The organism is Exiguobacterium sp. s143, from assembly GCF_018618895.1.
Lineage (GTDB): Bacteria > Bacillota > Bacilli > Exiguobacteriales > Exiguobacteriaceae > Exiguobacterium_A > Exiguobacterium_A abrahamii.
The window spans coordinates 288,233-344,942 of sequence record NZ_JACSMX010000002.1 but is presented as its reverse complement, the minus strand read 5'-3'; the positions used below and the strand labels follow the sequence as shown (position 1 = coordinate 344,942).

Genomic DNA, 56,710 nt, shown 5'->3' with positions numbered 1-56,710 from the left:
CGCTTGCGTGGAACGTCCACTAAGAGCGTCGGAGCGACTTCCTTCCGTAAATAAGCCTTTGAATCAAAACGCGCGTCACCTAGCTGCTGTATTTTATCGTTGTCATAAAGTACGGTCACGCTCAATTGATTGTTCAGTTGTTCGAGAGTCGGCGACGGGATCCGTCGCTCTAACCGATCTTCCCAAAGTGACGCATGATACGAGTCAACGAACCTCCCCGACTCCTCTTGTTGATAGACGAAAAACTCAGTATTCGTTTTTTCGTCTATCGCGCGTGCGGCATATTCAAATGGAAAATTGCCCATGTTGTCGTAAAGACTACCGGTCACCTTCGCTTCCGGAAGATGCTGTTCTAAGTAAGTTTTTGCTTTCCGCTGTACTTCAGTCTCTTTCGTTCCATCCGAGTTCATATCCTGTGTAAAAGCGAAAGTCATCAATAAGGCACTACCTCCGATGACTCCAATTAGACTGGCAATCCCGATTATCCAACGTTTCATATGCTCCCCTCCCATATTTTTACACTTACAATTTTATCATAAAAAAAGAGTAGCGGACGACGTCCACTACTCAAGTATTGCTGATTGGATTGCTTACTGGATAACAGCGTGAACGAGCGGGCGTTCTGCCGGTTTCGTTTCACTGATATGGTACGCGTGATCCATTTTTTCGATTGCTTGATCGAGTGTTTCTTTGTTTGAACGAAGTGTTGCGATGACATCGCCGACTTCGACACGGTCGCCGACTTTCTTGTGCAACGTAACGCTTGCTGCGTGATCGATCTCATCTGCTTTCGTCGCGCGTCCTGCACCGAGGATCATTGCTGCAACACCGACTTCGTCAGCGATGATTTCAGAGACATAACCTGCTTTTGAAGCGACGAATGTTTTTTCGTATTTCGTTTCAAGTGCTTTTGTCATGTCGTCAACGAGAGACGCGTCGCCACCTTGAGCTGCGATGAACTTTTTAAAGACGTCAAGTGCTGCTCCGTTACCGAGACGTGTTTCGAGATCCGCATATGCTTCGTCAAACGTCGGGTAGAAATCACCGAGGACTGCCATGTGTGATGCAATCGTTAAGGCGATGACTTTCAAATCACGGACATCTTTCCCTTGAAGGACTTCAATCGCTTCCTTGACTTCGTTTGCGTTTCCGATTTCAAAGCCGAGCGGCTGATCCATGTCCGTAATGACAGCAACCGTCTTACGGTTGACACTCTTACCGATCGAAACCATCTCTGTCGCAAGTGCTTTTGCATCTTCGAACGATTTCATGAAGGCACCAGAACCCGTCTTGACGTCGAGTACGATGCTGTCTGCTCCTGCTGCAATCTTCTTCGACATGATCGAACTTGCGATCAATGGGATCGAGTTGACCGTCGCCGTGACGTCACGAAGGGCGTAGAGTTTTTTGTCTGCAGGCGTTAGGTTACCCGTTTGACCGATGATTGCCATCTTAATGTCGTTGACTTGTGAGACGAACGCTTCTTCTGAAAGCTCGACGTCAAAACCAGGGAACGCTTCGAGTTTGTCGATGGTTCCACCTGTATGACCGAGTCCACGACCGCTCATCTTCGCAACCGGAATACCGATTGACGCAACGAGTGGTGCGACGATCAGACTGATCTTGTCACCAACACCGCCTGTCGAGTGTTTATCGACTTTTTTCCCGTGGATACGTGAAAGGTCGATCACGTCGCCCGAGTTGACCATCGCCATCGTCAAATCAGCGATTTCACGATCTGACATTCCTTGATAGAAAATCGCCATCGACATCGCTGACATTTGGTAATCTGGAATCTCACCATTCGTGAATCCTTCTACCATTGCTTGAATATCAGCTGTTGCGAGTTCGCCACCGTCTCGTTTTGTTGCAATCAAATCTACCATACGCATAATCTAGTTCCTCCTCAGGAGTGGTTTGTGAGTTTTATAAACAGTCGTTACATTTTTTTGATCGAACCGCGAACGAGTGATAGGAAGTGTGCCCGGACACGTTCTGTCGTTTCGATGACTTCATCATGATGTAACGGTTGGTCGAGAATACCTGCTGCCATGTTCGAGACACATGAGATCCCAAGGACTCGCATATCGGAATGACGGGCAACGATGACTTCAGGGACCGTCGACATACCGACGACGTCGCCACCGAGCATCCGTGCCATCTTGACTTCTGCTGGCGTCTCATACGTTGGACCAGTGTTTCCGAAGTAGACACCTTGACGGACACGAATTCCGAGTTCATCTGCTGTTTCTTGTGCGAGACGAAGTAATTCCGCATCATACGGCTTCGACATATCCGGGAAACGTGGTCCCATCTCATCGACGTTCTTCCCGATCAATGGGTTCGTACCGAAGAAGTTGATGTGATCCGTGATCAACATCAAATCACCTGGTTCGAACGCTTCGTTACAAGCACCCGCTGCGTTCGTGACGATCAATGTCTCGACACCGATCGCTTTCATGACACGGACTGGGAACGTGACCATGTCCATCGAATATCCTTCGTAGAAGTGGAATCGCCCTTGCATCGCAACGACTTGTTTCCCTTCAAGAGTACCGAAGACGAGTTGTCCCGCGTGTCCTTCGACCGTTGATACTGGGAAGTTCGGGATTTCATGATATGGAATCGCGATCGGGTTTTCGATCTCATCCGCGAGGACACCCAGTCCTGAACCGAGAATCAATCCGATCTCCGGTTTTGCCTGCATCTTGCTTTCTAAAAACGAACGTGTTTCATTCCAGTTGACTGTCATCTGAATCGCTCCCTCGAATTATAGTTCTGTTAAAAAGCTTGTTCCATGTGCCGGCATCTTGACGGCGAAGTTTTCTGCGACCGTCGCTCCAAGATCAGCGAACGTTTCACGGATACCGAGCGGTTTTGCAACACCATTTTTATGGTAGGCAAGCAATGGTACGTATTCCCGTGTATGGTCAGTCCCAGCATGAACCGGATCGTTTCCGTGGTCAGCCGTGATGATCAAGAGATCGTCTTCGTTTAAGCGAGCAAACACTTCCGGAAGACGCGCATCGAACTCTTCGAGTGCTTGTCCGTAGCCTTGCGGATCACGACGGTGTCCGAACAACGCATCGAAATCGACAAGGTTTAAGAAGCAAAGTCCGTTGAAATCACGATCGAGTTGTTTCACGAGCTGATCCATCCCGTCCATGTTTGACTTCGTCCGGATTGCATCCGTGACGCCTTCTCCATCGTAGATATCAGCAATCTTACCGAGCGAGATGACATCGAGTCCTGCCGTCTCGAGTTCGTTCATGACCGTCCGGTCGAATGGTTTAAGTGCATAGTCGTGACGGTTCGCTGTCCGGACCCACGCTCCTGCTTCACCAAGGAATGGACGTGCGATGATACGACCGAGCATGTACGGGTCATCCCGTGTGATATCACGTGCGTATTCACAAATCCGGTACAGTTCCTCTAATGGCACGACTTCTTCGTGTGCTGCGATCTGAAGGACAGAGTCTGCCGACGTATAGACGATCAAGGCGCCTGTCTCGACATGTTCTTGTCCGAGTTCGTCGAGAATTTCCGTACCAGAAGCCGGTTTGTTCCCAATGATCTTCCGACCTGAGAACTCTTCTAGGCGATGAATCAAATCATCCGGGAATTTTTCGAAGACACGGAATGGTGTATCGATCCGGAGTCCCATGATCTCCCAATGCCCTGTCATCGTATCTTTCCCTGCAGATACTTCTTGCATTTTTCCATATGCTGCAAGCGGTGCTTCTTCAGCTGAGATACCTTCGATCGGTTCGATATGCGAGAGACCGAGTTTTGCCATGTTCGGCATGTTGAGTCCGTTGCGTTCACGCGCGATGTGACCGAGCGTATGCGAACCAAGATCTCCGAACTGTTCAGCGTCCGGTGCTTCTCCGATTCCTACGGAGTCCATGACGATCAAAAATACACGTTTAAATGATTGTGCCATTTGCTGTTCCTCCTATATACGAGCTGTAGTTGTGCGATTCCCGTTACGATTTTTCCCGGAAAGGGACTAGACAAAACGCATCATTTGTCTGAAGTCAGACCTTTAAAAGATAGAACCATCATGCCCGTGGATGATGTTTCTTATACACGTCGTGGAGTCGTGCTTTGTTAACGTGTGTATACATTTGTGTCGTCGACAAATCAGCGTGTCCTAGCATTTCTTGTACGACGCGTAAATCGGCACCATTTTCAAGTAGATGGGTCGCGAACGAATGGCGCAGGACGTGCGGTGTGATCTCTTTTTCAATACCCGCTTCCTTTGCCCGTCGCTTGATCATCTTCCAAAACCCTTGCCGTGATAAACGATCACCGCGACTGTTTAAGAAGACGTCGTCCGTCTGTTGACCACCGAGACTGTTGCGCGCGAGGTCAAGATATGTCCTGACGCTCTCAATCGATGTCGTACTCATCGGGATGATCCGGGATTTGTTCCCTTTCCCAAGACACGACAGATACCCGAGTTCGAGTTGCAAATCGTTCAACTTCAGTTGGAGCAGTTCGCTGACGCGCATGCCTGTTCCATAGAGAAGCTCAAGCATTGCTGCATCTCGTCGTGTAAGCGGATCGACACCGATGACCGAATCAAGCAAGCGTTCGACGTCCGTTTGACTCCAGACGACGGGCAACTTCTTCTCCGGTTTCGGTAAATCAAGATGACGAGACGGATCGTGTGTCGCAAGTCTCTCTTCGATCAAATATTGATGAAACGAACGGATCGAGCTCGTCGCCCGGCGAACCGTCGATCGTGACTTTCGTGCTTCAAGCAATCGTTCAATATGGTCGACGATATGATGTCGGTGAACCTGTTCGAACGAGGAAACTTCCGCTGTTTCAAGCGTCTGTAAGTATTGATTTAAATCATTTCGATACGCAGCTGCCGTATTCGCGGACATTTGCCGTTCAATCACTAAATAATTGATAAATGCTTCCAGTTGTTCACGCACTGAACTCATCCTCTTCGTTTACGAAATCGCTTACTTTCCCATCATATCAAAGGTGTAAACCGTTGTGAAGAGGTCTGACCTATAAAAATTGAAAAAGAAAAACCATCCGAAATTTCGTCGGACGGTCAGACTGTTTGTGTTTGCGATTGTTCCAACGCTTCCCGAGCATGGCGCTCTTGGCAGACACGGCAGACGCCATGGAATGTCAGGCGGTGATCCTTGATTTTAAAGTGGAATCGGGACACGATTTCTTTCTCTACTTCTTCAAGCATATCATCTAAAATCTCTTCGACGGATCCGCATTCGATACAGACGAGATGGTGATGCGAATGACTCGCACCTTCTTGTCGTAAATCAAACCGGGATACGCCATCTCCGAAGTTGACCTTATCGACGACTTCAAGCTCCGTCAATAATTCGAGCGTCCGGTAAACCGTCGCAAGTCCGATGTCGGAGTTCTTTTCTTTTACAAGGAGAAAGACATTTTCGGCACTGAGGTGATCCGACTCATGTTCGAGCAGGACACGCACAGTCGCTTCACGTTGGGGAGTCAGCTTATATCCTTTACCGCTTAGCTGTTTTTTGATGCGTTCTACACGACTTTCCATCATAACGCCCCCTTTGTTCGAACTGATGCTATTATCATAGCTGATAATCAGTCTTTTTTCAAATTAAAATGATTATCAACTGAAAATCATTTAAATGAGAATCATTTTAAAGTACGAATTTGCCAATGCTGGATCGCCATGATCGTTTTCGCGTCAACGATCGTTCCGTTTGCAACGAGTTCGAGCGCTTGCTCAAGCTTCAATGTCTTATTCTCAAGGAACTCATCCTCATCGAGTTGACGATCACCGGCAGTCAGACCGACTGCTTCATAAATATGTACACGCTCGCTACAGAAACCAGGCGCACCGTAAAAATCAAAGACATGTCGTAACTCTTTCGCGACGTATCCTGTTTCTTCCTTTAATTCGCGTCCGGCACAATCGAGTGGATCTTCACCCTTCTCGAGTTTTCCTGCTGGGATCTCGATTGATAGACTCTCGAACGCCTTCCGGTACTGTTCCACGACGATCAAATCACCTTGTTCATCAAAAGCAATGATCGCGACGGCACCATTATGATAGACCAATTCACGGACCGAGGTATTGCCGTTCGGTAACGTGACGACATGTTTCTCGACGTCAAAGACTTTTCCTTCATAGATCACTTCACGTTCAATCGTTTTTTCTTCCATCGGATGTGTTCCCCTCTTCTATCTTAGTTTACGTTCTCTGTCATGATTAGTATGCCGTTTCCGACGTATTGCCGCAAGACTTCGAAATCGTCTTTTTCATCAGATATGATACACTAGAATGCAGAAGTTCCAAACTTATAGTTCATCTAAGAAAAGAGGGAATTGAACATGTCATTAGGATTAGGTACGATGACGATCTTAAAGCGCGGTCAGGAAGAAGCAACAGCAATCCTGCGGACGGCACTTGATGCTGGAATCACGCACTTCGATACAGCGGACGTCTATGCGAACGGAGCGGTCGAATCCATCATCGGTCAAACCTTCTCACAAGAGGATCGCAGTCGATTGTTCCTCGCCTCAAAAGGTGGGAATCGGATGAACGCGACCGGAACCGGTTGGACATGGGATCCGAGTTATGACTATCTGAAGCAAGCTTGTCTTGAAAGTTTGAATCGTCTTGAAACACCTTATCTCGACCTGTATTACGTCCACGGCGGCACGATCGATGATGACATCGATGCGTCGATCCGCGCAATGGAAGATTTAAAAGCAGAGGGAAAGATCAAGGAATATGGTCTGTCGTCACTGCGCCCGAATGTCATCGAATATTGGCTCGAGCATAGTAATTTCTCTTACTTGATGACGCCTTATTCGTTGCTCGATCGCCGCATCGAAGAGTTGTTGCCACGCTTAAAAGAGAAAAACATCCAAGTCGTTGCCCGTGGTCCACTGGCAAAAGGACTCTTGACACATGAGAGTGCTTCACGCCTGCAGTCGGTTGATCGGTTCGAACAATTCGATAAGGAAACGCTTGAGGCGAGTCTACAAAAACTTCAAGATTTCCCGCTTCCTGCGCTTGCGTTGCAAGCCATCGATCAACAGGTCGACATCGTCCTTCCTGGTGCGTCGAGCGTGTCACAGCTTCAGGCAAACGTCCAAGCGATGAAAGAGTCGATCTCACAAGCTCAAATCGATCAGGCACTTGCTACACTACCGGTTCATCACTATACGGAACACCGGTGAGGTTTAACTCTTCATATCTCCGGGAAACTCCTTCTTTGTAACGTTCATACAGAGGAGGAGTTTTATTATGGCTCGTATTTTAATCGTATCGACAAGTGCAGATGACATGAATGGTCACAAAACAGGATTATGGTTCGAAGAGTTCGCAGCACCATACAACCTGTTTAAGGATGCAGGACATGACGTGACGGTCACTTCGATCAAAGGTGGCGACGTCCCGATCGATAAAGCATCGATCGTTAAAGAAATCTTGCCGAAATTCCAAGATGCACGCCGTGCGTTGCACGACACGAAAGCACTCTCGGAGGTCGATCCAGCATCATTTGATGCCGTTTACTTCCCAGGTGGTCACGGTGCAGTCGTCGACTTCCCGAATAACCCACAAGTGGCTGGTGCCATTGAAGCTGTCATCAAAAAAGATGGCGTCGTCGCATCGGTCTGTCACGGTCCAGCAGCGTTCGCACACGTCATGATCGATGGCAAACCTTTCGTTTCAGGTCGTCAAATCAACGGCTTCACAGACGAAGAAGAAAAATCGACAGGTCTCGAAGATAAAGTACCATTCTTGCTTGAGACGACACTTCGTGGCGAAGGCGCTACTTTCCTCACATCGGATGCCGGTAAGGAATTCGCCGTCATCGATGGCAACGTCGTCACAGGACAAAACCCAGCGTCAAGTGAAGCAGTCGCAAAACTAGTCCTCGCGAAACTGGCGACACAAGCGTAATAGATAGTATTCACAAAAAATGGAGCGCGCGACATCATGTCGCGTGCTCCATTTTTTCATACGTTATAGACGGTGAATTGAATCCAATCGTTCGAGGTCAGCTTCTGTCTCACGTGTTTTTTGTTCGAGTCGCTTTAACTCGTCCTCGAGTTGTTGCTGTTGGGCTTGCAATGCAGATCGTTCTTCCTCCGTATAGGAACGTGCTACTTCTTTTTCTTTGAGGTACCACCATTTTTTGACTTTTTTAGGTGGCGGTCCGAGTTCAATCTGTTGCTCGTGTTGTTTGACCTCATCTATTTGTTCAGCATGCGCCAATTGAAGCTGCTTCAATTCCGCCTCATAAGTAGCTTGTCTAGCTTCAAGAATTGGTGTGAGGTACGCGAGGATATGCGCAGTAAAGTCTCGCTCGACGACCCGTCGTAACACATCTCGCCGAAGGGAAGCTTCCGAATGACCTGAGGCATTCTCCCAAACGATTGAATCCGCTCGTTCTAGAATCTCCTCTTCTTCTGCTTCTCCGAGCCAACGTAATTTCAGCAATAATGGTTCAAGGAGTGCTTCTTCTACATACGCCGTAAATTGCGAATACGAGATCGCTTCTCGTATCAGCGGTTCTTCATGTAAGCGAAATAATGCTTCCGCCTCTTCCTCAATCCAGTCTTCATAGTCATTAAAGTACATCGATTCTCTCCTTACTAAATCCTATTACAAAATAAAACTGGCTCGAATCCGCCATCTACATGACAGTCGAGCCAATTTTGTTAGACGTTTGCTTCGTTCTTTTTGATTTCCGCGATTGCCCAGTCACACCAATCCAAGTAATTCAACATCATACGCAAGCCGTACTCACTCGTCAAGGTCTCCCCTAGTGTTGCACCGTTCTCGAGGTGGTCGTGACGCCAACTATGCATCATCTCGACGGCAAATTGATGGTGCCGCTTCGACTCTTCCAAATAAGCAACGGCTTCCTCTGGTGGGAGCAAATGCAAGAGCGACACCCGCATCAAGTTCTCATCCTTCATCTTCGGTTTGAATTCATTTGGTGTCCGTAACCATTCAACGAGCTCCGTACGCCCTTTATCGGTAATCGAATAGACTTTCTTGTCCGGTAAGTCTTCTTGGACGATATGGACACTCGTCACGAGCTCTGCCTCTTCCATTTTCAACAACTCTCGGTATATTTGAGTATGATGTGCGGTCCAGAAGTGGATCATCTGTTTTTTGAAAGTCGCGCTTAAATCGTAACCGGTCGCTTCCCCTTGGGTCAGCAGCCCGAGTAGTGCAAATCGTAATGCCACTGGCTGCACCTTCTTTCCTTCTTTTGTATATATACTTAATTATCTCAAATATATCTTAATTTCGCTACTCTTGCGTCGAACGAATGTACGATTAAAAAAAAGACCTGCGAGCGAAATCACATTCGATCGTAGGTCTTCATGCGTTATTGCTTTTCCATTCGTTCTATTTACGTAATTGCTCGATTCCCTGTCGGACATGTCTCCAGTAAGAAGAAGGATGCGGAACGAATTGACGACGATCGAACCACTCGCCTGTCGTGTCCTGAATACGCTCGATGGACATGTCAGCGATTCGCTCAAACTGCTCGATCGAAAAAGCAATCAATCGCTTCACTTCTGTTTCCTGGAGGACGTATGCGTCTATCGCTTGATCACTTCGAGCAAGAAAGACATGGCATCGCTCACAGTCCCATAGTGACGCATCCCGAAACTCCTCTTCCTGGATGCCAAGCGGTATCAATTGATCAAACGTACATGTCAAACCAATCTCTTCCTCGAGTTCCCGGACACCATCCTCGACTGTCTCATCCGCAAGCAAGTGACCCGCTGCCGTGATATCAAGCATTCCTGGAAAATCCTTCTTTTGTTCAGACCGTTGCTGGAGCAACACGACGTCCCGCTTTGGATCATAGACGAAACAATGAAACGTTTCATGCCATAAGCCGTTTGCGTGGACTTCCGATCGTGGACGAGGTCCGAGCAGGTTGCCCGCTCGATCCACGGTCATGATCATCTCTTGTTCACTCATCGCAACACCTTCGAAGCTTGATGGAATCGCTCCCCGACCGTATAGAGTTCAGCAATCAAAAAGACAATTGCGATCCAAATGATGGCGCTTGGGAACAGGATCATCGCTGTTAGGAATAAGAACCCTTCCGTCCGCTCGACCAGTCCCGGTTGATATTGAAACGACTTGTAGCCGTAATTTTCACTGACCGCTCCGATTGCAAGGAACATCGTCATCCCAATGACGAATGATGCGACGAGCAACAGAATAACGACCTGCGTTTCCGGAAACCGAAGCGCAAGACCAATCAATACTGACAGCTCGACGATCCGGTCGAGAACAAGGTCAAGAATCGTGCCGATTGGAGTCGTCTTTTCTTTTCGTGCCATCGTTCCATCGATGACATCAAGCATGCCCGAGATCCACAACAAGACAATCGCCGTTCCCATCATGTCGTTATAGACGAAAAAGCCCGTCGCACCACCGATGATGCCGGAGATGATCGTCACCTGTGTCGCCGATAATCCAATTTTCTTAAATAAGGTCGCCCCTTGATCAAATAGGGGTTGAACGATTTTACGCGCACGCGTATCTAACATGTCACCCCTCCTTTCTAACGATATAGCCTTCTTTCTCATGAATCGTCTCGTCTGAAGAGAGCACGAGTCGTTCTCCGGATGCTCGTTCGACTTCGTAGAATCGAACACCGTATTGAATGAGTTCTTTCGTAATCGTAACACGTTCATCCGTCTCCTTCGTCGGTCTTGAGACCAAGTTGACTGCCGTCAACGGATGCCATGTTTCTTCAATTTGAATGCCTTCGCCAAAAAACGGGCTGGTCTGGCTCAGCGTAATCGGTGTACCATGATCGACGATTCGCCCCTGTTCTAAGACATAGACGATATCCGCCATCGCCATTGCCTCTTCCCGATCGTGTGTGACAAGGAGTGTCGTGACACCTTGTTCCTCGGTCAACTTCCGAATCAATGTCCGTAGTTCCCGTCGTCTCGGTACATCTAGACTCGAGAACGGTTCATCGAGCAACAAGAAGTCCGGTTGACTTGCCAGCGCACGAGCTAAACTCGCCCGCTGCTGTTCGCCCCCTGACAATTCGTGAACAGCACTTTTTCCTCTTCCCTCGAGTCCGACGCGATGTAACCAGGATTCGAGCTCGATCGGTGTTAATTGTTTGGCGCCGAGACGGATGTTCTGTTCGACGTTCAAATGTGGGAACAACAGCGACCGTTGAAACATCATCGTCACACCTCGCTGATTTGGTGAAAGGACAGTCACATCTCGGTCGCCGAACTGAATCACTCCACTCGTCACACGTTCGAGACCTGCAATCAGGCGGAGAAGCGTCGTTTTCCCACTACCACTCGGTCCGACTAAAGCCACACATTGTCCAGATGCGATATTTAAATCGATATCAGACAATACATGCTTCGTTCCAAATCGTTTATTGACTTGTTGTATCGTGACTTCCATTTAAACGCCTCCGTACGATTCGTATCCAACTAGAAAAAATAACGGCTTGTCCAGCATAAAAGAGAATGGGCAACCCGATCAACCACAGCGTCGCTAGACGCGCCGCCCCTTGCGAATTACCAGAATACGCCGGGAATACTTCGAGTGATATCATGCGGACGATCCCACCACCAATCAACGCAACTAGTGCATACTGACTGATCGTGATCACCGTGACGAGTAGCGTCACGGATTGTAACGTCGACCGAAGCATCGGTCCCGTCAAATAGAACCAACGCTTGAACCGGTTCCCCTCAATCAAGACCATCTGTTCAAGCATCCGTTCTCCGAGCGCCTGAAATCCGTTCGTGTACAAGCGAACTGTATACGGCAAGGTCGGCAGAAGCAACACGAGCAGGACACCGAAAAATCGATCTGCCAAACCAAGACGGATCCATGTCAAATAGAGACCGAATGATAGCAATAACACGGGAACGAACAGCGGCAAACTAATCAAGAACTCTGCTATACGAATCCGTTTCCCCGTTTGAAAGGCAATCGCTTTTCCTGCCATGTACCCGAAGAGATGATTTAACAATACGACGGCACAAATCATCGCGACGGTCGTACCGAGCGTCGCTTCTAGGCGCGGATTCCAACTCCACTCTCCTGGAATCAAACCGATTAAAGGAACGATGAACAGGAGTACAACGAATACGATCACACTGATTTTTTTCATCATTCGCTTCGCCCCCTACTGATCTTCGTTGCCAGTGGGCGTGTCAAACCAGTCATAAGCAATAGCAGGAGGAAGAGTCCTCCCGTCAAGACGACACTCATTGCAAAAGCGAGTGGTTGCTCCGATAAATCGCCTTGTGTATACAAATCGAATGCATAGACGCCAAGTAATTTTGGATAGGTCACGCCGAGCAGTGCTGGAATCTCATATGCGAACAGGATGAAGGCAAGCAAGATAAATGCTGCCTCAAGCATCGGAACGAGCAGGAAAACACCCCGCGCATGCCAGAATCGGCGCACTGGTGATAAACCGAGCATCATACCGAGTTCTTGATAACGCGAATCAAGGCGCCGGACCACCGGTAAGAGATAAAAAAACACGAACGGAATTTCTTTATACAGATACGTCAAGATGACACTAAAATAATTCCCTTCATGCGGTCCGATGACAGGCACATCACTCAAATAGAGAATCGCGAGGTATGCTGCTCCTAGATGAGGGATGAATAAAGGAATCGCAAGTAACGCAGCTAGTCGTGTTCTGCTCAAGAGCCTTGCGAGCACCACACCAATGATCAGCGCGAGCACCGTACTGACGATGGCCACGTAACTGCTGACGGCTAGACTCTCTAAAAAGACCTCATCCGTCAGTAGCTCGCGGTAATCAGCAGATGTCGTCATCGAGATACTGATCCATAACCCGTATAAGACCATGCCTGCCATCAAGAGTGCAGCAGGATACGCGTTACCGCGCCACACGAGACGGCCATTCCTTACGGATCATCTCGAAAATGGATGGGTCGAGTTCCGTCCGGACCTTTCCTTCAAAGACGCTTGGCTTTGGTGTCGACGGTGCAGCCGGTACATCAGCGAATTGCTTTTGTTCTGATGAATCAAGTGTCGATAAATCAAGACTCGTTCCGTCTCCCCAATACGTCGCATCGTATTTTTTCAACTGTGCTTCTGGTGATAACAACGTATTGATCGCTACGAGTGCGCCCTTCGGATTCGGTGCGTTGAACGGTACGGAAAGGAAATGCGTCGACGCGATTGATCCATCCTTCAAGACGATCGGACGTGTTTGTTTCGGAAACGTTCCTGACTTCACTTCTTGTTCAGCCCGTCGTTCGTTGAAGCCCATCGTGAAATCAACGTCTCCCTTCGCGTATAACTGATCGAGTTGGGCAAGTGTCTTTGGATAGGTCTTCCCTTTTTTCCAGAGATACGGTTTGATTTCGTTCAAATAAGCCCATGTCTTCTTGAAGTCTGCTTTCGGGTCTTTTAAGGTTTCATTCGATTCGACACCATACATGACGTGGCGGACGAAGGCATTCCCCGTAAAGTCCGTCACTTCCGGATAAGTGAAACGTCCTGGATTTTCCTTGACCCATGACTTCAGTGCTTTCAAGTCGGTCGGTGGCGACTTCACGTCAGCTGCGTCATAGTGCAACGTATATTGAACTTTCCCCCATGCGGCTTCAAGTCCGTCTGTTTTCGTACCACTATCTGAACTCTGTGCGGCAGCATCGACATACTTCATGTTCGGGAGGACTTTTGTGATTTCTCCATACAGTAAATCATCTTTTTTAGCATTTAAAAAATTATCGCCATTGATCCAGACGACATCGATGACACCTTTTTCCTTACCTGCCTGTTTCTCAGCACGCAGTTTTTGAATGATATCCGCTGTCTCGATCGGGACCCGTTCTAACGTGATGTTGTGTTCCTTCTTCAGACGCGATGCTACGTATTCATCGATGTAGGCATTGATGCCGTCATCGCCGCCCCACATATACATCCGAACCGTTGACTTTTCCGCTTCTTTTTCGATCGTCTGATAAGAAGTCCCTAAGACATTCTTCGGTTCCGGTGTCGCATCCGGTGTTCCACAGCCTGCGAGCAGCGTACCTAGGGCAAGAAAGCTGATTACCTTTGTTTTCATTTGTCGTTCTCCTCCGTCATCACTTTTTATCGAAGCCCGGTTTTCCTAACCACTCGATCAACCGTGGCATCACGCCGTACCCTTTTGCCGATAGCTCCATCCACCATGGTGCATTGACTTCACGTTTACGCCGCTCTATTGCTCGGACGACAGTCGAAGCTAGTCGTTCTTTCGATAGGACGATAGAAGCGACATTTTGCTCATACTTCCGGTCGACATCCGCACGGACAAAAAATTCTGTCGCGATCGGTCCTGGATTGACCGTCATGACGTGGATGCCTTTTGGACGTAACTCGAGACGTAACGCGTTCGAAAACTGCAACATCGCTGCTTTCGTCATGCAATAGATCGTTGATTTCGGTGTCGGCAACTTCCCCGCCTGACTGGCCACGTTGACGATCATGCCACCTTCTTTGAGTAATGGCAGACATGCCTTCGTTAAGCGAACGGGACTTAAGACGTTGATCCGGTGCATCGACTCAATCGTTTCAATCGAGGTATCGTCTAAGAAGCTGAATTCCCCGAAACCTGCGTTATTAATCAAAATATCAATCCGTCCATAACGATTTGCGAGTGTTTTTGCAAGAATTTCAGGCGCCTTTTCCAAATCGTAGACCAGGTAGTCTGCCTGGAGTTCAGATGCTAACGTTTGTAATCGATCCTTGCGTCGTGCAATTAAAATCAAGTTTGCGCCTTCTTTATGCAGAGTGCGCGCCAGTGCTTCCCCGAGTCCACTTGAAGCACCCGTGATGACAATCGTCCGGTTGATGAGCTGCATTAGACTTCCTCCGCTTTTGAATAGTAGAGGATACCTGATCGTTTCTCGACCGTGATCGCACCGCGGGCGACGAGTGTATCGAGGCGTGCTTTCATCTCACTCATGACAAGAGGGAATGATTTTTTTAATCGGTTTCCATACGTCACTTGTGCTAATTCGAATAACGTATGTTCTCCCGTAAAATACTTCAAGAGCTGATCACCACGTGCTTTGCGTTGCATCAATCGTTCTTCGACGAGTACCGCAACATCTCGAATCGGAGCACCATGTCCAGTGTAGGCGATTCGAATCTGCTCACTTTGTAATTTTTCTAAAGAGTCAAGATACGCAAGAACAGGACGTTTTACGAGCACATCATCACCTGGTTGTGGTTGCTCGAGCAATGGATTCGGCTCGACCCGGTCGAGCAGGTGATCAGCCGCGAACAACACACCATCGTCACTTAGTATTCCGATTTGGTCACTTGCATGCCCCGGTAGTTCGATGACCCGGTATCGCCCAGACGGCGTAATCGCGTCGCCTTCTTTTAATGTAAAATCAAGTTGACCTTTTCCAAGCCATTTCAAGGCAGATTGATAGCTTGGTAACATCTCTTGAATCGCTAGCGGAACGCCAAACGATGTCGCCAATCGACGCAAGAATGCGTCCCCGTTGTTCAAGAAGGTCTCGTCCTGTTCCAAGTATGGGCGTAATCGCGCATGTCCATAGACGGGAATGCCTTTCTCTGAAAAGCGATGTGCCATCCCAGCATGATCCGCATGGTGATGTGTCACGATGACACGATCTAAATCCTCGACCTGAAGTTCATGTCGTGCAAGCGTCCGTTGCATCGTTTGCCATGCTTCAAGCGTATCCGGTCCACAATCAATGAGGATGTTTTCCCCTTCCGTTCGTAGTACATAGCAGTTCACGTCTCCAACCGGAAATGGTGTCGGAATCGGAATCGGGATGATTTCGTCTGATACAGTCATACCTACACGCCTCTTTTCTCTCGTCCATTTTCTTTCATTATAGAGAGAATGAAGCTATAGCGCCAAACTTTGTGCGTCAAAGGGTGACATTTGTTTTCTAGCTTACGTTACGGCGTGAGAAATGGATGCACAAAAAACCGACCTTTCCGCAGATTGAAAGGTCGGTCAGAAACTTATTTTAAGTTGAGGACTGTTAATTTGTCGCGTGTCATCGAAGCTAAGCTACGTCCGACGCCTTGAACGCCGAGACCCGATGATTTCACACCGATGAATGGGAAGTGGTCAGGACCACGTTCCGTCCGACCATTGATTTGAACAGAACCTGTTTCAAGCGCATCCGCTACTGCAAACGCAGCATCGATATTCTCTGTGAAGACACTTGCTTGAAGACCGTATTCTGATTCGTTTGAGTATGCAATCATTTCGTCGACTGAGTTGACACGGATGATTGGAAGAACTGGTCCGAACGGCTCTTCCCAAGCAACGCGCATGTCGCGTGTCACGTTGTCAAGAAGTGTTGGTTCGATCAAGTTCGCCGTACGTCCGCCACCTGAGACGAGCGTTGCGCCTTTGTCTGTTGCGTCCGTGATCAAGCCTTCGACGAAGTCCGCTGATTTCGTGTCGATGAGCGGCACGACGACACTGTCTTGTTCAGGTGAACCGACTGTCAATTTCGCGATTCGTGTCTTGAGTTCTTCAATGAGTGCATCCGCTTGATGATCAAGAACGAAAACGCGTTTGATTGCTGTACAACGTTGACCTGAGTAAGAGAACGCCCCACTGATGATATGGTCTGCCGCAAGTGACAGATTCGCATCTTCAAGAACGAGCGCTGGATCTTTTCCACCAAGTTCAAGGACAAGTGGAATCATTGCCGATTGACGCGACAAATGTTGTCCTGTGCCTGTACCACCAGTAAATGTGATCATGTTGATGCCCGGGTGAGCCGTCAAATAATCACCAATGACCGATCCACGACCTGTGACGATGTTGACGAGTCCAGCTGGAAGACCTGCTGCGACGAGTGCTTCGACCATCAAGATACCGCTGATTGAACCTTGTGTTGCCGGTTTGAAGACGACGGCGTTTCCTGTCATGAGTGCCGGTGCGAGTTTCGCCGCTGCCAAGTTGACTGGGTAGTTGAACGGTGAAATCGCAAGGACAACGCCGAGTGGTGCTTTTTTGATGACCGCGATTTTTTTCGCGCTACCGCCTGGGAACGAATCCCCTTGCATCATCTGACCGTCGAAACGAAGACCTTCTTCCGCAGTGTAGCGAATGATTTCAGCTGTCCGTTTGACCTCTTTGACGCCATCTGCACGCCCTTTACCGACTTCGCGCATGATGACTTCACCGATTTCGTCTGCACGTTTCTCGAGTTCCGTTGCCCAAGCGTGAAGCAATTCAGCCCGTTTGTTAGCTGGTTGTTTTGCCCACTCTGCTTGTGCCGCTTTCGCTGAAGCGATGGCACGATCGACTTCCGGTTTCGTCATCGCTTGGACGCGACCGACAAGATCCTCTTTATATGGTGAAGAGATTTCAATCGTCTCTTTTGATTCACTTTCATGCCATTGTCCATCTAGTAAAAATGTGTAGGTTGTTGCTGTAGTCATTCCACTCTACCTCCATTTATTTTTATCTCTCTCATTTCAGTGTGTGGCTGCATAGCTTATTGTAATCAATTGGTCTGACAAATGCCAAACTTTTTGCTTAACATATTATGAAAGCGATTACAACACTTTTTTTGTCAATTCAGAACTAGAATTTTTAGCGTAGCATGCCGATAACTAGTCAGAAGTGAAGTGAAGGTAATGGAAAGGGGCACAACCATATGTATAATCAGCACGATATTTTATTAGAAGCCGGCACGAACGAACTCGAGATCGTCATCTTCCATTGCGGACCATACACGTTTGGAATCAACGTCATGAAGGTTCGGGAAATCATCGTTCCGCTCCCGATGACACCACTCCCAGGTACACCGGACGCTGTTAAAGGATTGATTGAACTGCGTGGCGAAGTCATGACAGTCATCGATTTGCCGACGGTCATTGGTGTTCCACACGATGAAGCAACCGAGGATCGATTGATCATCTGTGAATTTAATGGGGAAAAAAGCGTCCTGCGTGTCGATTCCGTGACGGAAATCCGTCGTATCTCATGGGAACAGATCGATACACCAAACGAACTCGCTCGTGGCATTGAGGGATTAACGAACGGTGTCGTCAAAACGGGCGACAAAATGATCATCTTGCTCGACTACGAAAAAATCGCACTTGAGCTCTCACGCAAGGATATCTTCGCCCGCGAAGAAGGGCGTCGCGTCCAGTCCCGTGACCGGTCCGACAAAGTCATCTGGATCGCCGAAGACTCGGAAATGCTCCGGACGTTGATCATCGAAACACTCGAGGAAGCCGGTTACCATGGTCTGAAATGGTTCATCAATGGTAAGGAAGCTTTTGATGCGTTTGAGAACGGAAGCAACTGTGACCTCCTGATCACCGATATCGAGATGCCGAAGATGGATGGACTACACTTGACGAAACGACTCCGTGAAGATGATCGTTATGCGGAATTGCCAATCATCGTCTTCTCTTCCTTGATTTCCGACGATTTACGCCATAAAGGTGAGTCGGTTGGTGTCAATGCACAAATCACGAAACCGGAAATCGGTCGTTTGATCGAAACGGTCGATTCATACGTCTTATAAGAAAAAAAGCCGACAGCATGTCGGCTTTTTTGATCTATTCGATTGCTCAACGCAGCGCGTCAAGATTTTTTCCAGTAAACACATCGAGCCAGACGACACGGAATTCCACCATGCATTGCTCAATCCGATCGACGATTTCTTGTGTTCCGGTCATTGAACCAGATTCTGCTTCTTTTTCAAGCAGTTCGAAATCATCAGCTAAATCATCAGCGGCAACGGAATAGGAAGCACCTTTTAGCAAGTGAGCGAGCTTTTCAGTTTGCTCAGCATCTTGCTTGGCGACGGCATCTTTTAGTTCAGGAAACTTTCGATCGAACTGCGCGATATACGTTTCTCCGATTTTTTGAAGGAACGCGTGATCCCCACCCGCGATCGATTGAAGTTCTTCGAGCTTCTTAGCATTAAAAAAAGGCATGTCTTCCCCTCCTCTGTTTTCATCTTATCACTAATCTTCGTAAAAAAAAATCGGAGAATCATTTACACGCCATCGTTTCTATTTCTATAATGAGACAGTGAAGAGCAGGAGGGATAGACAATATGTTGACGATTTATCGAAGCGATGTCACCGGGGCAGTCAACGAGATACAGGAGTTCACGAAGGGTTCCTGGATCCATCTTGTCAATCCGACAAAGGACGAAGCCGACCAAGTCATCGCTGCTACGAATATTCCAGAGGATTTCATTTATGACCCTTTGGACGTGGAAGAAAAACCACGTTTTGAAAAAGATGAAGAAGGTCTACTGATGATCGTCGACGTTCCCTACATCGAAGAAGAATCATCAGGACGCCGTTATAATACGATTCCGCTCGGTATCATCGTGACATCCCGTCATTTCATCACCGTTTGTTCGCAACAGCTCGATGTCCTGACGTTATTCTCGAGTGGTAAGTTGCGAGGATTCCGGACGAATTACCGATCGCGCTTCGTATTCCAGATTCTCTATAAAGTCAGTTCCTCGTATTTACGTTTCTTGCGTCAAATCGATCGTCGTATGGACGAACTTGAGGAAGAACTTCAACGTTCGATGCGAAATCAAGAAATCTTTCAATTGATGAACCTTCAAAAATCATTGGTCTATTTCATGACGTCCTTGAAATCGAACGATGGTGTGCTCGACCGAATCATTAAGACTCCGAGTCTTGAGAAACATGAAGATGATGAAGATTTACTGGAAGACGTCTTCGTCGAACACCGACAAGCGATGGAGATGGCTCAAATCTATAAAGACATCATCAGTTCGACGATGGATACGTTTGGTTCTGTCATCTCGAACAACGTCAACTTCGTCATGAAGTTCCTTGCCTCGATTACGATTGTCATCTCGATTCCGACGATGATTTCCGGGATGTTCGGGATGAACGTCCACGTTCCATGGGAAGGAGAAGTCATCGGATTCTGGATTGTTTTCGGTATGATGATCTTCTTCTCTGGTCTTGCCGCCTTCATCTTATGGCGGAGAAGGTTCTTTTAGTTCAAGTAGATTCAGAGCTTGTATGACTCAAAAAAGACTCAGCGACGGTGCTTCCTTCGCTGAGTCTTTTCATTTACAGGTTAATTGATTTCGACCGTCACGAGACATAAGTCATCCGCTTCATCGCTCTGATCCGGTTGAATCAACTGATGGATGTTCGGTCCTTGTTGTTCGATCAGATTCTGGATAGCGTGGATTCCTTCATCAATGCCTTTACTGTAGAGTTCCATGAAACCATCCGTGTACAGGTAAACACATCCTGGTGAGACGATGTCGATCGTCTTGCTCGAATACGTCGAGTCTTCGAACATACCGACAGGAAGTCCCGTATTCTCAAGCGGAATGATTTGATCATTCATGCGTAACAAACCAGGTGGGTGCCCTGCGTTCGCATAGCTGAGCTTCATCTCATCTAGGTCGATGTAGAGGTAAACGGCAGTGAAATAGATTTCTGTCTCGTCTCCCGGGAACAAACGACTCATCTGCTGATTCAATTCTTCAAGTACTTGTGCTGGATCACCAATCCGGTGCACGAGTTCGAACAAAATCGAACTCATTCCCATCGTGATCAGCGCAGAAGAGACACCGTGTCCCATGACGTCAAACAAGATGATGCCGTATTTATTTTGAGAGATGCGGTACCAGGCGTACATATCTCCTGCTAATTTCTTAGAAGGGATATACGTCGCCATGATGCGGATCTCATCGTCTTCGATATTCGCACTGAGCACACTCTGTTGCAGTTTTTGCGCCAAATCAAAGTCTTCCTGTAATACTTTTTCATATCGTTTTCGCGCATCGATTGCTTGCTTCAGACCAATCGCGTTACGAACTCGCGCGAGCAATTCCGTTTTACGGATCGGTTTCGTCGTATAATCCGATGCTCCTGCATTCAGTCCATCAACGATATCTTCTTCGTTTGATCGCCCGGAAACGATCAGAATCGGTAATTCATCAAGACCAAACCGTTTTCGAATCAAACGTGTCGCCTCGATTCCGCTGATTCCTGGCATTTCGACGTCGAGGAGAACGACGTCCAACTGTTCGATGAATAACGGATCCTCCATCAATTCGATTGCTTCTTCCCCACTCATCGCCTTGACGACGTCATAGCCTTCATTTTCTAACAATCGCTCTAGGAGCATTAAATTCGTTAACTCATCATCTACGACCAAAATACTCATACGCCGTCACCTCGTTCCGTTTAACATGTTTATCTGACATCAGTTTAGCACACAACCTACAATTTCGTTTAGACGGAAGCTGCGTTTTCCGTCATACTAGAAAGTGAACGAAAGGAGGAGTGGACTATGTGGTTATATGTCGTCTCCATTCTCATCATCGTATTCGTCTTGGTCGCCTCGATCATCGTCATTTCGAAAGGATATGGCTACAAAGGCAACAAAGATGATATCGAAATCGATTATGATGAAATCAACCGAAAACTTCGTCACGAAAATGATGATGATTCATCCAACAAATGAACCTCTTAGACCATCATATCACGATGGTCTTTTTTATATTCATTTCAAATACATGTTATTTTTAAATGTTTTTTATTCACTCACAAGGGTATATCCATATCATGGTTAAATATTATCTCAAGGGAGTGTTCATCATGGAACCGAAGCTTCAACATGATCCACACGCAGCACACGCAGAACATCCGAATCGCCAGTTCGATCAGGAAGAATCATCAGGTCGTCAAATCAATCTCGTCACAGGGATGTTGCTCGGTGCCCTTGTCGGCGGTCTATTGACGCTACTTAGTTCTTCGTCTCGCCAAAATACGAAACAGAGTTTACGGGGAGCGAAAGATTCCGTCTCTACCCTCGCTTCTTCTATTAAGGAAGATCCGTCAGGTAAAGCATCACAAGTCATCAATCAAGTGAAGAGTGCTTCAAGCATCATTCAAGAAGTCGCATCTGACGTTCAAAATGTCTATGACAAAGTGAACACAGAGCTTGAAACGGTGAAATCAGATGCCTCGACGGTGAAAGAGACAGTAAATGAGACGAAAGGTGACTTGAATGCAATCAGCAATAAAGTCGTCGAAGCGAAGGATGTCGCACTCGGCAAAGAAGAACCACCTGCTGAGCATGATGCTTCCGACAAACAAGCAAATGATTCTCAATCTTCTGAGGAAAAACATAAAGGTGAAGGCATCTAATCATTCAATGCACTTCTTCTTTATCCCCGACATGTTCAGCATGTCGGGGTTTTTAGCGTAGGAATTGAACAACGATCGCAACGCGTTCGCGCATTCCAAATCGAAGGACTCCTGAAAGTGGCGTTTCAGCCGGAATCGCATCCGTCTGTAAACCAAGTTGTTTCGCCTCTTGTCGCGCACGGTACAGATGAAAGTCTGACGTGACGATCGAGACGCGACGAACGTCCTTTGGCAACAACGCTTTTGAAAATTGTAGATTTTCCGTCGTTGATGTCGAGTCGGCTTCAAGGATCAACCGCTCTTCAGCAATCCCAGATGCCACCATCCCGCGACGCATCGCCTCTGCTTCTGAAATATCTTCATCTGGACCTTGTCCACCGCTCAAGATGAAGCGGACTTCTGAATGTTGTTTCCCATATGCCGCAGCTGCCTGAATCCGGTTATGTAAGATTTGCGACGGTTTTTCTCCTTTGACACCCGCACCGAGGACGATGACATACGGTGACGTCCCATCAGCGAGTGGCCGTTCCCCTTTATTGACGAAAATACCGACACTGTACCAGAAGGCGACACAAGCGACTAATCCCCCACCGACCATCCATTTGATGTTTCGTTTGTTAAACGTGCGTTTGATCATACCGTACGACCTCTCTACTAAAAAATGGCTTACGGTAGGCAATACGAATGGTTCTCCAAAAAAGTTTCAGCATAACAGGTTCGGACTCAATGAAAAAGGCTGACTCAAAAAAGAATGACGCGTCTTTTCACGCCCTTTCCTCAGGCGAGACACAAGCCCGTTTTCCTGCTTTATTCAAGCAGGAAAGCGGGTCTTATTTGTCTCTGTCAGCGCAAAGATGCGCTTTTCCTTGTAGGAGTTGCGTGAAACGCGTCATTCTTTTTGTTACAAGATAGGGGTGGCAGATCATCATTCTGCCACCCCTATCTTTGTAGAGACTGACTGTTGAGTCAGCCCCTTTCCTATTCACTGACTCGTCATCAATTTCCCCAAATTGATGTTACGTATTCCGGATGATCGATGAACGGATTCCGGTTTTTTTGCCACTTCTCGAAGATGACATCGTTGCGACGTTTCTCGAAGCTATCAACTGGGTCAAGCTTATTCCATGCTTTCAGCGTCGACAATTTGCCGTGTAACGGGTTCGTACCATTATTGACGTTTTCTGAAGCTTCGAGATCGATTTCTCCGCCACCTTCATAACGAACCGCCATGTAGAAGATCATCCGCGCGATATCACCTTTGACACGGTTCGGTGGTTCCCACGAATCGCTATCGCGATAGCAATCACATCCACTGTATTTCGTACCGCCATTATCGAAATCTAAATTCCCACGTGCGCTGTTGACGACAACGTCTTCCGGACGCAAGTGATGCAAGTCTGTTCCTGGACCGTTTGACGTACCAAAGTCACCGTGTGACTTTGCCCAGACATGTTCACGATTCCATTGACCGACATTCCCACCGTTACTGCTCTTTGAAATCGATTTCCCCGTGTATAACTCGATGACGTTATTCGCATTGTTTGGATCTTGATCCGTTTCTTTCAGTGCTGTCCATACCGTGTCGTATGACACTTGTGTATGATTATCGATGATATCGTGCAGCGATGCCTTCAACGCTGCCCCTGTCTTCCCCGCTGCTGGTAAATAGTACGCATCGATCGTCGATTGTGACGTAACCATCTGCGGACCTGCTGAAACTTGTTTTGGATCAACTGTTTTTGCTGTGACCGGTGTAAAGACGATTGACCCGAGCGCAAGTGTTGCAGCGAGCGCACCTGTGACCTTTGACTTCCAGTTCATGTGTGTTCCCCCTTAAATGGTATGTATGAAAGCGGATGTTACACGCTCATTTTCACACCGAATCCATTCCTGGTGGAAGATGGACGATAGACCTGCTTTTTTGAAGATGAGTCGTCGTTCAGAATATTCATTGAAAGGCAACGGTTAGATGGTCCTGATTTTTTTCATTTATGACGTCAATCCGATCAAAATAGTTCTTCAGAAGAAATATTCTAGGGTCAAAAGTCACGAACAAAAGAGACTTACAAATAAGAATCCGGGACGATATTCCTCCTGTCTGAAGCTTCCCTATAATAAATAATGCAAGCGCTTTCACAAATCATGAGGAGGTCTTTACGTGAAACAAAAAAGATGGATTTTAGCAACCGTCGCATCCGCTGCTTTTTTAGTGCCACTTGCGCAACCGATTGCAGTCGGCGCAACGGCAGACAACGGAACGATGATGCAGTATTTCGAATGGTATGTGCCAAATGATGGTAACCACTGGAACCGTCTCGGGAGTGACGCAACAAAGCTCGATCAGCTCGGGATCACATCGGTCTGGATTCCCCCTGCTTACAAAGGTACCTCGCAAAATGATGTCGGGTACGGCGCCTATGATTTGTACGATTTAGGTGAGTTCAACCAAAAAGGAACGGTCCGTACGAAATACGGCACAAAGGCGCAATTAAAAACGGCGATTGGACAATTGCATACCGCCGGAATCGATGTCTATGGCGATGTCGTCATGAACCATAAAGGTGGCGCTGATTTCACGGAAGCCGTCACGGCAGTCGAAGTCAATCCGGGTAACCGTAATCAGGAAGTCTCTGGCGATTATCAAATCCAGGCATGGACGGGCTTCAATTTTGCAGCGCGAAATAACCTCTACTCGAACTTCAAGTGGAAATGGTACCACTTCGACGGCACGGACTGGGATCAATCGCGTTCAAAAAGCGCCATCTACAAGTTCCGCGGTACCGGTAAAGCGTGGGATACGGATGTCTCAACTGAAAATGGCAACTACGATTACTTGATGTATGCGGATCTCGACTTCGATCATCCAGAAGTCCAGCAAGAAATGAAGAACTGGGGTAAATGGTACGTCAACGAACTTGGTCTTGATGGGTTCCGTCTCGATGCCGTCAAGCATATCAAACACGGTTACTTAGCGGACTGGCTCGCGAACGTTCGTCAGACGACGGGCAAACCATTGTTTACAGTCGCAGAGTACTGGCAGAACGATCTCGGCACGTTGCAAAACTACTTAAGTCGGACGAATTATCAACAATCCGTCTTTGATGCACCGCTTCATTATAAGTTCGAACAGGCAAGTAAAGGCGGCGGGTACTATGACATGCGGACGATCTTTGACGGTACTCTCGTCAAGAGCAATCCAGTCCAAGCCGTCACACTCGTAGAGAACCATGATTCGCAGCCTGGACAATCGCTTGAATCAACGGTTCAGTCATGGTTCAAACCGCTTGCTTACGCGATGATTCTGACACGTGAACAAGGCTATCCGTCGGTCTTCTATGGTGACTACTATGGTACAAAAGGTACGTCGAATCGCGAAATTCCAGCACTCGCTTCGAAGATTGATCCGTTACTTAAAGCACGGAAGGACTTCGCGTTCGGGAAACAAAATGATTACCTCGATAACCAAGACATCATCGGTTGGACACGTGAAGGTGTCTCAGACCGTGCGAAATCAGGTCTTGCGACGATTCTGTCAGATGGTCCTGGCGGTAGCAAGTGGATGTACGTCGGGCTTCAGAACAAAGGAGAAGTTTGGACAGACATCACTGGAAACAACACGAAGTCGGTCACGATCAATCAAGATGGCTACGGTCAATTCTTCGTCAATGGTGGTTCGGTCTCCGTCTATCGTCAACAATAAGCAATCAAAAAAGACTCTTCCGTATATGGGAGAGTCCTTTTTTCTTCATTCTGCTAAACCGACACTCGATTTGATATGATCTTCTGTCTCGATTGCCTGTAAGAGGAAATGCGCCACATCTGCGCGATTGATCTGTTTCGCATCTTCCGGTACACCTGTATCTGCTTGACGATAAAGTCCCGTCAACGGACCGTTCAGTAAACGGAGTGGTCGAGCTACCGTATAGTTCAAATCCGCTTGTTGCAAAAGCGCGATCGCTTGGCGGTGATCCTTCAGTGGATTTTTCAGAATCCGCTGAGCGAGCATTCCTTGTACACCCGGTAATTCATCATCAACACCGGCAGACGCAACATAACCGATCCGGTCTACCCCCTGTTTTTTCATCGCTGTCACGATCCGGACGAGACTCCGTTCTAAAAAGCCGCTGTATGCAAGACTCTCTGTGCCAAGAGCCGTCAGGACAGCCTCTTGCCCTGCAACAGCAGTCGTCACCGCTTCTTGATCGAGCACGTCGCCTTTAACGACGTGTAACCGTTCGTCACGTAGTGTCAGTTTTTCCGGACTGCGGACAAATGCTGTGACCTCATGCCCGTGATCAATCGCTTGCTTGACCAGTTCTTGCCCCGTTTGACCCGTCGCTCCAAAAATAATCAATTTCATACAAAACACCCTTTCTCTTTCAAGATCCACTGATTCCACCATACCCTCACCACTTGAAAATGAATCGTCTCACCTTGTCTTTATTTTCAGAAAATTGTTTTTATTTGTTAAGCGTGTGTGCTAAAATCTTCCTAAGTACATATGGATATTTTTTCCTTAAAAACAGGAAGGAGGATCGCTTGTGTTACGGCAACGCTTTATCATGTCGCTTGGTGTCATTTTGATTGGTCTGTTCTTGTTTCAAACTACCGCGACGTATATTTATACACATTACATCATGCCGGATCCTTTTAAAAAGCCTTCGATTGCAGAAACTGAAGCGAACGGTGAAATTAGTTTTAAAAACGGTCACTCACCTACTAACACAAAAGGCAAGATGCCTTTTGAACCGATCGATCCACGACCTGGTCCAAAAGAGCTCTGGAAATCCCTTAAAGCGGATGCCTCTGACTCTCCCTTTTCTTATCTACAATATGTCATTTTAATCAGTTTGTTTAGTTTCATGGTCTGGAAACTCGTTCAGTCGCGTCGCGTGAAAAAACGGCGCAGGTCTACAGGAGAAGTAACGGATGACGTTCCATTCGCTCAATCGATCTTTCATCCTACTTCTTTAAGAAAATCGCCTTACCTGTATTCATCGTATTCGTCTTCACGTGTCCGTGATCTCGTCATCCGCTTTGAGCAACACTTACCGCGCAGCCAGCAACGTCGTCTGAACGAAACGCTTGAAGACTGGTTACGTCGAATTGAGGTCCCTGTCGATTTTCAGTTATATCGGAATATTCGCTACGGTGATATGTCGGAAACGATCGTCACGGACGATGAGATTCTACGCTTCGAACAACAACTAGCACGCTACTCAACCATTTAACCTTGGAGGGATTTCCTATGAAACTACAACAATTAAAAGACCAACTCAATTCGATCTATCTCGGTAAACCGGACGTCATTGATCTCTGTCTGACGGCACTCATCGCAGAAGGACATATTCTATTAGAAGATGTACCGGGAACGGGGAAAACGATGCTCGCCAAGGCGCTCGCTCAAAGCTTCGAGAGTGCCTTCTCGCGGATTCAGTTCACGGCGGATCTTCTCCCATCAGACGTCATCGGTTCAGACTTCTTCAACTTAAAGACGCAGGAGTTCGAGAATAAACGCGGTCCATTGTTTGCGAACGTCGTCTTGATCGATGAGATCAACCGCGCCGTTCCGCGGACACAATCGGCACTGCTTGAAGCGATGGAGGAACGTCAGGTTTCGATCGGTGGAACGACCTATCAGATGCCAGCCCCATTCTTTGTCATCGCAACACAAAACCCGATCGAATCGGCAGGAACATTCCCACTACCGGACGCCCAACTCGACCGGTTCATGGTCGCAATTGAAGTCGGTTACCCGGATTTCGAGAACGAACGGCGCTTATTATCTGAGATTCTGACGAACGTCCGTCGGTCAGCCGTCGGCATCGCGTCAGGTGGCGACTTGATTTCCTGGCAGGAAGAGGCACGCCGCGTCCATGCATCGCAAGACGTGCTTGATTATCTATTACACATCGTTCAAGCGACACGAAACCATGAACTCATTGAAGTCGGTGTCAGTCCGCGTGGAGCGATTGCATTACTTCGCGCCTCGCAAAGTTACGCTTTCTTGAATCAACGCGACTTCATCATCCCGGAAGATATCAAATATCTTGCAAAACACGTTCTGTCCCATCGCCTGACACTGACACTCGAAGGTGGAATCAAGACGACGAAAGCGGCTGTCTTGACGCATATTCTGGACGACGTGCCGGTTCCGGTCGAGATGGGGTGACGAATCATGCAGATTGAACGTTCCGTCCCGTTTTGGCTTGAACGCCGACTTTTTCCACTGTACGTCACGATGACGTTCATCTTCCTCTTCATTCCGCGTCTTTCCGTCCTCGGTTTCCTGTTTGCAGCCTTGGCGACGATTCATTTCGTCGTCGGGCGAACAGAAAAGCAGCTCCGACGGGACGTCGCAATTGAATGGAAGCACTATGAATCATTGATGTTCAACCAGGAGAAGACGTCGCTTCATTTGCAAGTCTTCGGCGTCGAATCCTTGAGTCAGCTTGGACTCGAAACGACCCTTCGTTTGCACACGGATGGCGGAGTCATCTTTCCGGAGATGGATCCACTTCACCCGGCGACGTTTCATGCAGTGATTGACTCTGAAGACGCAGTGACGATCCCGATTCAGACGGTTCGCCGCGGACCAGCCGAGTTCGATGAGATCATCTTAACGATTCGCCTGCCTTGGAAGATGGGCGTTTATCTCTTTACGTTCGATACGTATCCGTCGTTTACAGTCTTGCCGTCCTTGACAGCGCAAGCGACGCCATTGCTTTTACAGCATTTACGGATCGGCGATCGACCGGACCGTTACTCACCGATCAAGAACAAACTCGTTCAACTTGGTGCAAAACCCTATACAGCGGAACCGTCAAAAGAAATTGATTGGTATGCGACGGCGAAGACCGGTCGCCTGCAGGCGAAAGTGTTCGAAACGAGCAATCAGGATACGTTTACGATTGCCTTGAATTTATCAGCCCCGAGCGGTTACGGTCTCCATCAACAATTTGAGACGTTCATTGAACAAGCCGCATTCCTGATCAGTGAATTGGTCAAGGAAGGCTGTAAGATCGAACTATTCCTCAATCGACTCGACGGAGCGAACCGGATGACACATCTTTCACTACAAGAAGGACAACCTCAATTAAAACATGTCCTGATGACGCTCTCAACGGTCTCGACGCGTGATTCGTTCATCGCAACACAACAGTTCGAACGTTATGTACTTCGCCGAAAACATATGAATAGTCAGTTGATCCAGATTGGTAATGACCGGATCCTCGCCATCGGCTGAGGATCCAAAGAAAGGAGTTTTTCGCCTCATGGTGTTTATCGCCCGAAAATCAATTCAACTCATCACGGCATTTTTTGTCTTGATTGCGATCAGCGCCCTTCCGGCGCTTGTCGCGCAAATGAAATTCAACCCAGCAAGCTACTGGGAAGGTCTGAAGCAACAATTTGCTCAATTAACGAAACTTGATGAGATTACCTATTTCAACGTAACCGCTCAAAAGGAATTCTTGTTGCTTCCTACCATCAGTCCATTCATTAAAGAGACGTTGATCATCTTTACGACAGCTATGTTAGTCTCCGCTGTGTGTGCGATTTTTTATGCTTATTTGTTTTATCGGAGTGGTCGCAAAACACGCATGATGCTGAAACAAACGACGCGGACGCTTGAGATGGTTCCGGATCTGTTCTGGATCATTCTTTCGCAATTCCTTGTCCTCTATCTGTTTAAAACGACCGGGTATGACAAAATCGAAATTGCGGGATCCTATGCTGAGTACATTCGTTTTTTACCGATTCTTACGCTAACGTTGACAACACTATTCTTCTTCATCAAATGGTTAACGACGCAAGTACTCGAACAGGAAGCTGCTCCTTTCCTTGAACTCGCACGGGCTAAAGGCATTCGTCCTGCCGCTCTTTTCTGGAAACATTTGATTCCGACAATGATCTATCGGTTTTATCTGTTTTTCCGAGCGAACATCATTACGGTATTATCGAGTCTCGTGATCATTGAATACACGTTCGAAGTGCAAGGTATGTTCCGGTTCGTCTTTTATAATGGACAAATGCCGATTTTGATGGTCATCTTGTTCTTAATCTATCTGCCGATTTTCATCATTGATTTGTTGGCAGAATGGCTTATTCCGAACGCCTGGAAAGGGGGGATTTGATGCGTCGTACTTTGATGCGAGATCCTGTCTTCTGGCTATGTTTAGTTTTACTTACTGGTTTACTGCTCCTTAGTTTTGGAAATACGATCTTTCGTGATGGTCAAGTCGATCAAATCTCGAACAGGTATGCTGAAGACGGTACGTTCCTTGCGACGTCACCACTAAAACCATCAAGTGATCAATGGCTCGGTACAGACCGCTCTGGCTATGACCTCTTTCAATTGATGATTGAAGGATTTAAATGGACAGCCGGTATTTGTATGATTGTTGCGCTCGGGCGAATGTTTCTTTCGCTAGTGATCGCAATTCCGCTAGCTTTTAGAAGTGCTCGCGTCAATCGATACTTAAAACTTATTCTTGATGGATTTTTAGTTTTACCGCTCTCTCTTGTCGCGTTGCTCATTTTGCTTCCATCACTTACGTTCTTTGATTCGACTGCTATCCCACCGTTGTTCGACCGTGTATCGTTCGAATTAATCGTCTTGATTTTGCTTGGTCTCCCCTCTTTATCGCTTTATCTGATTGCTGAGACCCGTCAGTTACTTAGTCAAGAGTTCATGATTGTCGCCCAGACGCTTGGTGGCAGTCCGTGGCATCGGTTCAGACGCCACATTTGGCCACATCTTGTTCCAACGTTGACAATCGTTTTTATGCAACAGTTCATCCAAACGTTGATGTTACTCGTTCACTTATCACTTTTCAAAATTTTCTTCGCTGGAACGGTTAATTTACATGTCGGAACTGCCCCAACGATTTTTGAGTGGTCCTCGATGTTCGGTTATTACTATAACCAGTTTTCAGCGACATCTTGGCTCAATCATATGTTCCTCGTTCCACTGATTGGACTAGCATTAGTCGTCTTTTTCAGCAATCTATTCATGAGTCGACTCGAACGGGCTTTCCGCTTCCGCCAGCAACTAAAACCAATCAAGCTATCGGCATCTCGTGCTCAAGACGAAGCCGCTGCGTCGTCGATGGTCGATCCCTTTACACCCGTTGCACTGAAATCTCATCACGATTCTGATTGACAATCCATTTTTTTCCTCTTACACTAGAAAAAAACATGAAATGAGGGCGTCCAATGTAAGTCATTCTGAATTCTCACTCCTAACTAAATACGTACGATATGGAGGTCATTCAGAATGAACCGGTTTACGCTTTTATTGGTCAGTCAATGGATTGCGAATGCGGGAGATGCGCTCTATATCGTCTCCCTGATCGCGATGATCTATCAAACGACAGGGCAAGCGAGTCTCGCTGCCCTGTTTCCTGTTCTCGTCACAGCAGGCATGACAGGTAGCGGCTTCTTATTCGCCCAAGTCGCTCAACGTGTTCCCCATGCCTCCTTGTTGTTCGGCAGTCAACTCCTCAAGACGATTCTATTAGGCGTCATCTGGGGATTTGATTTACCACTGCCACTTATCCTCGCACTCGTTGGGTGTATCGCTTTCTTCGACGGATTTGCTCGTCCGATCGAAAGTGCCTTCATCCCTCGACTGTGTCAGGATGTCCAGAAAGCTAACAGTCTCGTACAAGGTTCGAATCAAGTGATTCAGCTCATCATGTGGCCGCTCGGCGCCATCCTGGTCAGCTTGTTATCCCCTCTTTCCGTCTTGTCCGTCTCGGCTGGTCTGTTTTTAGGTGCCAGTCTCATCAGCTATCTGTTCTATCGAAGCGTCCGCTCTCTACCCGATCCTTCGATGGAAGAAGAAGACGTCTCCTTCCGGTCGAGTATTCGCTACACGCGATCGCATTCTTTCGCGAAAGCCAACACGTATCTCGTCGGAATCGATGCGTTCGTCAGTACGGCGTGGATTTCTGCTCTGTTCCTCGTCTACATCGATACACATTTCCAACTATCGGAACGCTGGTGGGGCATTCTAAATGCCTTCTATCTGCTGAGCATGATCGCCGGCAGTTACATGATGTTACGTCGTCGTGGAACGCGTTCGTTGCTTTATCGTAGTATCGGCTTTTCGATTACTGCGACCCTCTTGTTTGCTTTCGCTCCAATCGTCACACTTGCCGTGATCGCTTGTCTGATCCAAGGGTTTGCAAGTCAAGTCCGGGCGATTGAGCTGAATACGTTGTTGCAGACGACGACACCACTCGAACGGTTACCGTATGTCTATAGCGTGCAACAAACCGTGTATGCACTCTGCTTCTGTCTCGGTAGTCTGCTGTTCGGATGGTTTGCCGATGTGTTTGCGATCGAGCTTGTCTATGCGCTCGCAGGACTCCTCTCCTTGTTGATGTGGCAACCAGCTCGCCAGGTATTGGCACGTTCTTCTCAGGAGCAACGACACGTGTCGTAATAAATGACAGTCAAAAGAGGCTGACTCAAAAAAAGAATGACGCGTCTTTTCACGCCCTTTCCTCAGGCGAGACACAAGCCAGTTTTCCTGCTTCGTTGAAGCAGGAAAGCGGGTCTTGTTCGTCTCTGACAGCGCATAAATGCGCTTGTTCCTGTAGGAGTGGCGTGTGACGCGTCATTCTTTTTGTTACGAGATAAGGATGGCAGATTATCATTCTGCCATCCTTATCTTTGTAGAGGCTGACTTTTGAGTCAGCCCCTTTTTTTGATTCAGTTCTGACGCGTTCGCGTCACACTATACAATAGAAGCAACATAAGTGAGACGAGACCGAGCGCGGCATAGGTCATCTGAAGCGAAAAGACACGTTCGACGAAGACGAACAGCGTACCGGTTCCAAGCACAGCTAAACGTTCAATGACTGAGATCAGCGACGTAAACGTTGCACGTCCATTTGGCGGCGCAACTTCTTGGATGATAGTGGTCACATAAGGCTCAGCCCAGCCATAGCACAAGTACAGCGTCCCGAGTAACCCGATACTGACGAGCGGAGAGGCAACCGACAATCCGGCAAGACACACGATATAGATCATCGCCCATCCGACCGGAGATCGGAACCGAGATAATGACGCGCCGGTCGCCTGCATGATTTGAAATAACACGAAAACGAATCCGAAATGGACCATCGGTATCGTTTGATCCCGTAGATAAAGTTGCCAAAACTCATCGACGAAATCAATCGTCGCCCCGTATAACAAGACAATACAAAGAATTCGGACGTAGACGCGTCGAAACGAAAAACCGTTTAGCAATGTCTTTAATGAAATCGTCTCTCCGTCTTGTTCTCGCGATGCTTCCTTTAAGAAAAACGTCAGCAGTACTGTTCCGAGCAATACCCACCAGGACACGTGATAGTGCCAAATCAAGTCTACCGATCGCACGGCGTAACTCCCGACAAGTGCTGCGAGTCCTGATGTCAATAAACCACCGATTGAAATCACTCGCCAGACCGTCTCGAATCGCTCTTCCATCCTATGCATTCGCAATGTTTCATAGACGTGGGCTTCAAGCGCTCCACTAAGTGCTGCGCCACCGATGCCGGCAAGGACCATCGCCAAGAGGAAGGCAGGTAATGAGTAGGCTTCAAGCAACACCGTAAACGATAACCACTCACATACGAAACCAGCCAGAATGAACGGCTTTCTGCCCCATCGATCGGATAACAAACCGAACGGGACCTCACCAATCAACATGACCCAAGCAAAGACGATTTCTGCGATGACGACTTCGGCAATGCTCATTCCCCGGTCTTCCCAGTAAAAGCGCTCAATCACATAAGCTGGAATGAACGAACTACTAGCTTCGATCAGGATCCAAAGCATGAGTGATCGTCGGACTTAACAAGGCCATCTGCTTCGCCGCATCTCCTCACTTCCTTTCTGTTTGATAGTAGTTAATTCCCGTTTTGCAGATGAAACCAACAAAAAAACGCCCTTTGATTAAAAAATCAAAGAACGCTTTTGACATTAACATTCATCTGCCGATTCCGTGACCGGTACGACGGACTGGACGATCGGTAGTTCGACGATGAACGCGGACCCGACACCTTCTGTTGATTCGACATGAATCATCCCTTCGTGCGAACGAACGATTTCCTGACAAATCGCAAGACCAAGACCGGTACCGCCGATTTTTCGACTATCCGAATTATCGACTCGATAAAACTTACTAAACAGTTGTGGTAACGCGTGACGGGGAATGCCGATTCCCTCATCTTCGATCTTCAGCTGGACACGATCTTCGACTTGACGCATCGTGATCGTGATTTGACCACCATCCGGTGAATACTTGATCGCATTGTTGATCAGGTTCGTGAACAGCTGACGCATTTTTTGTTCGTCAGCATGAATCCGACCCGTCGTCGTTTCTTCAAAATCAAGGACTAGCTCGTGATCTTTTGCCGAAGCCGTATGGAACTCGACCGTTTCCTGAATGACTTTCGTCAAATCAAGCGGTTTGAAGTCATACTGCTGCTGACTCGATTCCATGCGCTGGACATCGAGGAAGTCGTTGACGAGATTCGTCAACCGTTCGGTTTCTGCATGAATCGTCTCGAGATACCGTTGACGTTTTGATTCCTGGACGTCGCGCGCGAGCATCAATTCCGTGTAGCCGTAAATCGAGGCAAGCGGTGTCCGCAACTCATGCGAGACGGTCGAGACGAATTCCGATTTCATCCGGTCGATCGCTGTCTCTGCCGTCACGTCACGTAAGACGAGCATCGTACCGCGGAAACAACCACCGTAATGAATTTCCTCTGCATACAGCGTGACGAATCGCTCTTCCTTGTTCAAGGACAACGCCAAGCTCTCCGTCGGAATTTCCTGACTGCAGACATGATCCATGTAGGTTAAGAACGCCTCATGTTGATCAACCTGCACTGCCAACTCTTCGATTTTGACGTCGAGCGTCATCAATCCTTCTTCCGCCACTTGATCGTGCGCCGGATGATGGAATAAAGCGAGCAATGGTTTATTGGCAAAAATCGTCTCTCCTTCGATATAGATGACCGCTTCTCGAATCGAATGTAGAAGTTTTGAGGTCTTTTCCCGTTCTCGTTCGACTTCTTCAAAGACACGCATCCGGAGCAAGGAGAGTGCCAATTGACGGGAGAACGACCAGATTTCATTTGTCTGGTCTTCCGTGAAAGCATCCCGGTAACGGACGAGATAAATGCTTGCAATCATCGTGTTCGTCGCTGGATCCATCACCGGTACGACGATTTCGTACATCGTGTATGGATACGGGAGCGGATGATGACTCGCGACTTGTTTCGTCGAGCGAACAGCGCGTTTGTTTTGACGTGTGCGTTCGAGTAATGACGTCGAAGCATGTAATAACTGGTGCTCCTGAGCTGCCGTCATCCCGTACGAGACGAGATCCGTATAGCGGTCTTGCTCTAAGAAGACGATTGCTCCGAGCTCCGCATCGGTGATCGTAATCAATTTTTCGATGATCGCTGGATACGCCGTCAACGTTTCGCGAGACGCAAGTGTCTCGGTCAACTCATTGCGATAACGCAAATGGGTCTCGTTGCGCAACGTGATGTCGAGTGCTTCTTCGAGTTCTTCCTGTTGCGATTGCAGTTCTTCTTGCTGGGCAATTAATTCTTCTTGTTGACTTTGAAGTTCGTCGTTACTCGCGACAAGCTGGTGCTTTTGCCCGGAAATGGCGGCTGCCATCTGGTTGAACGTCGTCGTCAATTCACCAATCTCATCTTGACGATTCGTGATGACGATTGGTGTCGCATCCTCACCTTTAGCGAGTCGTCCACTTTCCCGGTTCAACTGACGCAACTGACGAGTCAAGCGGCGGACGAATGGTCGGACGAAAACGAGAGTAATCAATAAGAGGATTGCGATATTAACTGCTCCGAGAATTTGCGCCGAGTTGACTTGTTTACCAAGCTGCTCTTGCGCCGCCATCTCTTGATCGTTTAAGGAATTACGATATTTTGTGAAGACCGTCTCCATATCAACGATACTTGAACTCATATCAGCCGCACTCTTCGTCTTGATGTTGAACTTCCGCTGTGGATCGAGTGGTTTTGATTTCGTGACCTTTCCAAGCGTCGGCATCTTCAAGAACGGTTCCGTCACTTTGCCGTCTTTTTTCGCCGCGACATAATTGACGAGGCTCGGCATGACGCGTTGGGTATACGCTGTATAGAGTTCCCGTGCGTCCGTTGCATACTGCCGTTCTTCTTTGAAGCGTGCATTGCGCTCGAACCATGTCGTTTGTTGATTGATGCCATTTTTCTTTGCTTCGATTTCTTTTAACATCTCTTCGTCACCAAGCAAGACGAAGCCACGCATCTCGTACTGCATGCTTTGCCATGATTCGTACAAATCCGTCGCCCGTGTCCGATGTTCGTTTAACATCTTTAACTCTTGGCGTGATTCATCCACCTGTTGTTTCGTATATAGGTAGACACCACCTGTCGTTAGCAGCAGTGTCAGAAAAATCACATAAAACGCAGACATGATTTGCCGTCCAATCGTTCGATTCAGCCATGTTTTCATTAAAGGAATTCAACTCCTTTCCCTTTATCTTTCTCCAGCAATAAAGGTATTCCCGTCCATTCATTGTAAACTTTTTTCAATCGATACACAGCATTCTGCTCAAAAAGATTTCAATTTCATACAACTTTAATCTAAATCGTTGTATATGACAATTAGATGTCACGATTCAACCGTTTTCAACAAAAAAAGAGCCCCTGAGGACCCTTTTTCAATGATGATGGTGATGGCTATGACTATGACTCCGGACCGGCTGTTCGTCCGCTAAATGATCCGCATCCAAAATGCCGAGCCGTAAGTACTGAGCGACGACTTGTTTTTTCGTCGTTTCGGAAATCTGATCTGTTCCTTGGACGAGCCTTAAGATGCCAGTCGCAATCCGAAACGGTTCGAGATTCGTCTTTTCGACTGGAAAACTTGTCAACGTTTCTAAGTAAGCGACGTAATTCAGTGCATCCGATTCCGTTGGACTGACGAGACGCGCCGCATGCTCGCGCAGTTGTTGCGTCAATGAATTCGTCGAAATTCCCTTTGAGGCTGCAGAGATGACTCCAAACAGAATGAACCCGATGATGAGAACAAAAAATCCGACCATGAAAATCGGCATGCCCGAGAAGAAGCCGTCGCCTCCCAGTTCGCCTTCCATGAATGCTACTGTGAACATAGTGAACCCTCCAAATGAATAAAATGATGACGATCACTTATCCTACGTCATCCTCTTCAAGAAAGTTTCACCTAGTTAGGTAGTTTTTGTAAGTCAGCTTGGAACCAGTCTTCAACGAAGAAGCGTTCCGTCTCCGTCTCGATTTGATATGAATACAACACTTCGAAGTCGCCTTCCGTCAGCATCGGTAACGTCAATTCGCGTACGAGTTGGCGTAACTCTTCCGTCAGCTCAGCTTCGTAGCGGATGAATCCATCTTCCCGGTGCTCGACTTCCGTCAAGTACGGAAGTAGGATGTGTTTTCCGAATGATTGTGGATCATCGATCACTTCCGCAGTCACACCAAACAGTTCTTCTGCTTCTTCGACCAGTCCTTCTGCCGACTGTACCTCAATATGGTCCGGAAACCAGACCGTCAAGCGGCGCCCTTCTTGTAACAGTCGTTCAAAGACAGGACGAAACGTTTGATTTTGAATCAGTTCGTATTGCATCAGTCTTCCCCTTTCGTGAATTCGAATTTTAATTGATCGCGTTCGAGATAGAGCATCGCCTTAAACTGGCGCGCATTCTTTTTCATCTCGAGTGGCTTTGTTTTTTGACCCGCTAGTACTTTTTTGACTTCCGTTTGCGTCAGTCGGGCACCAAGGATCGTTTTCGGTAACGTAAAGCCACAGTTGTTCTTTTGATAGCCACTGCAGCCATAGAACTTCCCACGATCAAGCACTGCTGATTGACACAGCGGGCACGGACCGACCGGACGATTCGTTGCACCCCGCGGGGACTTGCTTTTGACTTGTGTCGGATCAACGGCGAGTTGTTCAATTCGTTGTTTGGCATCGACGACGAGATGCTCCGACAATTTCTTCGCCTGTTCAATGAACTGGGCAGCCGACGCTTCCCCTTTACCGATTTGCTCGAGACGGCTCTCCCACTTCGCTGTCATCTCTGGCGAAGCAAGAATGCTCCCCGTTACGGCATCGATCAAGATCCGACCTTTTGGCGTCGGATGAATCTCTTTTTTGACGAGTTTGATGTATTCCCGCCGTTTTAGTCCGTCGATGATCCCGGCACGGGTCGCTTCCGTCCCAAGTCCCTCGACTTCCTTCATGATCGCTTGCAGCTCATCTTCGAGTAACTTACCGGCTGTTTTCATACCGAGGATGAGCGTCCCTTCCGTATAGCGTTTCGGCGGCTCCGTTTGTTTCTCAAGCAGACGACAGCCTTTGATCGGCATCTCTTGTCCTTGTTCGACGGCTGGTAATTCGACTTCCTTTGACTCGATTTGTAAGACCTGTTTAAAGCCCGGATCAATCGTCCGACTGCCGCGCGTCAAAAAACGGTCCATCTCACGCGTCGTCACGATTTCCGTCTTCTCCGAGACGGCGTCCGGTGCAAAGGCAGCAAGAAAACGGCGAACGATTAAGTCGTAGACTTGTGCATCTCGTCCGGAGAGCTTCGCGACGGCACCCGCTTCTTCTGTTGGAATGATCGCATAGTGGTCGCTGACCTTCGCCGGATTAACGTAACGTTTATCGTTAGCCGGATTGTTCGTCAGGACATCCTTGATTGGGCTATATTCCGCTTGCTTCAGTAACCGATCAAGAATGACCGGGAACTGTCCCGCCTCCTCTTTCGTTACGAAGGAAGAGTCCGTTCGCGGATAACTGATCCAACCACGGATATAGAGTTTTTGCGCGATATCGAGCGTCTCTTTTGCACCGAGACCAAACCGTCGGCTCGCTTCTGTTTGTAAGAGTGACAAACTGAACCAAAACGGTGGTCGTTCCGTCTGACGTTTTTTCTCGATTGATGCGACGACTCCAGTTCCTTTCGTCCGATCCACGATCGCTTGTGCCTGGTCCCGGTCACTCAGCTTCGTCTGTTTCTTCGCATTGATGTATTTTCCTTTGTATCGCGTAAAATCCGCCTCGACTTCGTAGTACGTCTCCGGTCGAAAATTCTCGATCTGTTTTTCCCGTTCGACGATCAGTGCAAGCGTCGGTGTCTGGACCCGTCCGAGGGAGAAGACGTCGGCGATGCCCTTCTTCTTCAGTAACGTCGTATACGCACGTGACGCATTCATCCCGATCAACCAATCGGCGCAAGCGCGACTCATCGCCTCATGAAAAATGTTCTCCGTTTCCTTGCCATCGAGCAGGTTCGCAAACCCATGATCAACCGCTTGAGGCGTCAGACTCGAAATCCAGAGTCGTTGCAGTGGTTTCGCGTTGTTCGCGAGACGTAAGATCAATCGGACGATTGCCTCTCCCTCTCGCTCGGCATCCGATGCTATAATGATGGAAGTCGTCGTCCGCTCATTCAATAATTTCTTGATGACCTGGTATGGTTTACTCTTGCCTTTTGCCAGTCGGTAATCAAATCGTTCCGGGATGATCGGCAGATGATCGTAGTTCCATCGTTTCCATTTGGCGTCATAATGCGCCGGCTCCTGCAGTTCGCATAAGTGTCCGACCGCATAGGCGAGTTTTGCTCCTTGCGGAAACCGGTCACATGGTTTGATTTCAATGTAGCCGTCCCGCTTCACGGACGGATACGGAGCTGCCAGTTTTTCCGCTTGTTTTGGTTTTTCAGCAATGATCAATTGCACACGCTTCACCCTCATTTCCTTACTTCAGACATGTGGAGGTACCCATGCCCTATTTTACGTTATTCATGGCTTTATTCTTTATTTCAACATCGGCAATCTTCGTCAAGTGGGCGGAGACACCGATCGAGGCTGTCGCCTTTTACCGCATGTTGTTTTCGACCTTGTTGTTGCTCCCACTCATTCGATTGAAGGAACTGTTGCAACTCAGTTCGTCGACGATCCGGCATATGCTATTAAGTGGCATTTTGCTCGCCGGGCATTTTTGGCTGTGGTTCCTCTCTCTTGATTATACGACAGTTGCGAGCTCGACGCTCTTCGTGACCGCGAGTCCGATTTTTGTCCTGGCCGGTAACGCGTTATTCTTCAAACAACACCCGTCGCGCAAAGCACTCCTGTTCGTCGCTGTCGCCTTATTTGGTGGCGGTCTCGTCGCTTATGGAGATATCGCTGTCGGCATGCGCGCCTTGATCGGGGACGGTCTTGCCTTGCTCGCAACGATTTTAGTCGCTGGTTACTGGTTGCTCGGTCAACACGTCCGCACAAGCGTCTCGACGAACCTCTATTCGTTCGGTGTCTACGCTGTCGCGTCGCTCGTCTTACTTTTGTTATCATTGATTCAATCAACGAATCTCGTTGCTGCGTTCCAACAAGATTGGTGGCTGTATATTCTTCTTGCCGTCTTCCCGACGTTACTCGGTCACAATTTATTCAACTGGGCGCTCGCTCGTGTCAGTGCCAGCATCGTCAGCATCACGATCCTTGGCGAAGCGGTTTGGGGGATGATCTTCGGATACTATCTGTTCGATGAGAAGCTGACATGGATTCAAATCACCGGTGCCGCTTTACTATTGATCGGAATCGGATTGTTCCTCCGACGCAACGAACGCGATATTCGCGAACAACTCGCCCAGCGTGAGAGTGCCACTAGTCAATCTTCTTAATGACAAAAGCGAACCAGGATGATCATCATCCTGGTTCGCTTTTTCATTACGATCGTGGATCGTCAGGTCGAACTTTCGGTAAACGCCATGTCATCGCGAACGCAAGAATCGCACAAAGAACGCCACCGATGAAGACGTAACGTAATCCATGTGATAACGCGATTTCTGCCGCATACTGCACATCCTGTCCGAACGTTTTTGCCGTACTCGATTGGAAAAATGGATCAATCGCGTACCCTGAGAGCGTGTCCGACGCTGAAAACGAACGAAGGATGGATAGGTTGAAGATCGTACCGAAGATCGCAACACCGAGCGTCTGTCCCGTCGTACTCAAGAACGAGTTGACGGCCGTCGCTGAGCCACGAAGTGACCAATCGACGGAAGTCTGCAGGACGACCATGAAGACGGGTTGTGAGAGACCAAAACCAATTCCGATCAGCGAAACGGCAAGATAGATGAAAACATCACTTGATTCGCGCGTGATCAACGATAAAATCACTGTACCGACGATCAGCAGTCCCATTCCTGTCATCGTCCGATACCGGGGTGAGGCGACACCAATCGTCCGTCCACCGATAATGGCGGTCAGCGTCCAAAAAAGCGACAGTGGCATCAACATGAAACCAGCTTCGGTCGGACTCTTGCCGAGTACCCCTTGGGCAAAAATCGGAATATACGCTGACATCGAGACGAGCACCCAGGCGGAAAAGAAGACCGCTAAGTTGATCACGAGAATGACCGGATGGCGAATGACTGCTGGTGGTAAGAGTGGATCGCTCGCCTTTTTCTCGACACGATAGAACGTGAACAATAAAACGAAACTAATGAAAAAGCTGGCTAGAATGATCGGACGCAAGAACGTCTCCGACTCACTGCCCGATAATAAGCCGTAAAGAAACGCACTCATCCCGAGCGCAAACAATAACGCACCCCGGTAATCGATTTTCCGTTCCGTTTCACGGACCGTCTCTTTGTAGTAAACGACGATCATGAAGAACGACAATAACGCAAACGGTACGTTTAGTAAGAAAATATACCGCCACGAAAGCGATTCGACGAGGAATCCACCGACAAGTGGTCCAGCGACACCTGAGATTCCCCAGACAGCGCTGAGCACTCCTTGGATTTTCCCCCGCTCCTCATATGTATACAAATCCCCAATGATCGTCATCGCGATCGGCAATACAGCTCCTGCCCCGATTCCTTGGACGGCGCGGAAAACGATCAACATCTCCATCGATTGAGCGAGTCCACAGGCTAACGAAGCGACGGTGAAGACGCCGATCCCGAATAACAGAACCCGTTTTCGACCATATAAATCTGCCATCTTTCCGTAAATCGGTGTTGATACCGCCATGAACAACAAGAATCCAGCAAAGATCCAACTGACTAATTTCGCCCCGTTCAATTCACTCGCCATGACAGGTGTTGCTGTTGCAACGATCGTCCCCTCGATCGCGGCTAAAAACGTCGCGAGCAACAAGGCGACGGTTACTTTTTTCCTCATTCGTTCCACTTCCCCTCTACTGTTCTATCATACTGGTTGAACCAGTGATAAGAAAAGTAAATGCTTACGAAACAGGATTCGCGGGAACGGTATGGAATGGTATACACTAGACTCAGATTCACGATTTCGAATGGAGGAATGTCCTATGTTACGAAAAACGGCACTGATTACCGGTGCATCGGGTGGAATCGGACTAGATCTCGCTGTCCTCGCGGCGCGAGATGGCTTCGATTGTGTACTCGTTGCCCGCAATGAGAAGAAATTGAAGGAGCTTCAACAGGTCCTTGAAAAACGCTATCAGATCAAAGTCTATGTATTCGCTGCTGATTTATCGCTAAGCGACAGCGTTGATCGTCTCGTGCAATACTTAGAGGAACAAGAATTGACAGTCGATCTATTGTTCAATAATGCCGGCTTCGCCACGTCGGGACGCTTTGCGGAAATCGATCCAACAGAAGACATTAACTCGATCCAGGTCAACGTCGTCGCCTTGACGGATTTGACGAAACGTCTCTTACCGGGAATGGTCGAACGTGGCTTTGGACGCATCTTGAATGTCGCGTCGGTCGCTGCCTTCATGCCAGGACCATACATGAGTGTCTACTATGCAACGAAAGCCTATGTCCTGTCGTTCTCAGAAGCACTTGCGACAGAAGTCGACGGCTCGGGTGTCAGTGTGACTTGTCTCTGTCCAGGACCGACCGATACGAACTTCTTCGACCGGGCGAACATCACGCTACCATTCAAGAGTATGCCGTCACACCTCGTCGCCTTCGCCGGGTACCGTGGCATGCTCAAAGGACGCCGCGTCGTTGTTCCAGGTGCAAGCAACCGCGCCATGGTTTCCTTGTCTCGTCTCTTGCCACGCCGTCTCCTGACCGAAGTGACAGGTCGAATTCAAGATCCTGCTCGCCAGCAAGAATCATCGACAGAAGAAGAACTCCTGTACGCGAATTCATAAAAAAACGGAAGGACCAGATAGCTGGTTCTTCCGTTTTTGTAATTATGCCTCATGATGACGAAAACGCCGCGTCGCATAACGTTTGACGCGATCGAACGTCGTCGTATAGTGATACAGATAACGAATGACGAGCGCACCCGTGATCGAGACGATGTAGCCCGTCGATAAGACGAGTAACCAGGAGACAATCGCGAGGAACCATGAACTCTCGAATCGTAAATGTTGCCAAAGTAATCCTTCTGATGAGGTAATGAGCATGGCGCTTGGGAAGATGGCGGCAGCAAGTAAGTAACAAGCAGCGTAACGTCCTCTAATCGTACCTTTCATCAACAGAATACTGCCAAACACTAAGCCGACACTCGAAACGATGAGCAACATGACGACATAAGCAAGCGAAATCGACGATCCCAGCATATGCCTTCCCTCCTGTTCGGTATGTTACTATTCTGTACCCCTCTTTTCATCGAATGAATGCATAATTCGTAAAAAAATCGGAAACAATATCCAAATGAATATCGCGTTACTGAATCCGTGAAGCATATCAAACGTTCCCCCGGCTACAAGCAGTGTCAAAAAAGCTTGCCACGAGAATCCGGTCAATACCAAGAACCCGAGATTGCTCACCCATCCGTATAAGAAACCAGCTAGAAATCCATATCCAGTCAATACGATCCGGTAACGAAGAAACGGAACGAATCCTAAACTGGCAATCGTTGCATACGCCAGCGCCTGAAAGAGGACGAACGGACCGCTTCCGAGAAATAAGCTCGTTAACACGACGACAAGCATCCCAGAAATAGCTCCGACGATCGGATGGATGAATACGGCTAATAATAAGACGAGTGCCGTTGCCGGCTGGACGTTCGGCAAACTAGAGAACAACAATCGTCCGACGATTGCCGCTGCCGTGATGATGGCGATGAACCGTAATCGTTGATCCGTCATCTGAAGTCTCTCGAACATGACTAAAAACAGACAAACGATTAGAACCGTTGCGACGATCATACGAACAACCGACTTTCTTGTAAAAAATGCTTCGTCGGTCCATCGAAAGCAACCTCTCCGTGCACGAGATAAATGATCCGCTGTGCTGCCCGAATGAGAACTGGATCATGCGTCGCCATGACGATCAGATTCGTCGGATTCTGCTTCCACGATGCGACGAAAGCCATTCGTGCGCTGTCATCAAGTCCAGCCGTCGGTTCATCAAAGTAATAGCTGTCTTTACTCCAATCGATACCGTCCAAGAGACGTTTTTTTTGCGTCGTAAAACTACCACTTCGATCGTCTAATGGCGCAAGCATCGGATGCGCTGGTACATAATGCGTCTCCCCCGACCGCCGGACTTTTCCGTATAGCGGTCGCTCGACACCGAGCGCGAGTCGTAGTAACGTCGATTTCCCACTACCATTCGCACCGACGATCGCAATGCGTTCACCTTGGTGAAACGACAATTTTTCTGTCACGAGTGCATAGCGTGTCTGTAACGGATAACGGTGTTGGACGTTTTCGATCCGATTCAGGATACGACCTGTCAGTTCAGTGGCGCGACTCGTGATCGCCAAGTCGGATTGTATCGTCATCGAGCAATGGATCTGACAACCAAACCGTCGTTCGATTTCTTCAAGCAATCCCATTAATCGTTTCCGCCTGACATGATCAAGAAAGAGAAACGGTTCCGACAAGAACAGGGTATTTGGTGACGAAGACAACGCATGACCGAGACCGACAAGCTGTTGTTCTCCGGATGAGAGCTCACTGGACTCCGCTTCAAAAAAAGCTTCTAGCCCAAGCAAAGTCGCGAGTTCTCCTGCCCGAAACAAGGAACCCGTCGCCAGAAGATCTCGGACACGTCCATGAAGCAACCGCTCGGGTGTCAAGACCGGTTGTTCATGTTCGCCCGCCTGTTGACGTAGTCGCTCTTCGCGATCGGTGTCGGTATACATGATAGGCATCCCGGATTCCCCCTTTTGTAAATAATAGCGCTATAGGCAAAATCATCGCCGAAATGATTGCCCATGGTGTCAGACAAAAAACCAGTCCTGCCGCAAGCAATAAACCTATCTGAACATCACGTCGCGTGATCGGTCTTAAGCGAGACGGCACCGCTTCGATCGGTACGATATGATAGGCGGCCATCCGCTCCAGTCGAACAGCAAGCGACGTATCCGGATGACTCATCTTGACTTCGGGCCAAGTGCGTAAGAAAGACGGAATCAGCGCCAGCACCATACCCGTCAATCGTGTCAGTCGAGGTAAGAAACGAAACAACGGTCCCATCTGATCGAGTCGAACCAACGTAAAAATCCATTGACTCGACGTGATGAATAGCGTCACTTGGACCGTCGTTTCATAAATCGCTACTGTGTCGATGCTTGCACCATAAAGAAGCGGGACACACATCATGACGGCATAAAGAGCCGGGAGGACTAAATAGCGAAACACAGTCCGTTCTTGAACGAATAAAAACAAGAGCAGATGATAGACGACGATCACGGATTGATCATGTGTGAGGACGAACGGGATCGTAATCATCCCGATGAAAAAGAGAGCGACGTTCACTGGGTGAAGTCGCTCCCGTTCTGGTTTACTCAAAATAAGCCATTGCATCTTTTTCAAATCGCCATTCGAGACGATCTCCTTTTTTCAGTTCATAACTTCCAGCACCGACTTCGCCTGGTTTGCCGTTGACTCCGAAGACCCAGCCACTACCTGCTCCAGCTGATTTCTCTCGAATCCCATCGACTGCCGTGACATATGCCATCTCACCTTTGCCTGTTTTGACGACATCGAGCGTCGTATCTTCAAGTGCATCAAGTGCTGTATCTTTTTCGTTCAAGCATACGTCTTTATTAAATAACGTTTTATCCTTGACGTGATCCACGACCGATACCTTGACTTCCGCCTCACAAGACGCTGTTTGTTGTTCCTCTTTTGCTTCCGCGCAACCGGCAAGTAACACGATACTTGTAGCAAATAACCATTTTTTCATCGTACGACTCCTTTTCGCCTTGATGTCTCAAAGCTGTAATTATATAACAGAATAGTTTTATCGCGTAAGGATTGACCGTCAGAACGGTAATAGGTCAGACGGACCGCATTCGCTAAGACATCGTCCCCTGTATTGACGTACGGAATCAGTTTTCCTTCGTCATCAATCAAGAAGACCGTTGCATCCTGCAGACTAAACGTTTCATAGAGCCCATCGAGATCCATCTCGACATAGGGTGTTTTGGAATCATGTAAGATTTCATGAATCGAAAGCTTTCGCAACGTCTCAAACGATTGATTCGCATCAATCAGTTTCTGGTAATACGACGTCAACGATTTTGTCGTCAACTCTTCACGTGGTCGATAGGAAATCGTTCCTGTCAGCTCCTGGTAACTCACATCGTAACGAATGAAACGTTTTGGCGTTTCAACGAGCATCTCAAACGAGGCGTTCCTGAGATTCCCGCCCCGATCGAACATCAACTGACTTTGTTCCATCCGCAGCCCTTCTTCACCGACACGTCGTTCGATTTGAGAAAGGAAATTGTCGAATGAGTCATCCGTGATCGTCACGCGACCAATCTGTTGTGTTTCTTCCCGCAACATTCCCGCATCAAACGGACCGAGAAAGAGTTGGAACAGGAAGAATAAGAACCCAAAGAGTGCCATGTACCGTTTATAACGCGAGTTCTTTTTCGGGTGCAGGACGATCAGGAAAATGATGATGCCGAGCGGTAACTGAATATCATAGACTGGAAACGACACGGCCCCGAGACATGCATAAAAAATGAACTTCATGTACAAGTATTTTTCTTTTTCCGTCCGACGTTCGAGTAAAAACCCTAATCCGCTAGCAGCCAGTAAAAAGAGTGCCCATAGAATGAGAAAGTCCATCGTCTATCCTTTGACCGGGACGACCCGGTGATCAAACATGAGATGGCTGTTCGCGAATACTTCTCGCGCCTCTTGTTCCAGTACTTCCTCTTGATCGACATAACGAGCGGAAACGTGCGTCAATAGAAGCTTTTTCGCTTGTGCCGTTTCTGCAATGACAGCTGCCTGTCGAGCGGTCGAGTGACCGAAGCGTCCCGCATGTTCGACTTCTCGATCGGCAAACGTTGCTTCATGGACTAATACATCGACGTCTCGTGCCAGTTCGACCGAGGCCGCGCACGGCATCGTATCGCCAAGAACGGCTAGTTTGACACCAGGTTTGGGTGATTCTAAAAAATCGGACGATGAATAGACCGTGCCTTCGAATTCAAAGGTTTCTTCCAGTGTGATTCGGCGATAGATCGGACCGGAAGGAACGCCTAGTGCCTTCAGTGCATCCACACGCAAGGCACCCCGCTCTTCTGGTCCTTCTAGTCGGTACCCGAACGCCGGGAAGCGATGTTCAAGCGACCGCGCCGTCACGCGGAATCCATCCTGGTCATAGGTTTGACCGTCTTCGACTTCAACGATCCGGAGTGGATAGCGTAGATATGTTCCTGTGATGCGTAATGTCGCGTCCATCCATTCTTTGATCCCGGTCGGTCCATAGATCGTTAGCGGTGTCGTTCCTTCTAGCGCTGCTCTTGTGCTAATGAAGCCTGGTAAACCAAAGATATGATCCCCGTGTAAATGGGTAATGAAGATCGCGTTGACTTTCCGTGGTTTGATTGGGCTGTGTAAGATTTGATGTTGCGTCGCTTCTCCACAATCGAACAACCATGTCATTTTGGGGTGTAACAAGGCAATCGATGTGACGTTTCGTTGTTTCGACGGCATACCGGCTCCTGTCCCTAAAAAATAAAATTCCATCTTTTTCCCCTTTTCGTAAAATTAGCATTTTTTATACACAAAATACACCTTTCTTCTGTTGAAGCATGGTAAACTGTACCTATTCAGATTTGGAAGGTGGTTTTTTCCATGACTAAGATTGAACGGACCTATGCCCGCATCGTCCGGGAAGCCCGCAAACTGAACGAGAGTTATCGGCAAAAATACGGAAAGTCGATTCAAATCGATGAAATCGCTTCGACCTTATTATGTACTGAAGAACTCGTTCTAGAGTCTATGGAATATGTTGATCGTCCTCAAGTAGTTTAATCGTACAATGATAAAGAGTGTACCGCAATGTTGCGGTACACTCTTTTTTGTGTTTCATCAGCTTATTTGTTCGTAATGTAATCAACTAGCGTCACGCAAAGTTCCGCTGTTTTGACGAGTTCTTCGATCGGCATCTTCTCATTCGTCGTGTGGATATCTTCATATCCGACAGCCAAGTTGACCGTTGGAATACCAAAACCAGCAATGACGTTGGCATCTGATCCACCACCAGAATGTAAGAGGCGTGGCGTGCGTCCGAGTTGTGTGATCGCTGCTTTCGCGACTTCGACGACTTGATCTCCATCCTCGAACTTGAATCCTGGGTACATGACTTTGACTTCAACTTCAGCACGACCACCAAGCTCTGCTGCCGCTTCTTCAAACGCCGCTTTCATCTTCTCTGTCTGTGCTTCCATCTTCGGAGCGACGAGTGACCGTGCTTCCGCGAAGATTTCGACATAATCACAAACGATGTTCGTTGATGGACCGCCACCGCTGAACCGTCCGATGTTCGCTGTCGTCTCTTCATCAATCCGACCGAGCGGCATCTTCGCGATCGCTTTCGACGCAATCGTAATCGCCGAGACACCTTTTTCCGGTGCGACACCAGCATGCGCTGTTTTCCCGAAAATCTTCGCATTGACTTTTGCTTGCGTTGGAGCAGCCGTGATGATGTCTCCGACTTTTCCATCTGAATCAAGTGCAAAACCATAATCGGCATCGATTTTTGATGGATCAAGCACCATCGCACCGACGAGCCCAGATTCTTCACCGACTGTGATGACGAACTGAATTTTCCCGTGAGGTTGTTTCGTTTCATTCAATACATGCACGAGTTCGATCAGAGATGCGAGACCTGTTTTATCATCTGCCCCAAGAATCGTTGTGCCGTCCGTCTTGACGTAACCGTCTTCGATGATTGGTTTAATGCCTTGCCCCGGGAATACCGTATCCATATGGGAAGTGAAATAAATTTTATCGACGCCGTCTTTTGTTGCCGGAAGTGTGACGATTAAATTGTTTCCTTTATGTTCCGTCTTAGACGAAGCGTCATCCTCGAACACCTCACATCCGAGATCCTCGAACGTTTTTTTCAGGTGAGCACAAATCCGTGCCTCCTCTTTTGATTCCGAATCGATCTGGACAAGTTCTAAAAACGTATCTAATACACGTTGTTCATTGACCATGACAAAACCCTCCTCTTATTATGTTTCAATCCACTAGCGCTTTTTTAGTATACCATCCCCATCGTCATTTGCACTTCTGAAAGGTTGTTTGTACAATGGCAGTAATCAGTTGATGTAAGAGAGGAGTAGTGGATATGGCAAAACCATCGAAACAACAACGCATCATCAAATGGACGACGATCGGGATTTTAGCGATCTTCCTGATCGGTACGTTCGCCTCGACGATGTTTTATTTCTTTTGATTGACGTAGCGTTGCTTTAAACGTAAATATTGCTCCGCTTCTTGTAGCATGTGCAGTAAGGCAGAGCGGACCTCGAACTCTTCCCGCGTGACGGGTAAGGCAGAGGCACGAAAACGTGTCAATAATGCCTCTAGTTCTGAAATGTACACCATTGCGTCGGCTTCAGGTCGGACATTGTCACCAATCGTCCGAAAGAAGTCGGCGACTTTTTTTCCTTCTTCGACGACGAGGACGAGTTCCTCGGCATGATGGACGATACCGCGCAGTAACTCGAATTGTTGTTCGCGCATCCGGAAGTAGGCATAATCTTCATCATCGTTCCGACGACCGATTGCGTTTCCCATCCGTTTTAAGGCGGCATCCTTCCCTTCACGTAACAGACGTTCTGTCTCGTCAAGCGTCAACGCATGATGATTGACCCGCCCTGTTTCAATCGCAGCCGCGACTTCAAAAAATAAGGCAGCGATCCGTTGGTCGATCTTTTCTCGTCGGTCGTCAATCAACAAATCGAGACTTGGCATGTACATGTTGACAAGCAATCCGACACCGACACCGATTCCGAGCAATAAGGATTCATTTAACAGGATGTGCGCGTTGAGCTGACGTTCCGTATACAAATGTGTCAGAATGACGACACTCGTGATGAAACCGTCCTGAAGTCGGAGGCGTTGAACGGAGGGAAGGAATAAAATGAAATAGATCAATAACGTCACCGGACGATAGCCGATGACCTCGAATAGAATGAATCCGAGCACGATGGCAAGTAATGATGCCATGATGCGTTCGTAAGAAGACCGAAACGTCTTCTTTCGTGTCGACTGGATGCTCAAGATGGCGATGATGGCAGCGAAGACGTAATAGTCGAGCTTGAGCTGTTCTGCGATCCACATCGCGAGCGCAGCAGCGACTGCTGTCTTCAGCGTGCGATAACCGATTTGCAACAGGTTCACCCCCTTTTGTTTTTCTTTGTTAGACTACCTACGTTGGACACGAATGTCCATTGCTTTTTAAAGGACGTGATTTACTTTGACGACACGCACTATCCGCCCCGGTCGCCCCGTGCGCCGGACCGGTTCGATAAAAGGATTACTTTTTTTCTTCCTCATCGGAGTTCTCTTGTTCTTTTGGCTCCGCGAGGAACCGAAGACCGTCTTAACCCCACCAGCGCCTTATTCAGCTGAGCGCTATGAAAAAGGCAAAATCATGGAACAAGAGTTCCAGACGTTCACCGAAGCGAAGGAGTACGCGGGACAGCGCGGCGCGGTGAAACGTTCATCGGACGACCGCTACGTCTACCTCGGTGGACCAGGTACCGGGATCGTCGACGATCGTGGTATCCTATCGATTCATCGTGACCCTGAGTTAAAGAAACGGCTCACGTACGTCGCTTCCGGCACACGTGTCCAGTTGCTTGAATTCGGGGAACAGACAAGTCGTGTCAGCATCGCCGGCGTGACGGGTCATGTCCCAACGGACCGCTTACGCCCATTCCCGGCAGAACGTGTCTCGAATGCATCGTATTATCAGACGAATGGTGATCGTCTCCTTCACTACATCGTCGCGGACAGCGGACTTGGTGGACTGATCGTTGCCGGTGAAGCGACGAAAACGACGCCTCGGACGAGTGAATATGTCGAATCGAAGACATTAACACGTGATTTGACGAAACCGACGCGTCTCAGTGCGAAACAACTCGATGCGTTCATCAAGGAGCAAGCACCGGACAGTCCCTTGATCGGTAAAGGAAAAGTCTTTAAGTCCGTTGAAAAGAAATACCGTGTCAACGCGGTCTATCTGCTTGCACATGCGATTCACGAATCCGATTATGGACGGTCTGAGATTGCCCGCGAGAAAAATAACTTGTTCGGCGTCAATGCGACCGATTCCGCTCCGGGAGAAGATGCGACCGTCTATAAATCCTTGACGGACTCGATCGAGCAGACCGGTCGATTCATCGCAAAGGATTATCTCGATCGGGATGGACGTTATTTCCGCGGGGCGTACCTTGGGAACAAGCAAAAAGGCATGAACGTCTTTTACGCGTCAGACCCCTTCTGGAGTGAAAAAATCGCTGGTATCATGGTGAAAATGAACGCTTTCTAAATCGGAGATATGATACACTATAGGGCGAGACAACAATCATTGAGGAGTGAACACGTCATGGAAAAAGTTTTAGTATTTGGTCACAAAAATCCTGATACCGATACAATCACATCGGCAATCGCTTATGCAGAATTAAAGAAAGCACTCGGTGTCAATGCCGAAGCCATCCGCCTCGGTGAAATGAATGATGAAACATTATTCGCACTCGATACGTTCAAAGTTCCAGCACCACGTCTCGTGACAGAAGTCGCGACGGAAGCAACACACGTCATTTTAGTCGACCACAACGAACGTCAACAAAGTGCGAACGATATCGACGCTGTTACCGTAACAGAAGTCATCGACCATCACCGGATCGCAAACTTTGAGACATCGGATCCTGTCTACTACCGGGCAGAACCGGTCGGCTGTACAGCAACGATCCTGAACAAGCTCTACAAAGAGCATGGTGTTGCCATCAAACCAGAAATCGCTGGGTTGATGTTATCAGCGATCATTTCTGACTCGCTCCTGTTCAAATCGCCGACTTGCACGGAGCAAGATATCATCGCAGCGCGTGAACTCGCAGAAATCGCTGGTGTCGATGCGAACGTCTACGGTCTTGAGATGCTCAAAGCTGGAGCTGATCTCTCGAAAAAATCCGTTCCTGAATTGATCTCACTTGATGCAAAAGAATTCACGATGGGAACACTCAAAGTCGAAATCGCTCAAGTCAACACGGTCGATACAGCTGAAGTCTTGCTTCGCCAAGAAGAACTCGAAACAGCAATCAACGAAGTTATCCTTGCAAAAGGACTTGATCTGTTCGTCTTCATCGTCACGGATATCTTGACGAACAACTCTGTTGGACTCGTCCTCGGGAAAGAAGCGAATCTCGTCGAACGTGCTTACGGTCTTGAAGCGACGAACAACCTTGTTTACCTCGAAGGTGTCGTTTCACGTAAGAAACAAGTCGTTCCTGTCTTAACAGATACGGCTCTTGCAACACAATAAGTCAGAAAAAGAAGGAGTTCGCTCCTTCTTTTTTGAATAAAGAATATGAATGGCTGTTCATTCATTACATAAAGGAGGAAGCAATATGACACAAACGATCATGGTGACGGGTGGAACGAACGGAATGGGGAAAGCGATGGCGCTCGCCTTAAAGGAAGCCGGCTGGAACGTCGTTGTTACAGGACGCGACGCGGAACGCTTGCGACTCATGGATGAAGCATTGGGTCAGATTCAAGGTGAACATCTGACGATTCAGATGGATGTCCGTGATGCTGACGCTTGTCTGGCTGCTGTCAATCAAGCACGCGAACGGTTTGGTCGTCTCGAAGCATTGATCAACAATGCTGCCGGGAACTTCATCTGTCCGACCGACGAGTTATCACCAAATGGATGGAAGACGGTCATCGATATCGTCCTCAACGGGACATTCAACTGCTGTCACGCTCTTGTCAAAGGATGGCAGGAAGATCAAGTCGTTGGCGGACAAATCGTCAACATCGTTGCGTCTTATGCGTGGCAGGCCGGCGCTGGTGTCGCTCCGAGTGCTGCTGCGAAAGCCGGTGTCCTGAACTTGACGCGGACGCTTGCCGTCGAATGGGGCTATAAATATCAAGCCCGTGTCAACGCGATCAGTCCTGGCCCGATCGAACGGACAGGTGGTGCTGACAAACTCGCTTTATCACCGGAACACGCGGAACGAATTCGCCGCAACGTCCCGCTCGGTCGATTCGGGACACCGGAAGAGATCGCAACACTTGCAACATGGATGGTGTCAGATCAAGCCCGCTACTTGAACGGAGAATGTATCGCTCTTGACGGTGGACATTGGTTAAATAAACAACCATTCTAATGATTGAGATGTAATGACTTAAGAAGTCGGTCTCCACAAAGACAAGAATGACACGCTTCACGCAACTCCTACAGGATCTTGTGTCTCGCCTGAGGAAAAGGCGTGAAATGACGCGTCATTCTGTTTTTAAGTCAGCCCCTTGCATGCGTCGCGAACTATTTTTCTTTCTTTTCGCTATGTTTATGAATTATCTAGAACAGGTAGAAAGGACAAGAAGGAGGCGATCGTATGTGGGAAGCGTTCGGTTGGGGGGCGCTAGCAGGTGGTGCCGTTGTCATCGGTGCCCTATTCGGATTGTACTTACCCTTAAAGCAACGCCTGATTGGTTATATCATGTCGTTTGGGACCGGGATCTTGATTGGAGCAGCGACGTTCGAGTTACTCGATGAAGCATTAAAGAAGTCAACGACGCTCGTCGTCGCGATCTCCTTCATCGTCGGCGCACTCGTCTTTACGGGCTTTGACCTATTCGTTTCGTCACGCGGCGCGAGTAAACGGAAACGCTCGTCTGGTGGGAACGAAGGCACGGGAACAGCGATTTTTTTCGGGACGATTCTTGATGCGATCCCGGAATCAATCATGATCGGTGCCAGTCTGTTATCGGGAAATGTCAGCGCGGCACTCGTCGCGGCGATTTTCGTCAGTAATATCCCGGAAGGCTTATCGAGTACGACCGGTTTGCGAAAAGATGGCTTTTCGAAGAACAAAGTATTGCTGATGTGGGGAGTCGTCTGGTTGATCTCCGCCCTCGCCTCACTCGCCGGCTACACGATTCTCGCAGAACTCCCGGACATGCAATTCGCCATGATCGGTGGCTTCGCAAGCGGTGGAATCATTGCGATGCTCGCTTCGACGATGATGCCGGAAGCTCATGAGGAAGGTGGTGCGATCGTTGGTCTGTTCGCAGCACTTGGGTTAATTACTGCCATCATCCTTAGTTAAATACAACATAAGGCGCGTTGTCTGGAAAATGAACCGGACAACGCGCCTTATGTGTTTAAATTGATTTACATATCACCTACTTCTCCCGTAGCGCCCTCCCATTCCTGCTTAAAACGATTAACGAACTCTTCCATGTAGCGATGTCGCTCCTCTGCTAAAAGAAGTGCTGTTTTCGTATTCATTAAATCTTTTAGCCGGAATAACTTTTCTTCAAAATGATTCAGGGCACTCGTCTCTCCCTTTCGGTCACCCGGTTCTCGTGGTGCTAGTCCAGGTACATGCATCGGCTCCCCGAACCGACCAGCGAACTGAAATGTGCGCGCAATCCCGATTGCACCGATGGCATCGAGACGATCAGCATCTTGAACGACTTGCCCTTCGATCGTTTGCATCGGTGGGCGTGTACCGTCTTTATAGGACAGGCTCGTGATGATGTCTAGAATTTGTTCCTGTTCTTCTTCTGTCACTTTTCCTTGCAAGAAGGTCGCGACCGTCTCTGCCGTTCCCCCGAGTTTACTATCTGCTACGTCATGAAGTAAGGCCGCCAGTTCGATGATTTTGACGTTCCCGCCTTCCTGTTTGGCAATATGTAAGGCTAAGCGGCGAACCCGTTCGATATGGGCATAATCATGACCTGAAAAGTCCGTCGCGTGAAACGACCGGACAAAGATTTCCGTTTCTTGAATCATTGTCGTTCCCTCCATTCCGGTTCGAGTAATCCGTACAGTAACATATCATGTCGCTCCCCGTCTCGTCGTAAAAAGGCTCGGTATCTTCCTTCCTGAACGAACCCGAGTCGTTCGTACAGTTGAACCGCACGTGTATTATACTCAAAGACCGTCAATTGAATCCGGTACAAGTTCAACTCTAAGAAGGCGTACTCTAGTATCGTCTGTAGCGCATCCGTTGCATACCCTTGCCCTTCACAATCCGGATCGATGCCGATCATCAGCCATGCCGTTCCATGTGTCGGTAAAATATCTTCTAATGCGACCACCCCAATCATCCGTTCATCTTCGAAGTTACGAATCGCAAACCGAAACGTCTCCGGAGCATCCGTCGCCATCATCTGTTCAATCTTTTCCTTCGATAAGTGACGATATGGCGTCGCACTGAAATGACGAGCAAACGTTGCATCGTCAAGTAGACGTTGCATCACTTCGGTATCTTCCGACTGAAAACGCGTCAGCCGAGTATGATGACCTTCAAGCAGTTTTTTCATTCTTATCCCCCTCTCTGCTAAAAACCGAAAAAAGCTAACCCTTTTCAGAGTTAGCGTGCTGTGCTCATAAAACTTTTTCGAGGAATTTTTTCGCCCGGTCCGTTTTCGGATTGTCGAAGAGTTCAACTGGTGAACCTTCTTCCATTAAAATTCCCTCATCAAGGAACAGGACACGATCGGCGACTTCTTTGGCAAAGCCCATCTCGTGGGTGACGATGACCATCGTCATTCCACTCTCAGCCAGTTGCTTCATGACGTCCAGTACTTCGTTGACCATCTCTGGATCAAGAGCAGACGTCGGTTCATCGAACAGCATGACGTTCGGTTCCATCGCAAGGGCACGTGCGATTGCGACCCGTTGTTTTTGTCCACCTGATAACTGGTTCGGATAATTATCGCGTTTCTCAGCTAGACCGACACGCTCAAGTAACGTCTCTGCCCGCTTGACTGCCTCGTCTTTCGAAATACCGAGAACGTTGATTGGTGCGTACGTCAGATTATCAAGGACAGACTTATGCGGGAACAAGTTGAACTGTTGGAACACCATGCCGATGTTCTGACGTGCTTTTGAGATATTTGCTTTTGGTTTCGTTAATTCGAAACCATCAACGATGATCGTTCCACTCGTTGGTTGCTCCAGTAAGTTGATACACCGCAGAAATGTTGATTTAC

General features: G+C 48.2%; 61 protein-coding genes (2 of these 61 cut by a window edge). 20 read left to right on the top strand and 41 right to left on the bottom strand.

Annotation, left to right across the window (positions count from 1 at the left end):
- The 7 genes from KNQ03_RS10005 to KNQ03_RS09975 all read right to left on the bottom strand — a co-directional run.
- Positions 1-497 carry the 5' portion of a hypothetical protein gene (locus KNQ03_RS10005; RefSeq protein ID WP_064300236.1) on the bottom strand. It extends 148 nt beyond the left edge of the window, so the window shows 497 of its 645 coding nt (coding positions 1-497); its start codon is at positions 495-497; its stop codon lies beyond the left edge, outside the window.
- 93 nt (positions 498-590) lie between these two features.
- Positions 591-1,892, bottom strand: a complete 1,302-nt coding sequence (locus KNQ03_RS10000) for a pyrimidine-nucleoside phosphorylase (protein ID WP_055967087.1) — start codon at positions 1,890-1,892, stop codon at positions 591-593.
- A gap of 47 nt (positions 1,893-1,939) precedes the next feature.
- Positions 1,940-2,752: a purine-nucleoside phosphorylase gene (locus tag KNQ03_RS09995; RefSeq protein ID WP_029341181.1), complete on the bottom strand. Its 813-nt coding sequence runs from the start codon at positions 2,750-2,752 to the stop codon at positions 1,940-1,942.
- 18 nt (positions 2,753-2,770) lie between these two features.
- Positions 2,771-3,943 (bottom strand): phosphopentomutase, encoded by a 1,173-nt coding sequence (gene deoB, locus KNQ03_RS09990; protein WP_055967084.1) that lies wholly within the window; start codon positions 3,941-3,943, stop codon positions 2,771-2,773.
- A 118-nt stretch (positions 3,944-4,061) separates the two neighbouring features.
- Positions 4,062-4,946, bottom strand: coding sequence for a site-specific tyrosine recombinase XerD (gene xerD, locus KNQ03_RS09985; RefSeq protein WP_214724747.1), 885 nt, complete (start codon positions 4,944-4,946; stop codon positions 4,062-4,064).
- Between the two features lie 125 nt (positions 4,947-5,071).
- Positions 5,072-5,554, bottom strand: a complete 483-nt coding sequence (gene fur / locus KNQ03_RS09980; RefSeq protein WP_023467675.1) for a ferric iron uptake transcriptional regulator — start codon at positions 5,552-5,554, stop codon at positions 5,072-5,074.
- A 101-nt stretch (positions 5,555-5,655) separates the two neighbouring features.
- Positions 5,656-6,186 carry an NUDIX domain-containing protein gene (locus KNQ03_RS09975; RefSeq protein WP_214724527.1) on the bottom strand — a complete coding sequence of 177 codons (531 nt, stop codon included), beginning with the start codon at positions 6,184-6,186 and terminating at the stop codon, positions 5,656-5,658.
- Between the two features lie 168 nt (positions 6,187-6,354).
- Here KNQ03_RS09975 and KNQ03_RS09970 point away from each other — a divergent pair, with 168 nt between their 5' ends.
- Positions 6,355-7,209: an aldo/keto reductase gene (locus KNQ03_RS09970; RefSeq protein ID WP_023467673.1), complete on the top strand. Its 855-nt coding sequence runs from the start codon at positions 6,355-6,357 to the stop codon at positions 7,207-7,209.
- A 67-nt stretch (positions 7,210-7,276) separates the two neighbouring features.
- Complete coding sequence (locus KNQ03_RS09965) at positions 7,277-7,936, top strand: type 1 glutamine amidotransferase domain-containing protein (protein ID WP_023467672.1); 660 nt, start codon at positions 7,277-7,279, stop codon at positions 7,934-7,936.
- A gap of 63 nt (positions 7,937-7,999) precedes the next feature.
- Here the strand turns inward: KNQ03_RS09965 and KNQ03_RS09960 are convergent, their stop codons facing one another.
- From KNQ03_RS09960 to KNQ03_RS09910, 11 genes are all read right to left on the bottom strand, one after another.
- Positions 8,000-8,617: a hypothetical protein gene (locus tag KNQ03_RS09960; protein WP_149427010.1), complete on the bottom strand. Its 618-nt coding sequence runs from the start codon at positions 8,615-8,617 to the stop codon at positions 8,000-8,002.
- Positions 8,618-8,697: 80 nt separating this feature from the next.
- Positions 8,698-9,234: a PadR family transcriptional regulator gene (locus KNQ03_RS09955; protein WP_023467670.1), complete on the bottom strand. Its 537-nt coding sequence runs from the start codon at positions 9,232-9,234 to the stop codon at positions 8,698-8,700.
- A gap of 163 nt (positions 9,235-9,397) precedes the next feature.
- A complete protein-coding gene (locus KNQ03_RS09950; RefSeq protein WP_149427009.1) occupies positions 9,398-9,982 on the bottom strand; it encodes an NUDIX hydrolase in 585 nt (194 codons plus the stop codon).
- Positions 9,979-10,560, bottom strand: a complete 582-nt coding sequence (locus KNQ03_RS09945; RefSeq protein ID WP_023467668.1) for a CDP-alcohol phosphatidyltransferase family protein — start codon at positions 10,558-10,560, stop codon at positions 9,979-9,981. The genes KNQ03_RS09950 and KNQ03_RS09945 overlap by 4 nt, the downstream gene beginning before the upstream one ends.
- A gap of 1 nt (position 10,561) precedes the next feature.
- Positions 10,562-11,449 (bottom strand): ABC transporter ATP-binding protein, encoded by an 888-nt coding sequence (locus KNQ03_RS09940; RefSeq protein ID WP_064300242.1) that lies wholly within the window; start codon positions 11,447-11,449, stop codon positions 10,562-10,564.
- Positions 11,421-12,170: an ABC transporter permease subunit gene (locus KNQ03_RS09935; protein WP_244290108.1), complete on the bottom strand. Its 750-nt coding sequence runs from the start codon at positions 12,168-12,170 to the stop codon at positions 11,421-11,423. The genes KNQ03_RS09940 and KNQ03_RS09935 overlap by 29 nt, the downstream gene beginning before the upstream one ends.
- Complete coding sequence (locus tag KNQ03_RS09930) at positions 12,167-12,925, bottom strand: ABC transporter permease (protein ID WP_214724525.1); 759 nt, start codon at positions 12,923-12,925, stop codon at positions 12,167-12,169. Before KNQ03_RS09930 ends, KNQ03_RS09935 begins: the two co-directional genes overlap by 4 nt.
- Entirely contained in the window at positions 12,912-14,108 is a 1,197-nt protein-coding gene (locus KNQ03_RS09925) for an ABC transporter substrate-binding protein (RefSeq protein ID WP_214724523.1), read from the bottom strand. The genes KNQ03_RS09930 and KNQ03_RS09925 overlap by 14 nt, the downstream gene beginning before the upstream one ends.
- Positions 14,109-14,127: 19 nt before the next feature.
- Complete coding sequence (locus tag KNQ03_RS09920) at positions 14,128-14,886, bottom strand: SDR family NAD(P)-dependent oxidoreductase (protein ID WP_214724521.1); 759 nt, start codon at positions 14,884-14,886, stop codon at positions 14,128-14,130.
- Complete coding sequence (locus KNQ03_RS09915; RefSeq protein WP_058265148.1) at positions 14,886-15,857, bottom strand: MBL fold metallo-hydrolase; 972 nt, start codon at positions 15,855-15,857, stop codon at positions 14,886-14,888. The genes KNQ03_RS09920 and KNQ03_RS09915 overlap by 1 nt, the downstream gene beginning before the upstream one ends.
- Before the next feature lie 173 nt (positions 15,858-16,030).
- On the bottom strand, positions 16,031-17,470 hold the full coding sequence (locus KNQ03_RS09910) for an NADP-dependent glyceraldehyde-3-phosphate dehydrogenase (RefSeq protein WP_050678501.1): 1,440 nt from the start codon (positions 17,468-17,470) through the stop codon (positions 16,031-16,033).
- Between the two features lie 218 nt (positions 17,471-17,688).
- Between KNQ03_RS09910 and KNQ03_RS09905 the strand changes: the two genes are divergently transcribed.
- Complete coding sequence (locus tag KNQ03_RS09905; RefSeq protein WP_023467660.1) at positions 17,689-18,567, top strand: chemotaxis protein CheV; 879 nt, start codon at positions 17,689-17,691, stop codon at positions 18,565-18,567.
- Between the two features lie 46 nt (positions 18,568-18,613).
- Here KNQ03_RS09905 and KNQ03_RS09900 read toward each other — a convergent pair whose 3' ends face one another.
- On the bottom strand, positions 18,614-18,982 hold the full coding sequence (locus tag KNQ03_RS09900) for an Hpt domain-containing protein (RefSeq protein WP_023467659.1): 369 nt from the start codon (positions 18,980-18,982) through the stop codon (positions 18,614-18,616).
- 122 nt (positions 18,983-19,104) lie between these two features.
- On the opposite strand from KNQ03_RS09900, the gene KNQ03_RS09895 reads away from it, so the two are divergent.
- Positions 19,105-20,040, top strand: a complete 936-nt coding sequence (locus tag KNQ03_RS09895; protein ID WP_023467658.1) for a magnesium transporter CorA family protein — start codon at positions 19,105-19,107, stop codon at positions 20,038-20,040.
- Positions 20,041-20,120: 80 nt separating this feature from the next.
- On the opposite strand, the gene KNQ03_RS09890 is transcribed toward KNQ03_RS09895, so the two are convergent.
- The gene (locus KNQ03_RS09890; RefSeq protein WP_035408959.1) at positions 20,121-21,224 is read right to left on the bottom strand and encodes a PP2C family protein-serine/threonine phosphatase; all 1,104 of its coding nucleotides are present in this window, start codon (positions 21,222-21,224) and stop codon (positions 20,121-20,123) included.
- A gap of 126 nt (positions 21,225-21,350) precedes the next feature.
- Between KNQ03_RS09890 and ytzI the strand changes: the two genes are divergently transcribed.
- Both ytzI and KNQ03_RS09880 read left to right on the top strand, forming a co-directional pair.
- Positions 21,351-21,524 carry a YtzI protein gene (gene ytzI / locus KNQ03_RS09885; RefSeq protein ID WP_023467656.1) on the top strand — a complete coding sequence of 58 codons (174 nt, stop codon included), beginning with the start codon at positions 21,351-21,353 and terminating at the stop codon, positions 21,522-21,524.
- Between the two features lie 134 nt (positions 21,525-21,658).
- Positions 21,659-22,210 carry a hypothetical protein gene (locus KNQ03_RS09880; RefSeq protein ID WP_023467655.1) on the top strand — a complete coding sequence of 184 codons (552 nt, stop codon included), beginning with the start codon at positions 21,659-21,661 and terminating at the stop codon, positions 22,208-22,210.
- A 52-nt stretch (positions 22,211-22,262) separates the two neighbouring features.
- On the opposite strand, the gene KNQ03_RS09875 is transcribed toward KNQ03_RS09880, so the two are convergent.
- Positions 22,263-22,847, bottom strand: a complete 585-nt coding sequence (locus tag KNQ03_RS09875; protein ID WP_023467654.1) for a YdcF family protein — start codon at positions 22,845-22,847, stop codon at positions 22,263-22,265.
- 359 nt (positions 22,848-23,206) lie between these two features.
- On the bottom strand, positions 23,207-24,031 hold the full coding sequence (locus KNQ03_RS09870; RefSeq protein ID WP_149427005.1) for an endonuclease I family protein: 825 nt from the start codon (positions 24,029-24,031) through the stop codon (positions 23,207-23,209).
- Between the two features lie 355 nt (positions 24,032-24,386).
- On the opposite strand from KNQ03_RS09870, the gene amyS reads away from it, so the two are divergent.
- The gene (gene amyS, locus KNQ03_RS09865; RefSeq protein ID WP_371743257.1) at positions 24,387-25,910 is read left to right on the top strand and encodes an alpha-amylase; all 1,524 of its coding nucleotides are present in this window, start codon (positions 24,387-24,389) and stop codon (positions 25,908-25,910) included.
- Between the two features lie 45 nt (positions 25,911-25,955).
- Here the strand turns inward: amyS and KNQ03_RS09860 are convergent, their stop codons facing one another.
- Entirely contained in the window at positions 25,956-26,570 is a 615-nt protein-coding gene (locus tag KNQ03_RS09860) for an NAD(P)-dependent oxidoreductase (RefSeq protein WP_149427003.1), read from the bottom strand.
- A gap of 181 nt (positions 26,571-26,751) precedes the next feature.
- Here KNQ03_RS09860 and KNQ03_RS09855 point away from each other — a divergent pair, with 181 nt between their 5' ends.
- From KNQ03_RS09855 to KNQ03_RS09830, 6 genes are all read left to right on the top strand, one after another.
- The gene (locus KNQ03_RS09855) at positions 26,752-27,441 is read left to right on the top strand and encodes a hypothetical protein (protein WP_214724517.1); all 690 of its coding nucleotides are present in this window, start codon (positions 26,752-26,754) and stop codon (positions 27,439-27,441) included.
- 17 nt (positions 27,442-27,458) lie between these two features.
- Positions 27,459-28,382, top strand: coding sequence for an AAA family ATPase (locus tag KNQ03_RS09850; RefSeq protein WP_029341157.1), 924 nt, complete (start codon positions 27,459-27,461; stop codon positions 28,380-28,382).
- A 6-nt stretch (positions 28,383-28,388) separates the two neighbouring features.
- A complete protein-coding gene (locus KNQ03_RS09845) occupies positions 28,389-29,456 on the top strand; it encodes a DUF58 domain-containing protein (RefSeq protein WP_214724515.1) in 1,068 nt (355 codons plus the stop codon).
- Positions 29,457-29,484: 28 nt separating this feature from the next.
- A complete protein-coding gene (locus KNQ03_RS09840) occupies positions 29,485-30,345 on the top strand; it encodes an ABC transporter permease subunit (protein ID WP_214724514.1) in 861 nt (286 codons plus the stop codon).
- Positions 30,345-31,373, top strand: coding sequence for an ABC transporter permease (locus KNQ03_RS09835; protein ID WP_149426998.1), 1,029 nt, complete (start codon positions 30,345-30,347; stop codon positions 31,371-31,373). The genes KNQ03_RS09840 and KNQ03_RS09835 overlap by 1 nt, the downstream gene beginning before the upstream one ends.
- Positions 31,374-31,487: 114 nt before the next feature.
- Positions 31,488-32,660 (top strand): MFS transporter, encoded by a 1,173-nt coding sequence (locus KNQ03_RS09830; RefSeq protein ID WP_149426997.1) that lies wholly within the window; start codon positions 31,488-31,490, stop codon positions 32,658-32,660.
- A 269-nt stretch (positions 32,661-32,929) separates the two neighbouring features.
- Here KNQ03_RS09830 and KNQ03_RS09825 read toward each other — a convergent pair whose 3' ends face one another.
- The 5 genes from KNQ03_RS09825 to KNQ03_RS09805 all read right to left on the bottom strand — a co-directional run bounded on the left by KNQ03_RS09825 (position 32,930) and on the right by KNQ03_RS09805 (position 40,008).
- Positions 32,930-34,039 carry an MFS transporter gene (locus tag KNQ03_RS09825; protein ID WP_149426996.1) on the bottom strand — a complete coding sequence of 370 codons (1,110 nt, stop codon included), beginning with the start codon at positions 34,037-34,039 and terminating at the stop codon, positions 32,930-32,932.
- A gap of 144 nt (positions 34,040-34,183) precedes the next feature.
- Positions 34,184-36,739 (bottom strand): sensor histidine kinase, encoded by a 2,556-nt coding sequence (locus KNQ03_RS09820; protein ID WP_214724512.1) that lies wholly within the window; start codon positions 36,737-36,739, stop codon positions 34,184-34,186.
- Between the two features lie 208 nt (positions 36,740-36,947).
- On the bottom strand, positions 36,948-37,400 hold the full coding sequence (locus KNQ03_RS09815; protein WP_214724510.1) for a hypothetical protein: 453 nt from the start codon (positions 37,398-37,400) through the stop codon (positions 36,948-36,950).
- Between the two features lie 71 nt (positions 37,401-37,471).
- Positions 37,472-37,891, bottom strand: coding sequence for a hypothetical protein (locus KNQ03_RS09810; protein WP_023467641.1), 420 nt, complete (start codon positions 37,889-37,891; stop codon positions 37,472-37,474).
- Positions 37,891-40,008: a DNA topoisomerase III gene (locus tag KNQ03_RS09805; protein ID WP_149426993.1), complete on the bottom strand. Its 2,118-nt coding sequence runs from the start codon at positions 40,006-40,008 to the stop codon at positions 37,891-37,893. Before KNQ03_RS09805 ends, KNQ03_RS09810 begins: the two co-directional genes overlap by 1 nt.
- A gap of 44 nt (positions 40,009-40,052) precedes the next feature.
- On the opposite strand from KNQ03_RS09805, the gene KNQ03_RS09800 reads away from it, so the two are divergent.
- Complete coding sequence (locus KNQ03_RS09800; protein ID WP_023467639.1) at positions 40,053-40,949, top strand: DMT family transporter; 897 nt, start codon at positions 40,053-40,055, stop codon at positions 40,947-40,949.
- Positions 40,950-40,995: 46 nt separating this feature from the next.
- Here the strand turns inward: KNQ03_RS09800 and KNQ03_RS09795 are convergent, their stop codons facing one another.
- Positions 40,996-42,456, bottom strand: coding sequence for an MDR family MFS transporter (locus KNQ03_RS09795; RefSeq protein WP_058712922.1), 1,461 nt, complete (start codon positions 42,454-42,456; stop codon positions 40,996-40,998).
- Between the two features lie 145 nt (positions 42,457-42,601).
- Between KNQ03_RS09795 and KNQ03_RS09790 the strand changes: the two genes are divergently transcribed.
- Entirely contained in the window at positions 42,602-43,417 is an 816-nt protein-coding gene (locus KNQ03_RS09790) for an SDR family NAD(P)-dependent oxidoreductase (protein ID WP_023467637.1), read from the top strand.
- A 42-nt stretch (positions 43,418-43,459) separates the two neighbouring features.
- On the opposite strand, the gene KNQ03_RS09785 is transcribed toward KNQ03_RS09790, so the two are convergent.
- The 7 genes from KNQ03_RS09785 to rnz are packed head-to-tail and all read right to left on the bottom strand — an operon-like array spanning position 43,460 to position 48,211.
- On the bottom strand, positions 43,460-43,831 hold the full coding sequence (locus tag KNQ03_RS09785; RefSeq protein ID WP_149426991.1) for a hypothetical protein: 372 nt from the start codon (positions 43,829-43,831) through the stop codon (positions 43,460-43,462).
- A 27-nt stretch (positions 43,832-43,858) separates the two neighbouring features.
- Positions 43,859-44,422 (bottom strand): hypothetical protein, encoded by a 564-nt coding sequence (locus tag KNQ03_RS09780; RefSeq protein ID WP_050678517.1) that lies wholly within the window; start codon positions 44,420-44,422, stop codon positions 43,859-43,861.
- Positions 44,419-45,372, bottom strand: coding sequence for an ATP-binding cassette domain-containing protein (locus KNQ03_RS09775; protein WP_251133508.1), 954 nt, complete (start codon positions 45,370-45,372; stop codon positions 44,419-44,421). Before KNQ03_RS09775 ends, KNQ03_RS09780 begins: the two co-directional genes overlap by 4 nt.
- Complete coding sequence (locus KNQ03_RS09770) at positions 45,308-46,027, bottom strand: hypothetical protein (protein ID WP_149426990.1); 720 nt, start codon at positions 46,025-46,027, stop codon at positions 45,308-45,310. The genes KNQ03_RS09775 and KNQ03_RS09770 overlap by 65 nt, the downstream gene beginning before the upstream one ends.
- Entirely contained in the window at positions 46,005-46,409 is a 405-nt protein-coding gene (locus KNQ03_RS09765) for a DUF4430 domain-containing protein (protein WP_214724508.1), read from the bottom strand. The genes KNQ03_RS09770 and KNQ03_RS09765 overlap by 23 nt, the downstream gene beginning before the upstream one ends.
- Positions 46,406-47,302 carry a hypothetical protein gene (locus tag KNQ03_RS09760; protein ID WP_058265134.1) on the bottom strand — a complete coding sequence of 299 codons (897 nt, stop codon included), beginning with the start codon at positions 47,300-47,302 and terminating at the stop codon, positions 46,406-46,408. Before KNQ03_RS09760 ends, KNQ03_RS09765 begins: the two co-directional genes overlap by 4 nt.
- A 3-nt stretch (positions 47,303-47,305) precedes the next feature.
- On the bottom strand, positions 47,306-48,211 hold the full coding sequence (gene rnz, locus KNQ03_RS09755; RefSeq protein WP_149426989.1) for a ribonuclease Z: 906 nt from the start codon (positions 48,209-48,211) through the stop codon (positions 47,306-47,308).
- A 108-nt stretch (positions 48,212-48,319) separates the two neighbouring features.
- Here rnz and KNQ03_RS09750 point away from each other — a divergent pair, with 108 nt between their 5' ends.
- Positions 48,320-48,499 (top strand): hypothetical protein, encoded by a 180-nt coding sequence (locus KNQ03_RS09750; protein ID WP_023467629.1) that lies wholly within the window; start codon positions 48,320-48,322, stop codon positions 48,497-48,499.
- A gap of 62 nt (positions 48,500-48,561) precedes the next feature.
- Here the strand turns inward: KNQ03_RS09750 and KNQ03_RS09745 are convergent, their stop codons facing one another.
- Together KNQ03_RS09745 and KNQ03_RS09740 are read right to left on the bottom strand one after the other, a co-directional pair.
- Positions 48,562-49,686 (bottom strand): M20/M25/M40 family metallo-hydrolase, encoded by a 1,125-nt coding sequence (locus tag KNQ03_RS09745; RefSeq protein ID WP_064300262.1) that lies wholly within the window; start codon positions 49,684-49,686, stop codon positions 48,562-48,564.
- A gap of 229 nt (positions 49,687-49,915) precedes the next feature.
- Positions 49,916-50,878: an aromatic acid exporter family protein gene (locus KNQ03_RS09740; protein WP_235147627.1), complete on the bottom strand. Its 963-nt coding sequence runs from the start codon at positions 50,876-50,878 to the stop codon at positions 49,916-49,918.
- A gap of 76 nt (positions 50,879-50,954) precedes the next feature.
- Between KNQ03_RS09740 and KNQ03_RS09735 the strand changes: the two genes are divergently transcribed.
- The 4 genes from KNQ03_RS09735 to KNQ03_RS09720 all read left to right on the top strand — a co-directional run bounded on the left by KNQ03_RS09735 (position 50,955) and on the right by KNQ03_RS09720 (position 54,816).
- Entirely contained in the window at positions 50,955-52,031 is a 1,077-nt protein-coding gene (locus KNQ03_RS09735) for an N-acetylglucosaminidase (RefSeq protein ID WP_214724506.1), read from the top strand.
- Between the two features lie 57 nt (positions 52,032-52,088).
- The gene (locus KNQ03_RS09730) at positions 52,089-53,024 is read left to right on the top strand and encodes a manganese-dependent inorganic pyrophosphatase (RefSeq protein ID WP_214724504.1); all 936 of its coding nucleotides are present in this window, start codon (positions 52,089-52,091) and stop codon (positions 53,022-53,024) included.
- An 85-nt stretch (positions 53,025-53,109) separates the two neighbouring features.
- Positions 53,110-53,874 (top strand): 2,4-dienoyl-CoA reductase, encoded by a 765-nt coding sequence (gene fadH, locus KNQ03_RS09725; RefSeq protein ID WP_214724501.1) that lies wholly within the window; start codon positions 53,110-53,112, stop codon positions 53,872-53,874.
- A gap of 228 nt (positions 53,875-54,102) precedes the next feature.
- Positions 54,103-54,816, top strand: coding sequence for a ZIP family metal transporter (locus KNQ03_RS09720; RefSeq protein WP_047390876.1), 714 nt, complete (start codon positions 54,103-54,105; stop codon positions 54,814-54,816).
- Between the two features lie 65 nt (positions 54,817-54,881).
- Here KNQ03_RS09720 and KNQ03_RS09715 read toward each other — a convergent pair whose 3' ends face one another.
- From KNQ03_RS09715 to KNQ03_RS09705, 3 genes are all read right to left on the bottom strand, one after another.
- Entirely contained in the window at positions 54,882-55,520 is a 639-nt protein-coding gene (locus tag KNQ03_RS09715; RefSeq protein WP_214724499.1) for an HD domain-containing protein, read from the bottom strand.
- Entirely contained in the window at positions 55,502-56,038 is a 537-nt protein-coding gene (locus KNQ03_RS09710) for a GNAT family N-acetyltransferase (RefSeq protein ID WP_214724497.1), read from the bottom strand. Before KNQ03_RS09710 ends, KNQ03_RS09715 begins: the two co-directional genes overlap by 19 nt.
- Before the next feature lie 64 nt (positions 56,039-56,102).
- Positions 56,103-56,710, bottom strand: the 3' portion of a protein-coding gene (locus KNQ03_RS09705) for an amino acid ABC transporter ATP-binding protein (RefSeq protein ID WP_041255311.1). The gene runs 115 nt beyond the window's last position; only the last 608 of its 723 coding nucleotides appear in the window; its start codon lies off the right edge, out of view; its stop codon occupies positions 56,103-56,105.

What these genes read in the sequence shown, in the direction of transcription:
- KNQ03_RS09905 (WP_023467660.1), top strand. Translation starts at nt 17,689, where the DNA reads ATGTATAATCAGCACGATATTTTATTAGAAGCCGGCACGAACGAACTC.
- KNQ03_RS09810 (WP_023467641.1), bottom strand. Translation starts at nt 37,891, where the DNA reads ATGCAATACGAACTGATTCAAAATCAAACGTTTCGTCCTGTCTTTGAA.
- KNQ03_RS09965 (WP_023467672.1), top strand. Translation starts at nt 7,277, where the DNA reads ATGGCTCGTATTTTAATCGTATCGACAAGTGCAGATGACATGAATGGT.
- fadH (WP_214724501.1), top strand. Translation starts at nt 53,110, where the DNA reads ATGACACAAACGATCATGGTGACGGGTGGAACGAACGGAATGGGGAAA.
- KNQ03_RS09795 (WP_058712922.1), bottom strand. Translation starts at nt 42,456, where the DNA reads ATGAGGAAAAAAGTAACCGTCGCCTTGTTGCTCGCGACGTTTTTAGCC.
- KNQ03_RS09995 (WP_029341181.1), bottom strand. Translation starts at nt 2,752, where the DNA reads ATGACAGTCAACTGGAATGAAACACGTTCGTTTTTAGAAAGCAAGATG.
- KNQ03_RS09840 (WP_214724514.1), top strand. Translation starts at nt 29,485, where the DNA reads ATGGTGTTTATCGCCCGAAAATCAATTCAACTCATCACGGCATTTTTT.
- KNQ03_RS09875 (WP_023467654.1), bottom strand. Translation starts at nt 22,847, where the DNA reads ATGATCAAACGCACGTTTAACAAACGAAACATCAAATGGATGGTCGGT.
- KNQ03_RS09850 (WP_029341157.1), top strand. Translation starts at nt 27,459, where the DNA reads ATGAAACTACAACAATTAAAAGACCAACTCAATTCGATCTATCTCGGT.
- KNQ03_RS09720 (WP_047390876.1), top strand. Translation starts at nt 54,103, where the DNA reads ATGTGGGAAGCGTTCGGTTGGGGGGCGCTAGCAGGTGGTGCCGTTGTC.
- KNQ03_RS09815 (WP_214724510.1), bottom strand. Translation starts at nt 37,400, where the DNA reads ATGTTCACAGTAGCATTCATGGAAGGCGAACTGGGAGGCGACGGCTTC.
- KNQ03_RS09915 (WP_058265148.1), bottom strand. Translation starts at nt 15,857, where the DNA reads ATGACTGTATCAGACGAAATCATCCCGATTCCGATTCCGACACCATTT.
- fur (WP_023467675.1), bottom strand. Translation starts at nt 5,554, where the DNA reads ATGGAAAGTCGTGTAGAACGCATCAAAAAACAGCTAAGCGGTAAAGGA.
- KNQ03_RS09900 (WP_023467659.1), bottom strand. Translation starts at nt 18,982, where the DNA reads ATGCCTTTTTTTAATGCTAAGAAGCTCGAAGAACTTCAATCGATCGCG.
- KNQ03_RS09970 (WP_023467673.1), top strand. Translation starts at nt 6,355, where the DNA reads ATGTCATTAGGATTAGGTACGATGACGATCTTAAAGCGCGGTCAGGAA.
- KNQ03_RS09940 (WP_064300242.1), bottom strand. Translation starts at nt 11,449, where the DNA reads ATGGAAGTCACGATACAACAAGTCAATAAACGATTTGGAACGAAGCAT.
- KNQ03_RS09745 (WP_064300262.1), bottom strand. Translation starts at nt 49,686, where the DNA reads ATGGTCAATGAACAACGTGTATTAGATACGTTTTTAGAACTTGTCCAG.
- KNQ03_RS09825 (WP_149426996.1), bottom strand. Translation starts at nt 34,039, where the DNA reads ATGCTTTGGATCCTGATCGAAGCTAGTAGTTCGTTCATTCCAGCTTAT.
- KNQ03_RS09880 (WP_023467655.1), top strand. Translation starts at nt 21,659, where the DNA reads ATGGAACCGAAGCTTCAACATGATCCACACGCAGCACACGCAGAACAT.
- KNQ03_RS09785 (WP_149426991.1), bottom strand. Translation starts at nt 43,831, where the DNA reads ATGCTGGGATCGTCGATTTCGCTTGCTTATGTCGTCATGTTGCTCATC.
- KNQ03_RS09925 (WP_214724523.1), bottom strand. Translation starts at nt 14,108, where the DNA reads ATGAAAACAAAGGTAATCAGCTTTCTTGCCCTAGGTACGCTGCTCGCA.
- ytzI (WP_023467656.1), top strand. Translation starts at nt 21,351, where the DNA reads ATGTGGTTATATGTCGTCTCCATTCTCATCATCGTATTCGTCTTGGTC.
- KNQ03_RS09835 (WP_149426998.1), top strand. Translation starts at nt 30,345, where the DNA reads ATGCGTCGTACTTTGATGCGAGATCCTGTCTTCTGGCTATGTTTAGTT.
- KNQ03_RS09920 (WP_214724521.1), bottom strand. Translation starts at nt 14,886, where the DNA reads ATGCAGCTCATCAACCGGACGATTGTCATCACGGGTGCTTCAAGTGGA.
- KNQ03_RS09730 (WP_214724504.1), top strand. Translation starts at nt 52,089, where the DNA reads ATGGAAAAAGTTTTAGTATTTGGTCACAAAAATCCTGATACCGATACA.
- KNQ03_RS09830 (WP_149426997.1), top strand. Translation starts at nt 31,488, where the DNA reads ATGAACCGGTTTACGCTTTTATTGGTCAGTCAATGGATTGCGAATGCG.
- KNQ03_RS09780 (WP_050678517.1), bottom strand. Translation starts at nt 44,422, where the DNA reads ATGATCGTCGCAACGGTTCTAATCGTTTGTCTGTTTTTAGTCATGTTC.
- KNQ03_RS10000 (WP_055967087.1), bottom strand. Translation starts at nt 1,892, where the DNA reads ATGCGTATGGTAGATTTGATTGCAACAAAACGAGACGGTGGCGAACTC.
- KNQ03_RS09895 (WP_023467658.1), top strand. Translation starts at nt 19,105, where the DNA reads ATGTTGACGATTTATCGAAGCGATGTCACCGGGGCAGTCAACGAGATA.
- KNQ03_RS09765 (WP_214724508.1), bottom strand. Translation starts at nt 46,409, where the DNA reads ATGAAAAAATGGTTATTTGCTACAAGTATCGTGTTACTTGCCGGTTGC.
- KNQ03_RS09790 (WP_023467637.1), top strand. Translation starts at nt 42,602, where the DNA reads ATGTTACGAAAAACGGCACTGATTACCGGTGCATCGGGTGGAATCGGA.
- deoB (WP_055967084.1), bottom strand. Translation starts at nt 3,943, where the DNA reads ATGGCACAATCATTTAAACGTGTATTTTTGATCGTCATGGACTCCGTA.
- KNQ03_RS09945 (WP_023467668.1), bottom strand. Translation starts at nt 10,560, where the DNA reads ATGTTAGATACGCGTGCGCGTAAAATCGTTCAACCCCTATTTGATCAA.
- KNQ03_RS09715 (WP_214724499.1), bottom strand. Translation starts at nt 55,520, where the DNA reads ATGGAGGGAACGACAATGATTCAAGAAACGGAAATCTTTGTCCGGTCG.
- KNQ03_RS09935 (WP_244290108.1), bottom strand. Translation starts at nt 12,170, where the DNA reads ATGATGAAAAAAATCAGTGTGATCGTATTCGTTGTACTCCTGTTCATC.
- rnz (WP_149426989.1), bottom strand. Translation starts at nt 48,211, where the DNA reads ATGGAATTTTATTTTTTAGGGACAGGAGCCGGTATGCCGTCGAAACAA.
- KNQ03_RS09710 (WP_214724497.1), bottom strand. Translation starts at nt 56,038, where the DNA reads ATGAAAAAACTGCTTGAAGGTCATCATACTCGGCTGACGCGTTTTCAG.
- KNQ03_RS09950 (WP_149427009.1), bottom strand. Translation starts at nt 9,982, where the DNA reads ATGAGTGAACAAGAGATGATCATGACCGTGGATCGAGCGGGCAACCTG.
- KNQ03_RS09820 (WP_214724512.1), bottom strand. Translation starts at nt 36,739, where the DNA reads ATGAAAACATGGCTGAATCGAACGATTGGACGGCAAATCATGTCTGCG.
- KNQ03_RS09910 (WP_050678501.1), bottom strand. Translation starts at nt 17,470, where the DNA reads ATGACTACAGCAACAACCTACACATTTTTACTAGATGGACAATGGCAT.
- KNQ03_RS09845 (WP_214724515.1), top strand. Translation starts at nt 28,389, where the DNA reads ATGCAGATTGAACGTTCCGTCCCGTTTTGGCTTGAACGCCGACTTTTT.
- KNQ03_RS09775 (WP_251133508.1), bottom strand. Translation starts at nt 45,372, where the DNA reads ATGCCTATCATGTATACCGACACCGATCGCGAAGAGCGACTACGTCAA.
- KNQ03_RS09760 (WP_058265134.1), bottom strand. Translation starts at nt 47,302, where the DNA reads ATGGACTTTCTCATTCTATGGGCACTCTTTTTACTGGCTGCTAGCGGA.
- KNQ03_RS09960 (WP_149427010.1), bottom strand. Translation starts at nt 8,617, where the DNA reads ATGTACTTTAATGACTATGAAGACTGGATTGAGGAAGAGGCGGAAGCA.
- KNQ03_RS09800 (WP_023467639.1), top strand. Translation starts at nt 40,053, where the DNA reads ATGCCCTATTTTACGTTATTCATGGCTTTATTCTTTATTTCAACATCG.
- KNQ03_RS09860 (WP_149427003.1), bottom strand. Translation starts at nt 26,570, where the DNA reads ATGAAATTGATTATTTTTGGAGCGACGGGTCAAACGGGGCAAGAACTG.
- KNQ03_RS09975 (WP_214724527.1), bottom strand. Translation starts at nt 6,186, where the DNA reads ATGGAAGAAAAAACGATTGAACGTGAAGTGATCTATGAAGGAAAAGTC.
- KNQ03_RS09750 (WP_023467629.1), top strand. Translation starts at nt 48,320, where the DNA reads ATGACTAAGATTGAACGGACCTATGCCCGCATCGTCCGGGAAGCCCGC.
- KNQ03_RS09870 (WP_149427005.1), bottom strand. Translation starts at nt 24,031, where the DNA reads ATGAACTGGAAGTCAAAGGTCACAGGTGCGCTCGCTGCAACACTTGCG.
- KNQ03_RS09890 (WP_035408959.1), bottom strand. Translation starts at nt 21,224, where the DNA reads ATGAGTATTTTGGTCGTAGATGATGAGTTAACGAATTTAATGCTCCTA.
- KNQ03_RS09770 (WP_149426990.1), bottom strand. Translation starts at nt 46,027, where the DNA reads ATGCAATGGCTTATTTTGAGTAAACCAGAACGGGAGCGACTTCACCCA.